At 43.6% G+C, this 57,671-nt stretch carries 55 protein-coding genes (1 of these 55 only partly in view); 24 read left to right on the forward strand and 31 right to left on the reverse strand.

The annotated features are described in order from the left end of the window. Window positions 1–123: 123 nt before the first annotated feature. From MgSA37_RS00915 to MgSA37_RS00935, 5 genes are all read left to right on the forward strand, one after another. Complete coding sequence (locus MgSA37_RS00915; RefSeq protein WP_096349402.1) at window positions 124–801, forward strand: response regulator transcription factor; 678 nt, start codon at window positions 124–126, stop codon at window positions 799–801. A gap of 76 nt (window positions 802–877) precedes the next feature. After that, entirely contained in the window at window positions 878–2,236 is a 1,359-nt protein-coding gene (locus MgSA37_RS00920; RefSeq protein WP_096349403.1) for a sensor histidine kinase, read from the forward strand. Between the two features lie 75 nt (window positions 2,237–2,311). Next, window positions 2,312–3,592: a TolC family protein gene (locus tag MgSA37_RS00925; protein ID WP_096349404.1), complete on the forward strand. Its 1,281-nt coding sequence runs from the start codon at window positions 2,312–2,314 to the stop codon at window positions 3,590–3,592. 9 nt (window positions 3,593–3,601) lie between these two features. Beyond that, entirely contained in the window at window positions 3,602–4,702 is a 1,101-nt protein-coding gene (locus MgSA37_RS00930) for an efflux RND transporter periplasmic adaptor subunit (protein ID WP_096349405.1), read from the forward strand. A 74-nt stretch (window positions 4,703–4,776) separates the two neighbouring features. Then, complete coding sequence (locus MgSA37_RS00935; RefSeq protein ID WP_096349406.1) at window positions 4,777–7,908, forward strand: efflux RND transporter permease subunit; 3,132 nt, start codon at window positions 4,777–4,779, stop codon at window positions 7,906–7,908. Window positions 7,909–8,066: 158 nt separating this feature from the next. Here the strand turns inward: MgSA37_RS00935 and MgSA37_RS29620 are convergent, their stop codons facing one another. Both MgSA37_RS29620 and MgSA37_RS00945 read right to left on the reverse strand, forming a co-directional pair. After that, window positions 8,067–8,462 (reverse strand): type II toxin-antitoxin system VapC family toxin, encoded by a 396-nt coding sequence (locus tag MgSA37_RS29620; protein WP_096349407.1) that lies wholly within the window; start codon window positions 8,460–8,462, stop codon window positions 8,067–8,069. 2 nt (window positions 8,463–8,464) lie between these two features. Then, complete coding sequence (locus tag MgSA37_RS00945) at window positions 8,465–8,680, reverse strand: DUF2281 domain-containing protein (RefSeq protein WP_096349408.1); 216 nt, start codon at window positions 8,678–8,680, stop codon at window positions 8,465–8,467. A 206-nt stretch (window positions 8,681–8,886) separates the two neighbouring features. Here MgSA37_RS00945 and MgSA37_RS00950 point away from each other — a divergent pair, with 206 nt between their 5' ends. After that, entirely contained in the window at window positions 8,887–9,300 is a 414-nt protein-coding gene (locus MgSA37_RS00950) for a GNAT family N-acetyltransferase (RefSeq protein WP_096349409.1), read from the forward strand. A gap of 104 nt (window positions 9,301–9,404) precedes the next feature. On the opposite strand, the gene MgSA37_RS00955 is transcribed toward MgSA37_RS00950, so the two are convergent. The 8 genes from MgSA37_RS00955 to MgSA37_RS00990 form a co-directional block, all read right to left on the reverse strand. Further along, on the reverse strand, window positions 9,405–11,846 hold the full coding sequence (locus tag MgSA37_RS00955; protein WP_096349410.1) for an ABC transporter permease: 2,442 nt from the start codon (window positions 11,844–11,846) through the stop codon (window positions 9,405–9,407). A 149-nt stretch (window positions 11,847–11,995) separates the two neighbouring features. Next, window positions 11,996–12,712, reverse strand: coding sequence for a hypothetical protein (locus MgSA37_RS00960; RefSeq protein ID WP_096349411.1), 717 nt, complete (start codon window positions 12,710–12,712; stop codon window positions 11,996–11,998). 226 nt (window positions 12,713–12,938) lie between these two features. After that, window positions 12,939–15,200, reverse strand: coding sequence for a cadherin-like beta sandwich domain-containing protein (locus tag MgSA37_RS00965; RefSeq protein ID WP_096349412.1), 2,262 nt, complete (start codon window positions 15,198–15,200; stop codon window positions 12,939–12,941). 355 nt (window positions 15,201–15,555) lie between these two features. Beyond that, window positions 15,556–16,578: an asparaginase gene (locus MgSA37_RS00970; protein WP_096349413.1), complete on the reverse strand. Its 1,023-nt coding sequence runs from the start codon at window positions 16,576–16,578 to the stop codon at window positions 15,556–15,558. Between the two features lie 86 nt (window positions 16,579–16,664). Next, entirely contained in the window at window positions 16,665–17,432 is a 768-nt protein-coding gene (locus tag MgSA37_RS00975) for a TatD family hydrolase (RefSeq protein ID WP_096349414.1), read from the reverse strand. Between the two features lie 48 nt (window positions 17,433–17,480). Next, complete coding sequence (locus MgSA37_RS00980; RefSeq protein WP_096349415.1) at window positions 17,481–18,476, reverse strand: FKBP-type peptidyl-prolyl cis-trans isomerase; 996 nt, start codon at window positions 18,474–18,476, stop codon at window positions 17,481–17,483. A gap of 54 nt (window positions 18,477–18,530) precedes the next feature. Next, entirely contained in the window at window positions 18,531–19,505 is a 975-nt protein-coding gene (locus tag MgSA37_RS00985) for an FKBP-type peptidyl-prolyl cis-trans isomerase (RefSeq protein ID WP_096349416.1), read from the reverse strand. A 2-nt stretch (window positions 19,506–19,507) separates the two neighbouring features. Next, entirely contained in the window at window positions 19,508–20,518 is a 1,011-nt protein-coding gene (locus MgSA37_RS00990; protein ID WP_096349417.1) for a DHH family phosphoesterase, read from the reverse strand. A gap of 330 nt (window positions 20,519–20,848) precedes the next feature. Between MgSA37_RS00990 and MgSA37_RS00995 the strand changes: the two genes are divergently transcribed. Together MgSA37_RS00995 and MgSA37_RS01000 are read left to right on the forward strand one after the other, a co-directional pair. Continuing rightward, window positions 20,849–21,268, forward strand: a complete 420-nt coding sequence (locus tag MgSA37_RS00995) for a nucleoside-diphosphate kinase (RefSeq protein WP_096349418.1) — start codon at window positions 20,849–20,851, stop codon at window positions 21,266–21,268. 153 nt (window positions 21,269–21,421) lie between these two features. Continuing rightward, window positions 21,422–21,619: a hypothetical protein gene (locus tag MgSA37_RS01000; RefSeq protein ID WP_096349419.1), complete on the forward strand. Its 198-nt coding sequence runs from the start codon at window positions 21,422–21,424 to the stop codon at window positions 21,617–21,619. Here MgSA37_RS01000 and MgSA37_RS01005 read toward each other — a convergent pair. Both MgSA37_RS01005 and recF read right to left on the reverse strand, forming a co-directional pair. Further along, window positions 21,606–21,896: a DUF721 domain-containing protein gene (locus MgSA37_RS01005; protein WP_096349420.1), complete on the reverse strand. Its 291-nt coding sequence runs from the start codon at window positions 21,894–21,896 to the stop codon at window positions 21,606–21,608. The genes MgSA37_RS01000 and MgSA37_RS01005 overlap by 14 nt on opposite strands. Continuing rightward, window positions 21,889–22,989, reverse strand: coding sequence for a DNA replication/repair protein RecF (gene recF / locus MgSA37_RS01010; protein WP_096349421.1), 1,101 nt, complete (start codon window positions 22,987–22,989; stop codon window positions 21,889–21,891). Before recF ends, MgSA37_RS01005 begins: the two co-directional genes overlap by 8 nt. Before the next feature lie 385 nt (window positions 22,990–23,374). On the opposite strand from recF, the gene MgSA37_RS01015 reads away from it, so the two are divergent. From MgSA37_RS01015 to ytxJ, 3 genes are all read left to right on the forward strand, one after another. After that, window positions 23,375–23,962, forward strand: a complete 588-nt coding sequence (locus MgSA37_RS01015) for a tetratricopeptide repeat protein (protein ID WP_317046620.1) — start codon at window positions 23,375–23,377, stop codon at window positions 23,960–23,962. An 82-nt stretch (window positions 23,963–24,044) separates the two neighbouring features. Continuing rightward, window positions 24,045–24,539 (forward strand): 6,7-dimethyl-8-ribityllumazine synthase, encoded by a 495-nt coding sequence (gene ribH / locus MgSA37_RS01020; protein ID WP_096349422.1) that lies wholly within the window; start codon window positions 24,045–24,047, stop codon window positions 24,537–24,539. A gap of 235 nt (window positions 24,540–24,774) precedes the next feature. Next, entirely contained in the window at window positions 24,775–25,104 is a 330-nt protein-coding gene (gene ytxJ / locus MgSA37_RS01025; RefSeq protein WP_096349423.1) for a bacillithiol system redox-active protein YtxJ, read from the forward strand. Window positions 25,105–25,159: 55 nt separating this feature from the next. Here ytxJ and MgSA37_RS28020 read toward each other — a convergent pair whose 3' ends face one another. The 3 genes from MgSA37_RS28020 to MgSA37_RS01035 form a co-directional block, all read right to left on the reverse strand. Then, the gene (locus tag MgSA37_RS28020) at window positions 25,160–25,318 is read right to left on the reverse strand and encodes a hypothetical protein (protein WP_157750368.1); all 159 of its coding nucleotides are present in this window, start codon (window positions 25,316–25,318) and stop codon (window positions 25,160–25,162) included. Next, the gene (locus MgSA37_RS28025) at window positions 25,315–25,512 is read right to left on the reverse strand and encodes a hypothetical protein (protein WP_157750369.1); all 198 of its coding nucleotides are present in this window, start codon (window positions 25,510–25,512) and stop codon (window positions 25,315–25,317) included. The genes MgSA37_RS28020 and MgSA37_RS28025 overlap by 4 nt, the downstream gene beginning before the upstream one ends. A gap of 505 nt (window positions 25,513–26,017) precedes the next feature. Beyond that, window positions 26,018–26,437, reverse strand: a complete 420-nt coding sequence (locus MgSA37_RS01035; protein WP_096349425.1) for an OsmC family protein — start codon at window positions 26,435–26,437, stop codon at window positions 26,018–26,020. Between the two features lie 146 nt (window positions 26,438–26,583). Here MgSA37_RS01035 and MgSA37_RS01040 point away from each other — a divergent pair, with 146 nt between their 5' ends. From MgSA37_RS01040 to MgSA37_RS01070, 7 genes are all read left to right on the forward strand, one after another. After that, window positions 26,584–26,967, forward strand: coding sequence for an HYC_CC_PP family protein (locus MgSA37_RS01040; protein WP_096349426.1), 384 nt, complete (start codon window positions 26,584–26,586; stop codon window positions 26,965–26,967). A 133-nt stretch (window positions 26,968–27,100) separates the two neighbouring features. After that, complete coding sequence (locus MgSA37_RS01045) at window positions 27,101–27,352, forward strand: heavy metal-binding domain-containing protein (RefSeq protein ID WP_096349427.1); 252 nt, start codon at window positions 27,101–27,103, stop codon at window positions 27,350–27,352. Between the two features lie 283 nt (window positions 27,353–27,635). Further along, on the forward strand, window positions 27,636–28,910 hold the full coding sequence (locus tag MgSA37_RS29300) for an efflux RND transporter permease subunit (RefSeq protein WP_096349428.1): 1,275 nt from the start codon (window positions 27,636–27,638) through the stop codon (window positions 28,908–28,910). After that, entirely contained in the window at window positions 28,907–30,799 is a 1,893-nt protein-coding gene (locus MgSA37_RS29305) for an efflux RND transporter permease subunit (protein ID WP_096349429.1), read from the forward strand. Before MgSA37_RS29300 ends, MgSA37_RS29305 begins: the two co-directional genes overlap by 4 nt. Then, window positions 30,799–32,034 carry a TolC family protein gene (locus tag MgSA37_RS01060; RefSeq protein WP_096349430.1) on the forward strand — a complete coding sequence of 412 codons (1,236 nt, stop codon included), beginning with the start codon at window positions 30,799–30,801 and terminating at the stop codon, window positions 32,032–32,034. The genes MgSA37_RS29305 and MgSA37_RS01060 overlap by 1 nt, the downstream gene beginning before the upstream one ends. After that, complete coding sequence (locus MgSA37_RS01065; RefSeq protein ID WP_172885277.1) at window positions 32,009–33,295, forward strand: HlyD family efflux transporter periplasmic adaptor subunit; 1,287 nt, start codon at window positions 32,009–32,011, stop codon at window positions 33,293–33,295. Before MgSA37_RS01060 ends, MgSA37_RS01065 begins: the two co-directional genes overlap by 26 nt. Further along, the gene (locus MgSA37_RS01070; RefSeq protein WP_096349432.1) at window positions 33,288–35,036 is read left to right on the forward strand and encodes an efflux RND transporter periplasmic adaptor subunit; all 1,749 of its coding nucleotides are present in this window, start codon (window positions 33,288–33,290) and stop codon (window positions 35,034–35,036) included. Before MgSA37_RS01065 ends, MgSA37_RS01070 begins: the two co-directional genes overlap by 8 nt. A gap of 159 nt (window positions 35,037–35,195) precedes the next feature. Here the strand turns inward: MgSA37_RS01070 and MgSA37_RS01075 are convergent, their stop codons facing one another. Together MgSA37_RS01075 and MgSA37_RS01080 are read right to left on the reverse strand one after the other, a co-directional pair. Further along, window positions 35,196–35,744, reverse strand: coding sequence for a hypothetical protein (locus MgSA37_RS01075; RefSeq protein WP_157750371.1), 549 nt, complete (start codon window positions 35,742–35,744; stop codon window positions 35,196–35,198). Then, window positions 35,722–36,201, reverse strand: a complete 480-nt coding sequence (locus MgSA37_RS01080; protein ID WP_096349434.1) for a hypothetical protein — start codon at window positions 36,199–36,201, stop codon at window positions 35,722–35,724. Before MgSA37_RS01080 ends, MgSA37_RS01075 begins: the two co-directional genes overlap by 23 nt. 226 nt (window positions 36,202–36,427) lie before the next feature. Here MgSA37_RS01080 and lipA point away from each other — a divergent pair, with 226 nt between their 5' ends. Genes lipA through MgSA37_RS01095 form a run of 3 tightly spaced genes read left to right on the forward strand, consistent with a single transcriptional unit; the run spans window position 36,428 to window position 38,716 of the window. After that, window positions 36,428–37,306: a lipoyl synthase gene (gene lipA / locus MgSA37_RS01085; RefSeq protein WP_096349435.1), complete on the forward strand. Its 879-nt coding sequence runs from the start codon at window positions 36,428–36,430 to the stop codon at window positions 37,304–37,306. Between the two features lie 24 nt (window positions 37,307–37,330). Next, window positions 37,331–37,882 carry an RNA polymerase sigma factor gene (locus MgSA37_RS01090; RefSeq protein ID WP_096349436.1) on the forward strand — a complete coding sequence of 184 codons (552 nt, stop codon included), beginning with the start codon at window positions 37,331–37,333 and terminating at the stop codon, window positions 37,880–37,882. 9 nt (window positions 37,883–37,891) lie between these two features. Beyond that, entirely contained in the window at window positions 37,892–38,716 is an 825-nt protein-coding gene (locus MgSA37_RS01095) for an anti-sigma factor (RefSeq protein ID WP_096349437.1), read from the forward strand. A gap of 312 nt (window positions 38,717–39,028) precedes the next feature. Here MgSA37_RS01095 and MgSA37_RS01100 read toward each other — a convergent pair whose 3' ends face one another. The 6 genes from MgSA37_RS01100 to MgSA37_RS01125 all read right to left on the reverse strand — a co-directional run bounded on the left by MgSA37_RS01100 (window position 39,029) and on the right by MgSA37_RS01125 (window position 46,779). Then, the gene (locus tag MgSA37_RS01100; protein WP_096349438.1) at window positions 39,029–40,534 is read right to left on the reverse strand and encodes an NAD(P)H-hydrate dehydratase; all 1,506 of its coding nucleotides are present in this window, start codon (window positions 40,532–40,534) and stop codon (window positions 39,029–39,031) included. Window positions 40,535–40,629: 95 nt separating this feature from the next. Beyond that, window positions 40,630–42,291 (reverse strand): S41 family peptidase, encoded by a 1,662-nt coding sequence (locus MgSA37_RS01105; protein WP_096349439.1) that lies wholly within the window; start codon window positions 42,289–42,291, stop codon window positions 40,630–40,632. Window positions 42,292–42,319: 28 nt separating this feature from the next. Next, the gene (locus MgSA37_RS01110; protein ID WP_096349440.1) at window positions 42,320–42,574 is read right to left on the reverse strand and encodes a Txe/YoeB family addiction module toxin; all 255 of its coding nucleotides are present in this window, start codon (window positions 42,572–42,574) and stop codon (window positions 42,320–42,322) included. Beyond that, window positions 42,571–42,825, reverse strand: coding sequence for a type II toxin-antitoxin system Phd/YefM family antitoxin (locus MgSA37_RS01115; protein WP_096349441.1), 255 nt, complete (start codon window positions 42,823–42,825; stop codon window positions 42,571–42,573). Before MgSA37_RS01115 ends, MgSA37_RS01110 begins: the two co-directional genes overlap by 4 nt. 67 nt (window positions 42,826–42,892) lie before the next feature. Further along, window positions 42,893–45,739, reverse strand: a complete 2,847-nt coding sequence (uvrA, locus tag MgSA37_RS01120; protein WP_096349442.1) for an excinuclease ABC subunit UvrA — start codon at window positions 45,737–45,739, stop codon at window positions 42,893–42,895. 254 nt (window positions 45,740–45,993) lie between these two features. After that, on the reverse strand, window positions 45,994–46,779 hold the full coding sequence (locus MgSA37_RS01125) for a lytic transglycosylase domain-containing protein (protein ID WP_096349443.1): 786 nt from the start codon (window positions 46,777–46,779) through the stop codon (window positions 45,994–45,996). Between the two features lie 234 nt (window positions 46,780–47,013). Here MgSA37_RS01125 and MgSA37_RS01130 point away from each other — a divergent pair, with 234 nt between their 5' ends. Both MgSA37_RS01130 and MgSA37_RS01135 read left to right on the forward strand, forming a co-directional pair. Beyond that, the gene (locus MgSA37_RS01130; RefSeq protein ID WP_096349444.1) at window positions 47,014–48,474 is read left to right on the forward strand and encodes a pseudouridine synthase; all 1,461 of its coding nucleotides are present in this window, start codon (window positions 47,014–47,016) and stop codon (window positions 48,472–48,474) included. A 137-nt stretch (window positions 48,475–48,611) separates the two neighbouring features. After that, entirely contained in the window at window positions 48,612–49,751 is a 1,140-nt protein-coding gene (locus MgSA37_RS01135; RefSeq protein ID WP_232010759.1) for a lactonase family protein, read from the forward strand. Between the two features lie 69 nt (window positions 49,752–49,820). Here the strand turns inward: MgSA37_RS01135 and MgSA37_RS01140 are convergent, their stop codons facing one another. The 8 genes from MgSA37_RS01140 to MgSA37_RS01170 form a co-directional block, all read right to left on the reverse strand. Then, on the reverse strand, window positions 49,821–50,141 hold the full coding sequence (locus MgSA37_RS01140; protein WP_096349446.1) for a hypothetical protein: 321 nt from the start codon (window positions 50,139–50,141) through the stop codon (window positions 49,821–49,823). A gap of 26 nt (window positions 50,142–50,167) precedes the next feature. Beyond that, window positions 50,168–50,353: a PIN domain-containing protein gene (locus tag MgSA37_RS29625; RefSeq protein WP_096349447.1), complete on the reverse strand. Its 186-nt coding sequence runs from the start codon at window positions 50,351–50,353 to the stop codon at window positions 50,168–50,170. After that, window positions 50,275–50,490, reverse strand: a complete 216-nt coding sequence (locus MgSA37_RS28510; protein WP_172885271.1) for a PIN domain-containing protein — start codon at window positions 50,488–50,490, stop codon at window positions 50,275–50,277. The genes MgSA37_RS29625 and MgSA37_RS28510 overlap by 79 nt, the downstream gene beginning before the upstream one ends. A 53-nt stretch (window positions 50,491–50,543) precedes the next feature. Next, window positions 50,544–50,759, reverse strand: a complete 216-nt coding sequence (locus tag MgSA37_RS01150; RefSeq protein ID WP_096349448.1) for a hypothetical protein — start codon at window positions 50,757–50,759, stop codon at window positions 50,544–50,546. Window positions 50,760–50,907: 148 nt separating this feature from the next. Beyond that, window positions 50,908–52,047, reverse strand: coding sequence for an N-acetyl-alpha-D-glucosaminyl L-malate synthase BshA (bshA, locus tag MgSA37_RS01155; RefSeq protein WP_096349449.1), 1,140 nt, complete (start codon window positions 52,045–52,047; stop codon window positions 50,908–50,910). A 146-nt stretch (window positions 52,048–52,193) separates the two neighbouring features. Next, entirely contained in the window at window positions 52,194–53,183 is a 990-nt protein-coding gene (locus tag MgSA37_RS01160; RefSeq protein ID WP_096349450.1) for a TIGR01777 family oxidoreductase, read from the reverse strand. Window positions 53,184–53,205: 22 nt separating this feature from the next. Further along, window positions 53,206–54,027 carry a thiol-disulfide oxidoreductase DCC family protein gene (locus MgSA37_RS01165; RefSeq protein WP_096349451.1) on the reverse strand — a complete coding sequence of 274 codons (822 nt, stop codon included), beginning with the start codon at window positions 54,025–54,027 and terminating at the stop codon, window positions 53,206–53,208. Between the two features lie 316 nt (window positions 54,028–54,343). After that, window positions 54,344–56,755 (reverse strand): glycoside hydrolase family 3 C-terminal domain-containing protein, encoded by a 2,412-nt coding sequence (locus tag MgSA37_RS01170; protein ID WP_096349452.1) that lies wholly within the window; start codon window positions 56,753–56,755, stop codon window positions 54,344–54,346. 329 nt (window positions 56,756–57,084) lie between these two features. Here MgSA37_RS01170 and MgSA37_RS01175 point away from each other — a divergent pair, with 329 nt between their 5' ends. Then, window positions 57,085–57,671 carry the 5' portion of a putative sensor domain DACNV-containing protein gene (locus tag MgSA37_RS01175; RefSeq protein WP_096349453.1) on the forward strand. The gene runs 559 nt beyond the window's last position, so the window shows 587 of its 1,146 coding nt (coding positions 1–587); it begins with the start codon at window positions 57,085–57,087; the stop codon falls past the right edge of the window.

Raw genomic sequence — 57,671 nt, forward strand, 5'->3', positions numbered from 1 at the left:
GTTTAAAATTGACAGGCAATCCTAAAATCTTCTAATCCTACGAATCTTAGTTCAGACATTATAACTAGATTAGATTAGTAAACCAAACATACAGCATCCGAAATATTCCTCATATTTGTTATTATGGCCAATATCTGTTTAGTAGAAGATGAGCAAAAAGTAGCAGCCTTTATCTGCAAAGGCCTTGAAGAGAATAATTATAAGGTAAAAACGGCTAAGGATGGGGCTTCTGCAAAGGCAATGATGCAAACGGCTGAATTTGATCTACTGATCCTTGACGTTATGCTGCCCGATATCAGCGGGATTGAATTGTGCCGGCAAATACGGCAAACAGATACCAAAACCCCCATCATGATGCTTACCGCGCTTGACCAGGTTCAAAACAAGGTGTCGGGCTTAAAGGCCGGGGCAGACGATTATTTGGTGAAGCCGTTTCACTTTATTGAATTGCTGGCACGTATCGAAGCCTTGCTGAGAAGGAAAATTGTGAATGATACGGAAGAACATATCCTTGAATTTGAAGATCTGAAATTGGACACGTGGAGCAATATCGCCGAAAGAGGCGGCAAACAGGTTGCTTTAACGTCAAAGGAGTTTTCACTGCTCGAGTTGTTTCTGCGGCATCCCAATAAGGTATTATCCCGCGAATATATTGCCGAACAGGTTTGGAAAATTGATTTTGATACGGGCACCAATTTTATTGATGTTTATGTAAATTATTTGCGCAATAAAATTGAAAAAGGACACAAAAATAAATTGATCCATACGGTTATAGGAATGGGCTATGTTTTAAAGGGTTAAAAATAGATAATGTCTATATTTGTATTTATCCTCTTTGACATTTGATCGGTGTTGTAAGCCATTACAGTGTAAAACCATGAAGATTAAGAACCGGCTATCCCTTTATTTTACAAGCATAAGTGCCATTGTGTTGCTAATTGTTGAAGTGGCCATCTGCATTACTTATAATTCATTGGTCAAATCCGATTTTTACGATCATTTAATGGTGCGGGCGTATATTGCCGCGCAGCGTTACCTGGAGGCTGATGAAATTTCGGCCGACTCATTAAGCCATGTGAAATTAAGATACCTGCAGGCCCTCCCCAATGAAGTGATACGGTTTTATAATGATAAAAACCGGGCAGCTTTTATAAATGAAAAGGGCCAATTTTGGGCGCCATCGCTGATAGATGAGGTGCGTAAAAGAAAACAAATTGAATTTACCGAAAGAGGTCGGCAAAACGCTGGGATTTATTATTACGATAACCAGGGCAACTTTGTAATTCTCGTTTCGGCCGTTGATGTAGAAGGGAATAAAAGAACAAAGGACCTTGTTAAAAGTATGGCGATACTATTGATAGGTGTAACAGCAGGCTTGTTTCTTATTAGCCGGTGGTTTGCGCAAAAGGCATTGCAGCCCATTGATAAGGTTATTGATCAGATGCGGAAGGTAAGCGCGGGAAACCTGAGTTTACGCGTTGATGAAGGCAAAGGCAGGGATGAAATAAGTGCGCTTGCCCATAATTTTAACCAGTTATTGGAACACCTTGAAAACGCGTTCGAGCTACAGCAAACCTTTGTCATCAATGCCTCACATGAGTTAAGGACCCCCATAACAACCATTATAGGTGAAATCGAGATCGCATTAAATAAACTGCGGTCTCATACCGAATATGAACAGGTGCTGCAATCTGTTTTAACTGATGCTGAAAGGCTGAACGGGACCATTACCGTGCTGCTGGAATTGGCAAATGTTGATATGAACTATACCCAGCCTGCCCTTAAGCCGGTTGCTATGGATGAATTGATATGGGAGCTGAATGACTATTGGCTGGCAAAAAAAGGTAAAGGCATGTTTAACATTAATATATTGAACCTGCCTGAAGATCCCGAAAAATTGCAGCTCCTGGCCAACAAATCGTTACTGGCCATCGCTTTTAATAATATCATTGGCAACGCTTATAAATTTTCGCGGAATAAGCCTGTGCAATGCGATTTTTATGCTGATGATAAAGAAATTGTGATCAACATTACAGATACAGGGATCGGTATATTACCCGAGGAGATTGCAAAAATTTTTAAGTCGTTTTACCGCGGAAAAAATGTTGAAGGGTATAATGGCAGTGGAATAGGTTTGTATGTAACCTACAAAATCATTAGCCTGTTTAATGGCACTATTGCGGTTAACTCTGTTCCGGACAGGCATACCATTGTTACTATCCAATTCAAACGCTGAATTCTAACCGTATTCTAATCTCCCTTTAATTAAGCTTTAATACAGGTGGTTTAACTTTGTTCCATCTGTATTAACATGTTCAAAATAGCTATTCGTCCTTTAATCCTGGTTTCATTTTGCGTAATATTCACGATTTTCAGAGCCTGTGCACAAGGGGCGCCTGATACTTTAAAGGTTAGCATCGCACAAGCCGAAGACCTGTTTCTGAAAAATAACCTGAAAATTATCATACAACGTTATAATATTGACAACGCTGGCGCACAGTTAATTACTGCCCGCTTATTTCCCAATCCTGATTTTAGTTTCAATAACGGAATCCATACCAATGATGTAATGCAGGGCCCGGCTTTTAAAGACCAGTCGTTCAGTATTTCGCAGTTATTTACAACTGCCGGCAAGCGGAATAAGAATATACAGCTGGCAAAAATTGGTGTCGATCAGGCTAAATACCAGTTTTTTGACCTGCTGCGCACGTTGAAATTCACGCTCAGGAATGATTTTTATAATATCTATTTCCAGGAGCAATCGGCAAAAGTTTATAATGATGAAATCAGCTCCCTGGCAAAAACCTTAACTGTTTTTAAAGAGCAATATATTAAAGGGAATGTTGCCGAAAAAGAGGTGCTGCGGATCCAGTCGCAATTGTACACCCTGCAGGCAGAATACAACAACTTGCTGGTGGGTATTGATACCGTTCAAAGCGAATTTAAAATGCTGGTAAAAGTCAGTCCGGATACCTACATCCAGCCGGTGTATAATTATGACCTCGATGGAAAGAGTATTGTGGAAATGGTATCCTACCAGGCGATGCTCGATTCGGCCTATTCAAACCGGTATGATCTCAGGCTGGCAAAAATTAACGTTGATTACAACAATATGAACCTGCAGTTGCAAAAGGCAGCCGCAGTTCCCGATTTCTCCTTATCGGTTAATTATGATAAATATGGCGGTTACGGCACCAATTTTATTGGCGCAGGGGTGGAATTCAACCTGCCGTTTTTTAACCGCAACCAGGGGAACATCAAACAGGCACGTATTGCCATTGATCAAAGCAAGGTGCAATTGCAAAGCCAGCAGGACCAACTGCAAAGTGACCTGGCAACGGAGTACCGCGGCGCCCTGCGGCTCGAAAAATTATATAATAGTTTCGACCCCCGGTTTAAACAAAATTTTACTCACCTGATTCAGGAAGTTTTTAAAAACTATGAAAAAAGGAATATTGGTTTATTGGAGTTCCTTGATTTTTACGACTCCTATAAAACCAATACCCTGCAATTAAATGCGCTGGAGCTAAACCGCATTGTAACGCTCGAGCAACTTAATTATGTTACAGGAACCCCCTTTTTTAACAACTAATCCATTAAAATGACTACGTACCCTTATTTGAAAATAACAACCATTGCTGCGGCTTTTATAGCCGCGGCGGTGGTTTTGCAGAGCTGTCATCATGCGGAGACACCTGAAAAAGATAGCAAATTCCGGGTTACTGACAGTTTTCTGAGCAGCCTGCTGGTTGATACGGTACAGGCGGCAAGCGCGTTATCACAAATAACATTAACCGGCAATATTGCTCCTGATGAAACTAAAATGGTGAAAATATTTCCGATGGTAAGCGGGGTGGCCGGAATTGTAAAAGTGCAATTGGGCGATGTCGTACAAAGGGGGCAAACCCTGGCCACATTAAGGAGTCCCGAAATGGCCGGTTATACCAAGGACTATATTTCATCGGCCGCTGATGTACGAAATACACGCCGCATATTGGAGTCAACCCAGGATATGTACAAAGGCGGCCTAGCCTCGCAAAAGGATTTGGAACAGGCACAATCTGACTATCAGAAAGCTGTTGCTGAAAGCAAGCGTGCCGGCGCAGTTATCTCCATCAATAAAAGCAACGAGAACGGATACCAGGTTAAGGCGCCCATTCCGGGGTTTTTGGTTGAAAAAAATCTGACCAGTAACACGCAGGTAAGGGCCGATAACAGCCAGAACCTTTTTACAATCGCCGATCTGTCGACCGTATATGTACTGGTTAATGTTTATGAATCCGATATTTCAAAGATCCAGACCGGCGATCCTGTAAAGATCACGGCTTTATCGTATCCCAATAAAGTGTTTGCCGGCAAAATTGATAAGATCGACAATATGCTCGACCCGGATAACAAGGTAATGCATGCGCGGATCAAAATAAATAATCCTGGTAATCTGCTCAAGCCCGGTATGTTCGCCAATATCCTGATCAAGGCCAAATCTGCAGAGGAGCTTCCATTTATCGATAGGAATGCCCTTGTTTTTGACAACGACAAAAATTATGCGGTGGTAATTGACGGGAAAGCCAAAGTACATATCCAGCCGGTTAAAGTGGCGAAAACGGTTGAGGATAGAGCATATATCAGCAGCGGGCTAAAGCCGGGGGATAAGATTGTCGCCTCCAGGCAGGTGTATTTATACGAATCGCTTAAAGACTGATTGTGATTTCGGATTTTCCATTTCGGAATTAGCCGGAATTTGAAAATCTGCAATCGAACATCCGAAATAAAAACATGAATAAATTCATAAAAAATATACTTGCTTTTGCACTCAAAAACAGATTTTTCATATTTTTTGTAACAGCCTTAATGGCTGTTGCGGGATATATCAGTTTTAAAACTATCAGTATTGATGCTTTTCCTGACGTTACCAATACATCTGTTGTTATTATAACACAATGGCCCGGCAGAAGTGCTGAGGAGGTTGAAAAATTTGTTACCCGGCCCATTGAGCTTGCCCTGAACCCGGCTGAAAAAAAAGTGAGTATAAGGTCGTCATCTCTATTCGGCCTTTCGGTGGTGACCATTACTTTTGATGACGGGATTGATTATCCGGAGGCCCGGTTACAGGTAAATAACCATATCGGCGATGCCGACCTCCCTGATGGCGTCAGTCCCTCCATTGAGCCGCCTTATGGCCCAACCGGCGAAATATACAGGTTTACTTTAACCAGCAACAAACGGTCATCCCGTGAATTAAAAACACTTGAAGACTGGGTGGTAGCACGGGAAATCCGTGCTGTGCCGGGTGTAGCTGATGTAAATAGTTTTGGCGGACAAGTGAAAACCTACCAGATCACTATCGACCCCCAGAAGGCGGTGCAGTATAACGTAACCCCTTTGCAACTGTACGACGCCGTATCAAAAAGTAATGTAAACGTTGGCGGGGATGTGATCGACCAGGGAGGCCAGGCTTTTGCCGTGCGGGGGATAGGCTTGCTCAACAATATTGATGAGATTAAAAATGTAGTCATCAACAATATAAAGGGCACACCGATATATGTAAAAACAGTTGCCGAAGTAACCGAATCGGCATTGCCGCGGCTTGGCCAGGTTGGCCGGGATAAAGACCCCGATGTTGTTGAAGGAATTGTGGTGATGCGCAAAGGTGGCAACCCCAGCATGGTGATCAAAGCGCTTAAAGATAAAATATACGAGCTCAACCACTCCATTTTACCGGATGATGTAAAACTCAGTACATTTTACGACCGTGAAGACCTGGTGAATTTTGCTACCAATACCGTATTGCACAATATGGCCGAGGGGATCATCTTAGTAACGGTGATCGTTTTCCTGTTTATGGCCGATTGGCGTACCACGCTCATCGTTTCGCTCATCATTCCGCTGGCGCTTTTGTTTGCTTTTATCTGCCTCAAATTAAAAGGCATGTCAGCCAACCTGCTTTCAATGGGGGCCATCGACTTTGGTATTATCATCGATGGTGCAGTGGTAATGGTAGAAGGGATCTTCGTCGTGCTTGATCACAGGGCAAAAGAAATCGGCATGCCGGCATTCAACAAAATGAGCAAGTTGGGCTTAATCAAGCGGGCCGCGCTGGTAAATGGTAAAGGCATATTTTTTGCCAAACTCATTATCATCACAGGCCTGTTGCCCATTTTTAGTTTTGAGAAAGTGGAAGGAAAAATGTTCTCCCCTTTAGCCTGGACCCTGGGTTTCGCCCTGCTTGGCGCCGTTATTTTAACATTCACCTTCGTGCCGGCATTGGCCAGCGTTTTGCTGCGTAAAGATGTAAAAGAAAGGCACAACGTTTTTGTTGAGTTTATCACCAAAAATGCCATGCGCTTTTATGGTTTTTGCTTTAAAGGGCGCCGGATAGTTTTCCCGGTGACGGTTATAGCCCTGGTGATTAGCCTGGGCTGTTTTAGCCTTTTGGGTACCGAGTTTTTGCCCGAATTGAACGAAGGCGCGATATATGTGCGTGCTACCGGCCCTTTAAGTATTTCGTTAAAAGAATCGGTCAAACTGGCTAATGAAATGCGCAGGATCTTTTTAAGCTTTGATGAGGTAAAGCAGGTAATGTCGCAAACAGGCAGGCCAAATGACGGTACCGATGCAACCGGTTTTTATAACATTGAATTCCATGTGGATATTTACCCGGAGGGCCAGTGGAAATTAAAAGAGACCAAAGAACAGCTGATACGGCGGATGCAGGAAAAACTAAAAAATTTCCCCGGTATCGACCTTAACTTTTCCCAGCCAATCTCTGATAATGTGGAAGAAGCCGTGTCGGGCGTTAAAGGCTCAATCGTTGTAAAAATGTTTGGCGATAATTACAAGTATATCGAAAGCAAAGAAATGGTGATCGATTCAGTTTTAAAAACAGTGAAGGGGATCGAGGATCTTGGGGTAATGCACAATATGGGCCAGCCCGAACTGCAAATAGACCTGAACCAGCAAAAAATGGCCCAGTATGGCGTAACTGCTTCAGATGCCAACGCAGTAATTGAAATGGCCATAGGCGGCAAAGCCGTTACACAAATTTATGAAGGCGAACAAAAATTCGACTTGCGGATCCGTTACCCGGAGGATTTCAGGAACAATGAGGAATCGATAGGTGACCTCCGCGTTCCCACACTGAACAACAATACGGTTCCCCTCCGTGAAATCTCGTCCATTCAAAAAATCACTGGTATCAGCATGATCTACCGAGACCATAACCAGCGTTACGGAGCCATCAAGTTCTCCATTCGCGGCAGGGATATGGGCAGCACCGTAAAAGAAGCGCGCGATAAGGTAAATGCCCGCCTGAACCTGCCAAAGGGCTATACCCTTGAGTGGGCCGGCGACTTTGAAAACCAGCAGCGCGCCACCAAAAGATTGAGCGAGGTAGTGCCCATAAGTTTGCTCATCATTTTCTTTATCCTGTTCATCCTGTTCGGTAACTTCAGGGATTCGTTGCTGGTGCTCAACAATGTGCCATTTGCCATTATGGGCGGCATACTGGCATTGTTAATTACCGGCATTAACTTTAATATTTCGGCGGGCATCGGATTTATCGCACTGTTTGGCATATGTGTGCAAAATGGGGTTATCCTGATCTCCAAATTTAAAAGCAACATCGCCGAATTGAGGCACCACACCCATTGGACATCGTTTGCTGTAGCTATAAAAGATGGCGTGGCCGACAGGCTGCGGCCGGTAGTAATGACGGCCATGATGGCGGCAATCGGTTTATTGCCTGCGGCAATGTCCCATGGTATCGGCTCCGAAGCCTCAAAACCGCTAGCTATCGTGGTTATCGGCGGGTTGATTACCAATACCATATTTAACCTGTTTGTATTTCCAATCGTCTTCTTCTGGTCGTACCGCAAACGTGTTGAAAGCGGCATCGTCAGCCGGATCTGATTAGTTTGACTAATACCCCTATATATCAATTAGTGTTGTTGAAGGCGGTGCAGTGAAAGCTGCACCCGCCGGAGACTATTGTTCGATTGCGGAGGCCGCTAAAGCCGCAACCTGTTAATTATTAAGATGAAACAGATTAAGTGACTGTGCCATTTAAATTAAATTATTTCGATTAGGGACGAGTACAATTGAAATTTATCGTCTGTAGTAACAATTGTAAGATTTTCATCTTTAGCAATAGCAATTAAGAACCGGTCGAAAGGATCCCTATGTTCCTGAAATAATGGTAAATGCTGGTATGAAAATATATGTTCGTTCTTCAGTGGCAAGAGCTCAAACCCATTAGCCAACAATTGATCGGCCACCATTTGTATGTCAGGAACGAAGTCAGGCAGTTTATTTATATTTTTCTTTATAGCAATTTCCATCAGGCTGACCTGACTCACTAAAATCCTGTTCGAGTTATTTTCAAGTAATTCTTTATGTTTTTCGGACAGAGGAGAATGGATATAGAAAGACCAGATAAGAATTTGGGTATCTACCAGTAAATTTATTTTTACATATAATCTTTTAGATCATCCAATGGCTCATTGAAATCATCTGGTATGGTGACCTTTCCTTCCAAACCACCTAATTTTCTTTTGGGAGACTGATTTTTTGATGTTTCCCCGGTAAGAAATGTCACCATCACTTCGGTCTTGGTTTTTACCGGCGGAGTTTCCTCAAGCACTATCTGCCCGTGATCATAATATCCCTTTATCGTGGTAAGCATGACTTATTTATTGTTCGATACACAAATATAATAAAATTCCATCGTTTAAAATTTTCTCTAAACGTCAATTGTCTCTTATTTTGAAAGGCTCGCAGATCCATTTTCGCTAAATATTCCTAAATTTAAGCAAACTGAGAAGTGGCTTTTTTACGGAGAATATTTATTGCCATTCTCTCTTTATATTAAGTGCGCTACAGTAAAAGGGAATGATCATCCGCATTATCGAAAAAACCGAATATCCTAAAGCACGCAAGCTTTGCGAGGCTTGTAGTTATAACGGCGGCCTGCAGGATGATGACCTGGTTGTAATGGCTGAAGACGATGAATTCATTGGCGCGGTAAAGATCTGCACGGAGCACGGCGAGAAAGTTTTACGCGGCATGCAAATAGATTGCGCCCGCCGCCGCAAGGGCACAGGCACATTGGTGCTTAAATTCCTGCGGGAAAATATTGACAGGAAAGATTGTTATTGCATTCCTTATAAACACCTCAAGGCATTTTACGGGCAGATAGGGTTTGAGGAAATATCGCCCGCCGGGGCGTCCTGCTTTCTGGCGGAGAGATTAACAAAATATTCAGCTAATGGATTGGACGTTATGGTTATGAAAGAAAAAACTTAAACATCCATCCAAACCGAAATTATCCAAACCTTCAGCTAATGCCAAAACCTTTAACCTTTCGCCCCCGCCTGTCGGCGGGCAGGTTTATCCTTTCACCTAAAAAATCACTCGGCCCGCAAACTCTCCACCGGGTTTACCATGGCCGCTTTGATGGTTTTAAAAGCGATGGTAGCAAATGCGATAATGATGCCCGCGGATAAGGATATCGCGAACATCCACCAGCTGATCTGCGTCCGGTACGAAAAATCCTGCAGCCACTTGTTCATCAGGTACCAGGCTAACGGCCAGGCGATGATATTGGCAATGAGGATCAGTTTGAGGTACTGGTTTGAGAAAAGCATCACAATATTACTTACGCTGGCGCCCACAACCTTGCGGATGCCTATCTCCCTGGCTTTTTGGTGAACCGAATAGGTAACCAGCCCCAGCAAACCCAGGCATGAAACAAAAATGGCGATAAAGGTAAAAATGCTGCTCATTTGCTGCGTACGTTTGTCCTGGTCGTAATCGCTTTGAAAAATCTGATCTAAAAATCCGTAAGAGAAGGGCGTGTCAGGGTTTAAAGCTTTCCATTTTGCGGCCGCGAATTGGATGGCCGTTGCTGCGTGCCTCCCATCAATTTTTGCGATGATAGTACTGCACCTTAAAGGGTTTACCCCCATAATGGCACACGGCCCAATGCTTGCACGCAACGAAAAATAATGATAATTTTTAACGATACCCACTATTTTATAATGATAAACCACGCCGTTGTGCAGGTGCGAAACATATTTGCCCCGCGCCGTGGCCGGATCAAAACCTAATAGTCTGGCTGCTTCTTCGTTCAAAATAATTTGTTTGCCAAAATCATGCAGTTCCATATCTTCCTGCATATTGGTATTGGTAAATGCCTCCTGGCCAAAGTTACTGCCGGCCACCAGTTGCAGGCCGAGTGTTTGCATATAGTTGGTGTCGGCAAAATCAAGAAAAACGATCTGTTTATCGTTGATGGTTTTATCGGCAGGGTACAAATTCATATCGCCGGAAACCAGCGGGGCCGCGGCATCGGTTACCGATTTAAAGTTTGCATTTTTACGTAGCTGATCAGCCAGCAGGGCGCTGTTTTTTTGCGATGCCCCGCTGTTGAGAGTAAGTACCAATTGCTGTTCCTGGTCGAACCCGGGTTTAGCACGCAGCATAAAATGAAGCTGGTTCCATATAACGATGGTGGCAAATATCAAAACTGTTGAAATAACAAACTGAGAAACAATAAGCACTTTGCGAATGCTGAACATTCCGTATGAGTCTTTTATTTTCCCCTTTAATACGTTAACGGGCTTAAAGGCTGATAAATAAAAGGCCGGGTATAGCCCTGCCGCCAGTCCGGTTACCAATGTAATAAGCAACAGCCATAAAATCAGAGTGCGGTTCTCCGCATCAAAAAAAGACAATGCCTGCCCGGTGAGGCTGTTAAACACGGGTAAAAACAGGAATGCCAACCCGATGGCAATCACGAGTGCTGAAATGCTGACGGCGAGGGTCTCCAATAAAAACTGGTAACGGATTGATTTTTTACCGGCGCCCATCACCCGGCGTACACCTACTTCCCGGGCGCGGCCAATAGCCTGCGCCGTTGTTAAATTCATATAGTTGATACAGCCCAGCACCAGAATAATGAGCGCTATGGCGGCCAGCAGGTAAAGGTATTTGATATTGCCTTGTTTGTAGGCCAGGTAATCCTGGTAATCGCCTGAATAGAGGTGGATATCAAGTAACGACTGCAGCGAATTGGTGATATGATCATTATATATTTTCATTTGGGCGCCCGCGTGCCGTTGCAGGTAGGCATTCAGTTCATTAATTACATGTGGTACATTGCTGCCATGCCTTAACTTGACATAGGTATAATAGTTGTCATTTACTATCCAGTTATCGGCAGCGGCAAGCTTTTCCCTAAAATTGGTGCTATTGTTTGACGCGAAGAAATCGGGTTTGATGTGGTTCAGGAAATCTTCTTTAATAATCCCGGTTACCGTGTATATATTGCCACCTGCCTTTAAAGTCTTTCCAATAGGGTAACTGTTTGCAAAAAGCTTCTTCGCCAATGATGCGGAAAGCACCATCGTGTTGGGCGCGTTAAACGCGGTTTTTCGGTCGCCCTGTAAAAAATGAAAGCTCAGTACCCCGAAAAATTCAGGATCAACCCAATAGCCGGAATCCTCAGCGTAGGGCGTAGCCGTTTCGCTGCCTGTGGCCTGAACAATAGTGGTCCCGTTGGTTGGGTCAATACGGCTCACCTTTTCTATTTCGGGAATTTCACTTTTTAAATATTTAGCGTAGGTTAAGGCGACGGTAGGAGCCTTGCTGCCATCTTTAAAAGTGGAAGTTACCCGGTAAACGTCCGCGGCGTTATCAAATCCTTTATCAAAACTCAGCTCATGCTGGTAAAACAAAAATACTAATGCACAGGAAGCCAACCCAACGGAAAGGCTTAAAACATTGATTGCGGTGGATGTTTTGTTTTTCCACAAATTGCGGAGGGCCAGTTTTAAAAAGCTTTTGAACATAGCAACGGGTTATATTCAAAAATAGCGCGATTTACGCTAAGTAGCTGCTATTGACGGATCTATTTAACAGTTTTTAACGCGCTTATTATACGGCAATCTTTTTAGGCGGTTCCGATTTTAGCAGCAACTAAATAGTGCTCCTGCCAACTTTACTCCTCGTGCCAGTTTTTGTCAAAAAGCTGCTTAGTCGTCTGAATAAATCTGTTACTAAATACTGGCTTTGATAAATTATTGGTTTTTAAATCATAAATAAACGGTGTAGTCTCCATTTTATCATCCCCTTCGTTCATATGCTCCCGCCCGACTGCGTACATTAACACTTTATTGGTTTCCTTAATCAATTTCCAACTCTCTACAGTATAATTTTCAGGAGAAATTTGCCTGAAATTATTTCCTGTCCTGTCTGATATAAAAAGGTACACAGGATCGGCATCGTCGAGCACACCATTTTTGTTGGCATCATTAACCGTGACGGAATAATAAATATGTTTTTCATCCCTATTATGGCTGTTTTCCTCAGTATTGTCATTCGAGGATTGATCAACGCTGTATTCCCTTATCAGCATCTTTCTTGTAGAATCAAGCAAGTGATATTGCTGAGTTTGCGTGTTCAGGAAAACTATGTTCCATTGATATGATCCTCCTCTTGATTTGAAACTATTGTCGTCATGTTTAATTTCCAGCGGAAACATTAAGTATGCAGACGTGTCAATTTGAACCGCCTGCCCAAAACTAAGTATGGTTTGACTGGCTTCTTTCTGCACAGGTGTTTTTGAATGGTCTTTTGAGTGTTGTTTTTCCTCGTGCGGCCCTTTACAACCGCAAAGGGCTGAGCATATTAATAGCGTCGTTAATATTTTATTCATCTGGTTTAAGCTAAGTAATTATTTAATAACGAATAATTTATAACTAAAATATCGTAAAAAAAATATCTTAAATGCAGATAGAAAATCAGGGTATATAATTGAACGCAAAAAAGCCTTCCGCCGGAAGGCTTTTTGTTGTTCGTACGTATGTGGTTAACAACTGCACGTAACACTATTAGGAATAGGGACTTATTTGTGGTAATTGGCCTGCAGTTAAATCATCCTGTCAGTACTTCAATATTATGTACCCGGTTTTACGTTTTGTTATGCCATTAACCGTATAACTTAACGTATAAAAATAGGTGCCGGCGCGCTGTAACGCCCCGTTCTTGCTTGAGTGTCCGTCAAACGCTTTCGAGCTGTTGTTATATCCCTTCGCTTCAAATACAGGCTCGCCACTAGTAGTCATAATGGACAGGTTGTTGTCGGGGTATTTATCGATCCCGTCGATAATCAAAAAATCGTTAATGCCATCGCCATTGGGTGATATCGCGGGATGGACAGCAACCTCCGCATCTGTAAGCAGGGGTTTATCTGGTTGTTGGGCAACAATTAACGGTTGGTAAGCACTATTTAGTAAACCGAAACCGCTCCCCCCAGGTCTGTAAATAGCCATCAAATAAGTCTTCGCGATAGGAATATTATTGACAATGGTCACCCCGACATAATTAGTGCCAAAATGAAGCGGTATGGAATAGGAAGGAACACCCGAGGCCGTTACTGCATTATTAACATACATAGTCCCTACGGTACCATTGTTGGTGGCGGTGACTGTTATGGATGATACTGTACTGTCGACACTTGCCGTATAGTAGGTTACTGAAGGGTCGAAGGCAGGTGATAACGCACCGCTGCTCAACTGAATTGAGGATACTGTAAAATCAGGATCGCCCGGTTTTATAATAATGAGCCGGTAAGTTCTTCTGCCACCGTCAGATCCTTTAACAACAATGGTGGTTAAATTTGCTCCATCGCTCAGATATAACGGAAAGAATGTCCCGGACGAAAGGTTTTCGCCATTTATCACTACTTCTGCGTTTGGGTCAACTGTAAAGCCCGCTACATGAGCGTATTGGGTATCGCTGCTTACGGTTGTCGTATAATTTAGCGTATCCGTATTGAATGCCGGCGAAATAGTGCTTTCCGTTATTTGAAGATCAGAAAGGTTTCCGTCAGTGGGGTTTTGCTTGATTACCGTCAGGATATAATCTTTTATATCACCGCTTTCAGCTTTTACTTCAATAGTTATCGTATTTGAACCGGGAGCTAGCGCAATAGGCGCCGACCAGGACCCGGAAGCTACAGTCGCTCCGTTAACAGTGACGATAGCCACGTTGGAGGCGGTAAAAGGTTTTACGGCAATGTTTGGGGTTGCAAGCGTTACCGTGTCGGCATAACTGGCAATCGTATGGTCAAAAACAGGCGCCAGTGTACCTGCGTTTACCCTCAAGCCGGCAAGATTATCATTAGTGGATGGTGCCCGGGTTACCGTTACCGTATAGGTATTTAATGCGCCGTTTTGCGCGGTTACTGCAATGCTAATGGTATTGACACCTACGTTTAAATTGATGGGTGTGGAGGGCGTACCCGAAGTTAACGGCGACCCATTGACAGTTGCAGTTGCATCAGGGCTGTTTATTTGAAGGGTAACAGTTGTTGAAGTTATTGTATTTCTGACGGAGGTGGCATAGGTGTTTACCCCCGGGTTAAACCGCCGCTGTAATGTCATGCCGCTTAATGATAAGTCAGACAATGTTGCGTCAGATGACTGCGCACGGGTAACCAGTACGGTGTAAGTTTTTGTAGTCCCGTTTTGTGCCGTTACCACTATATTGATTTGATTTACACCAACGGCTAAGCTTACCGCATCAAAGGTGATTCCAGATATGGGATAAGTTCCATTTACGGTTACCGAGGCATTTGCGTCCTGGGCACGAGCATTTATAGTAACAGATGTAACCGCGTTGCCCACAGATGCCGCGTAATTGGTAACTGACGCACTGAATGCCATTGATTTAGTTACCCCGGCGAGCTGCAGTTCGGCAAGATTGTTATTAGATGAGGCCGCCCTTGTTACCGTTATGGAATACGTTTTTTGTGTCACGCCGTCACGTGCGGTTACGGTAGCGGTAATGGAATTGTCCCCGACAGCTAATGCAATGGGAGCCGTCGGCGATCCTGAAGCAACGGTTGTTCCATTGATAACCACTGTTTCTCCTGAAATAGCGGTAACAGGAGTTACTGTAATGTTGGTGGTTAATGTGTTAACTTTTACAGCATATACCGTTTTCGCCGGATTAAATAGAGGATTCAAAGCCCCGGCACTCACCTGTAAAACAGAAAGGTTGTCGTTTACGGCATCCTGCGCAAATAGTTTTAAAGGTGCAGTGATGGTAAAGAAAACGGCTATAAATAAGAGCTGCCTGATCGGTAATTTTATTCCGCCGCTTGAAAAGCCTTTTGACTGGAGACACTGCGATTTTTTCATGATCTGGTTTATTTAATCCTGTTTAATTTTGCCTGTACGGTTTAAAGCTGTAAATGCCGGTGAAATGATCCCGGGGATGCTTTTTACACTACTAAAATGGCAAAAGCTGGCAGGCGCTTTTCCCCATTTTAGCAAGTGGCGGTTTTAGGCGAGTAAATGGTGGGATTGGGAGGGGTATCGTATCTTTCGGCGCTATTTTTTGTGCCGGTTTCCCGGCATTGATTTTTAACCATTCGGGATGCAGTTCTTCGGGCGGAGACGAATAGAAATGATACATCGGCATCACGAGGCGCCTGAAGGGTGCAGCCGGATTACTTATATAATAGTCAGGAAGAGCGTTTTATCTGAAGCAGGACTAAGAAACCGTAATCTCCCCTCTTAAATCCGTTTCCAGATATTCCTTTACTAATTTAGGGTCGTCATACTGGCCCAGCAGGTACATCATTTTGGTAACTGCCGATTCGTAGGTCATATCATAGCCATTAGCTACGCCTACATCTTTGAGGTGGCGGCTGGTTTCGTAACGGCCAAGCTCAACGGTGCCCACTTTACACTGGGATATATCAAGGATCACTTTGCCGCTGTCGATAGCATTTTTAAGCAGGGTAACAAACCATTCGTCGGTAGTAGTATTGCCTGCACCGAAGGTTTCCATTACAATGCCCCGCACATCGGCGGTTAATATGGTTTCAACTACTTTAGGACTGATACCGGGATACAACTTAAGCACAGCCACGTCGCTTACAAGGTTTTTATGGACAATCAGCTTTTCACCCTCTTTCGGATGTCTGATATCATTCAGGCTAAACTTCAGGTGAACACCCGACTCGGCCAGGATAGGGTAATTGGGCGAACGAAATGCCTCGAATTTGGATGAATTATATTTAAAAGACCGGTTTCCGCGGAATAGTTTATAATCAAAATAAATGCAAACTTCGGGAACGCGGGCGCGGTCGTGTTTTTTGGCTTTAGCTATTTCAATGGCCGTCATCAAATTTTCCTTCGCGTCTGTACGAACGGCGCTGATAGGCAATTGCGAGCCGGTAAATATGACTGGTTTGCCCAGGTTTTCAAGCATAAAGCTTAAAACAGATGCGGTAAAGGCCATCGTATCTGAGCCGTGAAGGATCACAAAGCCATCAACGGTATCATAATTGCTTTCAATTAAACCGGCAAGCTCGCTCCAGATCGCAGGGTTCATGTTGGATGAGTCGATGATCTCATCAAATGAGTGCACCTGGATCTTGCAGTTCAATTTTTCAAGTTCAGGCACGTTATCCATGATCTGCTCAAAATTGATCGGTTTGAGTACCTTGGTAACAGGGTCGCTCATCATACCAATGGTACCGCCGGTGTAAATGATCAGGATCTGGCTCATGCGTTTTATGGGTTCATAGTTGATAGTTCATAGTTTATGGCAATAGTCAATTATATGAACAAAAAAATAAATCTATTTAAAAAAAACTAAACGCCGAAAATCAACTTCGAATTTTCAGTGGTTACAGTCGCTACTTTTTCTATACTTACCTGCAGTGCATCAGCAACTTTTTGGGCCACAAATACAAGGAACGCGCTTTCATTGGGCTTACCCCGGTGCGGAACCGGTGCAAGGTACGGAGAATCTGTTTCCAAAACTATCCGGTTGAGATCAATTTGAGCCACAACTTCGGCCAAACCGGCGTTTTTATAGGTTACCACCCCACCTATACCCAGGTAAAAGCCCAATTCGATAACTTTATGGGCCTGTTCAAGGTTGCCGGTAAAACAATGGAAAATGCCGCGTAAATCTTTACCCTGTTCTTGTTGCAGCACTTCAAAAACTTCGTTGAAAGCTTCGCGGCAGTGGATCACAATAGGCAATTTAAGTTGTTTAGCCCAGGCGATTTGTGCCTTAAAGGCTTTTACTTGTTCAGCAAGGGTAGTTTTATCCCAATAAAGATCAATGCCAATTTCACCTATTGCATAAATTTTATGTTCACCTGCAGCCTGTTTTATCGTATTCAATTCTTCTTCCCAGCCATCTTTTACCGAGCAGGGGTGCAGCCCGAGCATCGGGTAAAACATGTCTGGGCAGGTAGCGGCCAGGTCAAAAACTTTTGGCACAGATGCGGCATCAACGTTTGGTAAAAACAGGCGCTCCACGTTATTGCTGATGCAGCGTTCCACCAGGCCGGCGCGCTTTTGCAGGTCTGTTTCGTAATAAAGATGGGTATGGGTATCGGTAAGCAGCATCGTGCAAAAATAAGAAAGCCTCCCGGATTTATGAGGAGGCTTTCTTATTTAACTTTTTTTCTTTACCGGATATTTTTTATGGACCGGTTTCTTAACAGCCGGTTTGGCAACCACCGGATGTTTAACAGGTTTTACTTTAACCAGTTCCAGGTCAAAAACAAGCGTGCTAAAAGGTGCTATTGCGCCCATTCCCTGCGCGCCGTATGCCAGGGAAGAAGGGATTACAAAAGTGGCCTTCGAGCCTTCGTTTAATAACAGCAAGCCTTCATCCCATCCGGGGATAACTCCCCCGGCCCCAACGATTACCTCGTAAGGTTCATAAGTGCGCCCCGGTTGGTTTAAACCTGATGCTTTTGCTATGGATTCAATGCTCGAATCAAAAACTTTATCATCAAGCCCGCGGCCTGCATAATTTACCAGCAGGGTATCACCTTTTTGCGGTTTAAGTTTTAGTGATGGCTTGGTGATCACATACTTTAAACCCGACGGGGTAGTTTTTAAAACAAGTTTATGGCTTGCTATATATGCTGCCGCAGCAACCGCTTCGTTAGCCTGTAGTTTTGCTTCTTCAGCTTTGGCTTTTTCCATCTCAGCATTCCTTTCGGCGATAGCATCATTCAGCGATTGTATTTTTTCTACCTTTAAAACAAACACCAGGTTACTCCCTTTAGGGAAAAACGCCGGGCGCTGCGCATCATGTCCCTTAAATACGGAATCAGTAGGGATCTTTACCTCAACACTGTCATTTAATGCCAGATTTGGAAATACTTCCATCAAATTAACTTCCGCTATATCCTTAAGGCCTTCTATCGGTAAAACCTGTGCCTTGCCTTTATTTCCGGTAATAAAAGAACTCATCAGAATGGAGTCCTTATCCGTTTTTTGAATAAAGTCAAAAGTGATTACATCGTTAACCTTTATTTTATCACCGGTACTATGGGTAAATACCCGGTAAGTTGCACCATGCGGGGTATGTTGTACGTCAGTTTGTGCGCTCACATTCACAGCGAGGCCCAATGCCATAATAAACAGGATATATTTCATCGAAAATAAAAAAAGGCCCTCCCTTTTTAGGGGAAGGCCGTATTTAATTAAATATTATTTCTTAACAGGTTGTTGTTGCGGCTGAGCCATCATTGGCGGAGCAACCGGTTTTGGAGCGTTTGGATTTGGATGAACAATGTCAACCAATTCTACTTCAAATACAAGCGGCGTAAACGGGCCTATCATCTGGTTGCCACGTTCGCCGTAAGCAAGACTTGATGGCATGATGATGGTTGCCTTAGCGCCTTTTGAAAGCAATAGAATGGCCTCATTCAATCCCGGGATCATACCCGGAGTGCCAAGCGGGAAACGCAAAGGTTTGTAGGGGTTCATCGGGTTAATTGGCAATTTGGCTTTAACAGCTTCAGATTTGATGCTGGTATCAAAAACTTTGCCGTTTAAATATTTACCCACATAAGCTACAGCCACGGTATCGCCGTTTGCAGGTTTTGGTTCCGAGCTTTCTTTGGTGATCACATAATCAAGCCCTGAAGCTGTTGTAGTAACTTTAAGGTTGTTATCAGCAATATATTTTTTAATTTTTGCCGGTTCTGCCTTTTTTGCTACATCCATTAGCGAGGTAACATAAGCCTGGCAACGGCCGTTGAATACTGTTTGGTCGAGGTTGCCTTTCTGGATAACTTTTTCAACTTTCACAATAAAGATCATGTATTTGCCCTTCATTCCGGCAGGGCGCGGATGACCTGCGCTTAACGAATCAAGGTCGGTTTTAATCACAGCACTGTCGCCTTCGCTCAGGTAGCTGATCCCGGCAAACACGTCACCTTTACCACTTGGTTTTGGCACTATTTGTGAAAACTGCTGGCCGGTTTCGAACGAACTCTGTAATACAGAATCAGCATCATTCTTAACGATATAGTTGATACTGATAAAGTCGCCTGGCTGAACGCTCGGACCCGATTTGTCAGATACAATTTGATATAGCAACCCGTGTTGCCCTTTTTTAAATCCATTACAACTTGCCAATCCAATTGCAGCAAGCGCTAAAAACATCAGGTTTTTTTTCATTTTTACTTTATTAATAGTTTTTTATATTCAGGTAATATTTGTTTAAATTGATTGATTACATTTTCAAGGCTGTCTTCTGAATGGCCGCCGGCTGCGTTAAAATGGCCGCCGCCGTTAAAATATTTCCTGCAGATCGCATTCGCAGGGATATCTCCCTTTGATCTTAACGAAAGTTTTACCTTATCCTTACGTTCAATTATAAAAGCTGCCAGTTTTATGCCGGCAATGGATAACGCATAATTTACTATTCCTTCGGTATCGCCCGTTTGGATATCGTATTTCTCCAGGTCCTGTTTGGTTACATGGAAAATAGCGGTATTAAATTCGTACAAAACCTCCAAACGCTCTGACAGGCACAGGCCCAGGAAACGCAGGCGGTTTTCGGGTGAGTTGTTATAAACCAGGTCGTATATGCGCCAGTTTACGGCGCCCGCGTCAATCAGGTCGGCGGTAATACGGTGCACCGCCGATGTTGTATTTGGCAGGTGGAAGGACGCTGAGTCGGTTAAAATGCCGGCATACAGACAACTGGCCACATCCTTGTTCACCAGTTCTTTATGTTTAAGTTCTTCAACTATAAAAGTATAAACCAACTGCGCGGTAGCACATGCACCAATATTCCAGTAACGGTAATCGTCAAAATCCTCCGGTTCCAGGTGATGGTCTATCATTACCTTATATGCAGCACTTTTGCCGACCAGTTCGCCCAATTCATTAATCCTTCCCAAAGCATTAAAATCAAGGCAGAAAATGATTTTAGCTTCGCTGACGAGGGCTGCGCATTCTTCCGGGTGTTCTGTATAAATAACCACACCGTCATTACCCGGCATCCAGTTAAAGTAGGTCGGGTAATCGGTTGGGGTAATCACGGTTACATGGTGCCCCTGCTGTATCAAATAATTATATAAACCTAACGACGAGCCTATAGCATCACCATCAGGTTTGTGATGAGTAGTAATTACTATTTTTTGAGGCTGCGCTAAAAGTTCAATAAGCGAGGCTATACTTAACATTCAATTTTAAAAAAGAGCTGCAAAGCTAAATAAATAAATTAAATACAGCGAGTTAATTAATGTTAAAGCAATATGCTTAAATGTCAATGATTATTTGATTTTTTGATCCTTTTATGGTCGCTCTTTTTTCAATCCTGTTTGTGTGGTACCAGGCCTCATCGGTATAAATTATTTCTTATCATTATTTACATACTAAGGTTTAATTGAAAAACCCTACTTTTGCGGGCAATTTGAATAAGCGAGCGGCGGAGCCGGTTTTGAGCCTTAAAAGTAGCGGGCCATTTAACCTATTGCCACTTAAACAAACCATACATTTATAACGCAAAAAATATGAGCACTAATAAAACTTTTACCATGATTAAACCTGATGCCGTTGCTAACGGGCATACAGGTGCTATTTTAGACCACATTATTAAAGGCGGCTTTAAAATTATTGCCATGAAATATCTGGCACTGAGCAAAGAGACTGCCGGCAAATTTTACGAAGTACACAAAGAGCGCCCTTTTTATGGCGAGCTGGTTGATTTTATGTCGTCCGGCCCGATTGTTGCAGCAATATTGGAAAAAGACAACGCTGTTGAAGATTTCAGGAAACTGATCGGTGCTACTGACCCGGCAAAAGCTGACAAAGGAACGATCCGTAATTTGTATGCAGAATCAATCGGCGCTAATGCAATCCATGGCTCCGACTCTGATGAAAATGCTAAAATTGAAGGAGATTTTTATTTTTCGGCACTCGAGAAGTTTTAATTTTTACAGCAAGCCGGTGGAAATGTTAACAAATTGAAACACCGGCTTGTTCTTTTATTTTGTTTATTTAAAAAAAAATAAATATTTTTATAAAGTTATGGTAATATGAAAGTTATCTTTACTTTATCTCAATTATAAACTAAATAAGGATTTATGAAACTCCTGCTGAAATATATCTTATACTCACTGCTGATAATTGTATTGGTTTCAGGTACGGTATTGCTTTACAGGACGCATCCCGAAGCGCAATTGGTGTTCATACTTCCGGGGATTTTAATCCTCGCTTTTTCCCGCATGAGCGACGATCTCAACTTCCGTACCTTCCTTCCGCGCTTTACTAAAGAAAAATAATTTCTTCTACCAGGATTGAGTTAGCCTCTTCGTTTATTTTTTGAATGATTTGCGTACGCATGTTCATCAGCTCATTTTTTACCACCGACGATTCCAGCCGGAGGAATAATTTTTTATCGTGGATAAACAATTCTTTGGTGCGGTTGGCTACCGGTTTGCCTACCAGTTCGGGCCAGTGCGCTATAATGCCTGTTTCATCAAACTTTCGCTTGATCTTGTAAACCTGCATCATTTGCTCAATCGCTTCTTTCAGCGATTTATCGTTGGCTTTACGCATCTATTTCTCCTCCTTTTACTTTAAACAAGTTAATCTCTATCCCAATTTCCTTAAATACGTTTTTAACCCTTGCCACATTGGTATCGGTAATAAATACCTGCCCGAAATCATGATTTGAGATCATTTGCATCAGTTTGGTTATCCGCAGGTCGTCGAGCTTATCAAATATATCATCCAGTAACAGGATGGGCTTAAATCCGTTCTGCTGGTATAAAAAACTGTACTGCGCCAGTTTAAGGGCAATAAGGAAAGACTTTTGCTGCCCCTGCGACCCAAACTTTTTCATCGGCATGCCATGTATGGTAAATAAAAGGTCATCTTTATGAATGCCGTACGTAGTACGCTCCAGTACCCGGTCTTTTTCAATGGCCTTTTTTAATAAGGCGCCAAAGTCATCCGCCAGCAGCTGTGATTCATAGCTCAATTCAACCAGCTCAGCGTCTTCGCTCAAAAAGGTATAATGCCGGTTAAATATCTCCGTAAAGCTTTCCATAAAAGCTTTGCGCTTTTCAAAGATCCTGTTACCCGATTGGGTCAACTGCTCGTCCAGCACTTCCATTAAATGAGGATCGTACCGGCCCGTGTCAGCAATTTGCTTTAATAAAGCGTTCCGGTTCACCAGCACCCTGTTATAAGCGATCAGCTCATCCAGGTAGGAGTTATCTGTTTGCGAGATCACATTGTCAATAAACTTGCGCCGCTCTTCGCTGCCTTCAATAATGATACTGATATCATAGGGTGATACCATTACCAGCGGGAACAAACCGATGTGGTCGGCTAAACGCTGGTAATCCTTTTTGTTACGCTTAAACTGCTTTTTTTGGTTTTTTTTAACAGAGCAGGCTACTGCTTCGGGATTGCCGTTTTTATTGAAGTTGCCGGTGATGATAAAAAATTCCTCGCCCTGTTTGATCTGCTGACTATCAATCGGGTTAAAATAACTTTTACAAAGCGAAAGGTAATGTATGGCATCCAGCAGGTTGGTTTTGCCGGCGCCATTATTGCCGGTGAATACGTTAACCCCCTCACTGAATTTCAGTTCGGCCTCGGCGTAATTCTTAAAATTGATGACTGACAGCTGCTGCAAATACATTGGTCAAAGTTAGTGATTAGATTCAGTCCGAAAGTCGGGAAAGTCCGAAAGTCCGGAAGAAAAAAGTGATTGGCGGATTGTTTGCTATTTGAAATCTATGTTTTTGGTGTAATTTGTTAAATCCGGCAGGTGTGTCAAGTCAGCCAAAATATTGCTATAAACGCTGTTACATGCGAATTTTGCATCTTTCAGACTTTCGGACTTTCCCGACTTTCGGACTAAAATATTTAATTACAATAACCTATTGCTAAAAATTTTGAAAAACGTATTTTTGCAAACTTAATTTTACAATAGAAATGTCAAAAACCCAAACGGACACCAAGGTTGCAGGCGGCCACAACGATATTGGACAGACTGGTAAGTTTGTGCGCGAGAACCAAAAAGTTTGATATTTATTGTCGGGGCTGTTTTAGCCATGGTAATTATTTATATAGCCTACCAGCGTTTTTATATTGCACCGCGCGAAGTTACCGCGGCTAACCAGATGCATGTTGCGCAGGATTTTTGGGAGAAAAAGCAATGGGACAAAGCCATTAACGGCGATGCTGGTTATCCTGGTTTTGCAAAAATTGCAGATGAATACAGTAATACCAAATCAGCAGACCTTGCTTATTTTTACTTAGGCATCGCTTATTTAAATAAAGGAAACTACCAGAAAGCGATTGACAACCTAACCAACTATAGCGGTAACGATTATATGGTTGCTGCAGAAGCGCTTGGCGGAACCGCCGACGCCTATGTTGAACTGAAGGATTATGACAAAGCCGTAACCTATTATAAAAAAGCAGCTGATAAAGCGAACAATAAATTTTTAACCCCTATGTATCTTAAAAAACTGGGTTTGGTTTACGAAGCGCAAAACGATTATAAATCAGCTGATGATGTTTACAAAAGGATCAAAGCAGATTATTCAGACAGCCCGCAGGGCCAGAATATTGACGAATATATAGCAAGGGCTGAAGCGAAAGGATAATTTGATTTACGAATTACGATTTTAGATTTTTGAAGAAAATCGCTAACCCGCATTCGTAAATCGTAAATCGTAAATCGTAAATATGTCGACTCAACTCAAAAATCTATCTGATTTTAGTAATACTGATGTCCCTTCAGCGGTTTTGTATCGTTTTGGGATCGTGGTAGCCGAATGGAATTCCGAAATTACCAATGCCCTGTACCAGGGCGCCTACGAAAGCCTGGTTGAACACGGCGCAATACCCGATCATATTTTCACCTATTCAGTTCCCGGCAGTTTTGAATTGACTACCGGCGCCGACTTATTATTAAAAAACAGTAAATTAGATGCGGTTATTTGTTTAGGCTGTGTAATACAGGGTGAAACAAGACATTTTGATTTTATTTGCAATGCCGTAGCAAACGGAATAAGTAATGTTGCTATAAAATATTCAAAACCTGTTATATTTGGCGTATTAACAACAGATAACCAGCAGCAGGCTATTGACAGGGCAGGTGGCAAACACGGAAATAAAGGTGTGGAAGCTGCTGTAACTGCCATAAAAATGGCGTACCTTGCTGAAACTTTAAATAGCTAAATTTCGTTTAATATCATTAAGACCATACGCTGATGAAAAAAGTAATTTATATAGCAGTAATTGCCCTGGTATTAGGCAGCATCTCTTCATGCTCAAATAAGTTGTGCCCTGCTTATGGCACTTATCCCAAAACCGGGCGCTAACAGTTTAATGTCATATTTTTTCTTTTGCTGAAAACAAGCGGGCATTTTCCGTTGCTTTGCATTTTTTTAAGCTAATAATTAAAATTTGATTTATGAATTGGATACCGCTGGAATCGGCAGACCAAATTGACGCTATTAAGCAAACTCAAGGTTATAGTTTAATATTTAAGCACAGCACCCGCTGTTCCATCAGCATGATGGTAAAAAAACGTTTTGAGTTTGATTGGGATAAACTCCCCGACAACTTACCCCTCTATTTTTTAGACCTGATCAAATACCGCGACCTTTCTAATAAAATCGCTGCTGATTTTCAGGTTTACCACGAATCCCCCCAATTATTATTGATCAAAGACGGCGAATGCACTCTCGATCTCTCACATGGCGAAGTTTCTGTGGAGGAAGCTATGTTAGTGATGAGTTGATTAGTGATTTGAGATTAGTTAACATAACACTGGTTTGATGCACTGATCTTTCCGCTTATTTATTCCTCGTTTTAAGATAGTCTTTGTATTCGTCCTGGATCATGCCCCGATTTACAAATTTGTCAAGTGTTGCGCTGTATGCGGTCAAAACAAATTGCAAAGCTTCATCAACCGTATCAAAATTGTTTAACAACTCGGGTTCGTCGGGGTTCATAAAGTTGAATGCGTAGACATCGGTAAAGTCTTCATTCCCATCGTCGAAGCTACGTAGCTGGTTGTATAGGTTGAGTCCCGCTCTTTTCTGATCGTTAGCGTTCTGAGGGTTACATAGTTGGGGAATATAGTCGGCCCCAGCCATTGTTCAACAGATCTCCCTATTGACAGGTTGTCTTTGAGCTGTTCGGGCATTAAATATCGCATAGCGGATTAAATTCCTTTCTTAGTCATGACAATAAAAATAAAAATTACTGCTGGAAATAATACCGTTGCAAACGAGTCAATAATACTATACCTGGATTCTTCTTTCAGATAAGCTTGGTCCCAATTTTTTGTTGTAGTTGTGAATACGCCTATCAGGAAACAAAGGCCTGCTAGTACATAGAAATCTGCGTGTTTGCTGAATAGAAATCTATTAAATAAATACACTTGCTTGTTCACTATAGCGCACGAGATTAGGTAAATGTCCGTGACCGAAAATAGTAAAATTGCCGCGATAACAGTTCGGCAATGAAAAGCGCAAAGGCCGTTGCTATTGCCTCTTTTCTTCGACATGGAATACAAAGGAAGTACTATTTGCTCTAAAAAATTCATGCTTTTGGTTTAGGTCTATTCCATATCGAATATATTGCGAAAGAGCAGGTTGGTTAAGGGTACCTCCTCTTTCGATCTTAATAATAAACTAAATCCAATCGTCTCAGGCCTTCACTGATTCTTCCCACCCAAAAGTCACTGTCTTTTTCAAATCCTCGTTCAGGCTGAAGATAACAGGGCAGGTAAGCGCCGAGCGTTCTAAAAGCAGTTGCTCCTTTTCGGTATATGCCTTCGGGAATTTAAAATTGATCACAATTTCACCAACACGGCGCGGGTCGGCAGCCATAATTTTGGTGATGGACATGGTGGTGCCATCGATATCAATATTGCTGGCGCGGGCTTTTATCCCCATAATGGTCAACATGCAGCTTCCCAAAGATGCCGCCAGCAGGTCGGTCGGCGAAAATGCTTCGCCTTTTCCCTGGTTATCCAAAGGGGCATCGGTAATTATTTTTGTTCCTGATTGCAAGTGGGTTGCTTCTGTTCTTAAATCGCCCAGGTAGGTAGTTTCAATAGTTGCCATAATGTTTTTATATAAACACAAAGCTAAGGGTAAATTTCAATTTTTTATCCGGCCGATAATCCTGGTGGCCAAAAGAAACATACAAAATGATAGAATTGTGAGATTCATCATTATTTTATGTTTAGTTATATTCCTATATTTGAATTGTGAAACGCACTGCACTTATATTACTATCAGCCATTTACCTGCTCTCCTGCACAGGTATAAGCGCCAATAGCCAATATTGTTGCGGTGTGCTACAGTCAACCACGCTTTCTGAAAGCCCGAAGGCTGCCTGCAAAATGAATATACCGATGAAGAGTTGCTGCAAATCAAAAAAGCAATACTTCAAAGTAAAGGATCAGCACGTGAGCCCTTCGGCCTTTGGTTTTTACACTAAACTGGCTCCGGCAATGGCTGTTCTCTATTTGCCATTTATTTCGAATTTGAATATCCCTGTCCGGGAAATTGTTTATTTTAATAACCACGCCCCACCCGACCGGCGGCACGCCACACCTTCTTATATCCTCAACTGTACTTACAGGATCTGATCTGTACTTCTGTTTAGCCATACGTTCTGTATCTGGCTATAGTCTCCGTTTAATTCGTCATCTTAATTTACCATCTGCGCAATAGGTTTATTAATGCCGTTTGCCATTAATTCATTTTTTAATTAAAGAATCCATGAAAAAAGTAACGCTGATGGCTATCGCCATCCTATTTTCAGTCGCATCCGCATTTGCGGCGCATACCAACACATCAGTAGCTGATACTACAAAAACCAAAAAGGTAAAACCGGCAAAATTGATGTACACCTGCCCGATGGACGCCGATGTATTGAGCGACAAACCGGGCAAATGCCCAAAATGTGGTATGACCTTAGTGAAAAAGGATACGTCAAAAAAAATGCCCATGAAACATAAAATGAGTATGTAAATAAAATACACCCGGGGAATATTAAAAAGAGCTTTCGAAGCTAAAATTGCAGCTAACCCTCTTTACGGCTCGCCGTAGAGAGGGTCGGAGAGCCTGCCTGCCGGCAGGCAGCCGTAGCGAATCCGGGGTGAGTCACTCGCCGCCATGCATTGGCGGTAATGTCCGCCGGGTTGACTCACCCTGCCATCGCTGCGCTTGGCATCCCTCTCTTCGCTGCGCGAAAAGAGGGAAAAAAGTATCGAACATTCAAAAATAGTCGCCCCGGGTAATTAAACTTTTTAAGATGATCAATCAACTTATTTCCCTGTCCTTAAAAAACAGGTACATCGTGCTGCTGATCGCGGCCATTTTGTTTGCATGGGGTTTTTATTCCATCAATCAAAACCCTATCGATGCCATTCCCGACCTCTCCGAGAACCAGGTGATCGTATTTACCGAATGGCAGGGCCGCAGCCCTCAAATTATGGAGGACCAGGTAACCTATCCCCTGGTGAGCAATCTGCAGGGGATCCCCAAAGTAAAATCTATCCGCGCAACTTCTATGTTTGGGATGAGCTTTGTTTATATTGTTTTTGATGATAAGACCGATATCTACTGGGCCCGCAGCCGTGTGTTGGAAAGGTTAAACTACGCTCAGCGCCTGCTGCCGGAAGGGATTACACCAACACTTGGCCCGGATGGTACCGGTGTGGGCCATATCCTGTGGTACACCCTCGACGCCAAAGGCATTGACCTGGGTGAACAGCGTGCCCTGCAGGACTGGTATGTGAAATTCGGCTTGCAAACCGTACCCGGCGTAAGTGAAGTAGCCTCCTTTGGCGGCTTCGAAAAACAGTACCAGATCAGCGTCGACCCAAACAAACTTAATTATTATAATATTCCGTTGTCGCAGGTTCTAAAAGCCGTTAAAAGCAATAATAACGATGTCGGAGGTCGCAAATTTGAAATGAACGGCACAGGGTATATTGTGCGCGGGCTGGGTTATATCAAAAGCATCCAGGACGTGGAGAATATCTCCATCGGCACTATTAATACCGTACCGGTGAGGATAAAGGACGTTGCGGCCGTGCAAATGGGCGGCGACTTACGGCTGGGTATTTTCGATGAAAACGGCGAAGGTGAAGCTGTCGGCGGCATCGTGGTGATGCGTTACGGCGAAAATGCCGATAAGGTGATCCACGCCGTGAAAGATAAAATGGCCGCCATGCAAAAAGGCCTGCCGCCGGGTGTAAAGTTTAAAATAGCATATGACAGAAGCGACCTGATAGAACGGGCCATCGGTTCGGTAAAGCACACGCTGATCGAAGAAATGATCACTGTATCCATTATTGTAATCATTTTCTTGTTTAGCTGGCGCAGCGCGCTAAGCATCATCATCCAGATCCCCATTACTGTTGCCACCGCCTTTATCCTGCTGAATGCTTTTGGCATTTCTTCAAATATCATGTCCTTAACAGGCATCGCCCTGGCTATCGGGGTAATTGTAGATAACGGGATCGTCATGGTAGAGAATTCGCACCGCAATTTATCCATCGCACAAGAAAAAGAAAGATCATGACCACAGCAGAAAGAATAAAAATTATAGAAGCGTCCTGCAAGCAGGTGGGGCGGGGTGTGTTCTTTTCCACCCTCATCATCGTGGCTTCATTCCTGCCGGTATTTTTACTGGAAGGGCAGGAAGGGAAACTGTTCGGCCCGCTGGCATGGACAAAAAGCTTTATCCTGGCCATCGATGCCATCCTGGCGGTAACGCTGGCGCCGGTGCTGATCTCCTTTTTTCTGAAGGGGAAATTACGGACCGACGAGCATAACCCGCTCAATAGCGGCTTACAAAAAATATATCACCCCGTGTTGAACTGGTGTATGCACTGGCGAAAAACAACGCTGGCCATCAATATTATCGCGCTGCTCATCAGCATCCCGCTGTTAATGAGCCTCGGCAGCGAATTTATGCCCCCGCTGGATGAAGGCACTATCCTGTTTATGCCGGTTACCCTACCCGATATCTCGAACGCCGAGGCTAAACAGCTTTTGCAGTTGCAGGATAAGATCATCAAAAGCATCCCCGAAGTGAAAAATGTTTTGGGTAAAGCAGGCAGGGCCAATACGGCAACGGATAATTCGCCCATCAGCATGGTCGAGACCATCATCCTGCTGAAACCTGCCGACGAATGGCGCAAAGGCATCAAGAAAGAAGATATTATTAACGAACTGAATGCAAAACTGCAGATCCCCGGCGTAGTGAATGGCTGGACGCAGCCCATCATCAACCGCATCAATATGCTGTCGACGGGCATCCGTACCGATGTTGGCCTGAAAGTGTACGGGCAAAACCTGGATACGATTTATGCACTTTCAAACCAGATGAAACAAGCACTGCAAGGGATTAACGGGGTGAAGGATTTATATGTCGACCCAATAACCGGCGGCAAATACCTGGATATTCAGGTAAATAAAGATGCCATCGGCCGCTATGGTTTAAGTGTGGATGATGTGAACGAGGTGGTGGAAAGCGCCCTCGGCGGCATGAACCTTACGCCTACCATTGAAGGCAGGCGGCGTTTCAGCGTGAACCTGCGATTTGCACAGGATTACCGCAATAACCTCGATCAGATTAAACGTACCCTGGTGCAAACCCCGGCAAGCGGGCCGATCCCATTATCTGCAGTGGCTGATATAAAGATCAGCGACGGCCCGGCGATGATACAATCGGAAAATGCATTGCTGCGCGGAACCGTGCTGTTCAATGTGCGCGACAGGGATTTGGGCAGCACCGTTGCCGAAGCGCAAAACAAGCTGAACAGTATGGTTAAAACCCTGCCCAAAGGCTATTTTATTGAATGGAGCGGGCAATATGAAAACCTGGTAAGGGCGCAGCATACTTTAATAATGATTTTACCCATCGTACTCATCATCATTTTTGCCTGCCTTTATTTTGCTTTTCATTCCATCCGCGAAGCCTTTTTTAGTTTGATCAGTATTCCGTTCGCGCTGATAGGCGGCGCTTACATGGTGTTTTTCTTTGGGGTGCATTTGTCCGTAGCGGTGGCGGTCGGCTTTATCGCCCTGTTTGGCATCGCGGTAGAAACGGGTATCGTGATGGTGATCTACCTGAATGATGCCATGCAGCAGTTGGTCGCCTTAAAAGGAAATTCCAAAGAAACCATTACCCGGGAAGACTTGCGGATTTATGTGATGAACGGCGCTGTAAAACGCTTAAGGCCCAAATTAATGACCGTTTGCGTGGCCCTGTTTGGCCTGGTGCCGGTGCTTTGGTCGACAGGAACGGGCAGTGATGTAATGGTACCCATTGTATTGCCGATGATCGGCGGGGTATTAACATCGTCCACGCATATTTTATTGGTTACCCCATTGATCTTCCTGATGGTAAAAGAATATGAATTAAAAAAACACGGAAAACTGGATGTACTGGAGGTGAATGCATAATGAAAACAAGAAATCAAATTATATACATAGCAACCATTTGTCTGGCCGGAATTTCAGCAACAAATGCCCAGCAGCGTTTGCCCCTGGATAGTGTGCTGGCGAGGGTATCAGGTAATCCTGCCTTGCTGGCCTATGATTCAAAGATTGGTGCGCAGGATGCTTACGCCACCGGCGCAAAAAGCCTGGATGCACCCAAAATAAGTGCGGGCCAGTACCAGGTGCCTTATAGCTTCAACCCTTCTGCCGGCTCGTTTATGATTACGGCGGAGCAAATGTTTACCAATGGCGCCAAACTGCGGGCAAAGGAAAATTACATGCAGGGTTTATCAAAAGTAACGGCCGAGGATAAAAACTATATGAAGAACCAGTTGGTCGCGCAAGCTAAACAGGCTTATTACGATAGGGTAGTTTTAGAAAAAAAGCTCAGCGTCCTGCAAAATACCCAGACGCTGCTGGAATATATGCTGAAGGATGCCAATATCAGGTTGACCTACGGCAAGGAAAAGCTGAGCAATATTTACAAAGCAAAAGCTGATCTTTTTGAATTGGATAATACCCGTGAACAGCTCAATAACGAGATCCGCCAGAAAAACATCATGCTGAATACACTGATGAACCGCGACCAGCAAACGGAGTTTTTGGTGGACACTGCAATTGTAGTTAAAAATTACGAATCAGCGCTAACAGATACCTCTGCATTGGCTTCATCGCGCAGTGATATTAAAAGCATTAACCGGAATATTGAATTGCAGCAACTGAATGCACAGGTGGAAAACAGCAAGCGTAAACCGGATTTTGGCATCCAGGCGGGACATATGTTCAGTTACGGCGGCATGGCTAATCAGTATGTTTTGATGGGGTCGATCACGATACCTATATTTTCCTGGTCGTCCAAAGAGTATAAAGCCAACCTGAAAGGGATAAAGTACGAAGTGGAAGAATTACAGCAAAACAAACTGGATATTATTAACCAGGCGCGGGGCCAGCTTGCAGGAATTAAAGCAGAAATGAGCAGCAAAAAAAGACAGCTGAACAACTACCGGGTAAACATTATCCCCGCTTTACAAAATAGTTATAAAACGGCCCTACAGGCTTATGAACAAAACACCGGCGACCTGCAACCGGTATTGGATGGTATTAAAGATATGCAGCAAAATAAAATGGAAGCCCTTGATCGTTTGCAGGAGCTTTTACAATTACAGGTGGCTTATGAAAAAGAAAATGAAAAGTATTAAAAGTATATCTGATATAAAAAATATATCTTATACCTTATTGTTGTGCATTTTGCTGATTAGCGCCTGCTCGCAACCAAAAAAGACAAAAGACGTCACGCAGGAAAAAAGTGTCACCCTGTATACCTGCCCGATGCACCACCAGATTTTGGAAGAACATCCGGGAAGTTGCCCTATCTGCGGGATGACACTCGTTAAAAAAACAGGACAAGCCAGCGAACTGGCAAGGATCAGTTTAAACACGGTATTGAAGCCGGTTAATTCTTCAGTGATCTCAACTATTGACGCTATAACGCCTGAAGAAAAGGCGGTTCCCACGCAAATTAAAGGGCAGGGCTATCTTGATTTTGATTCGAGGACATTCGATAATATTGCCGCCCGTTTTTCGGGGAGGATTGAAAAATTGTATATCAAATCCGCCTTCGAAGAAATTCACAGAGGCCAGCGAATTTTGGATATTTATAGTCCGGATATGGTCACTGCGCAGCAGGATCTGATCTTTATTACCAAAAACTCCGCACAGGAAGCCGGGTTGATCAATGCCGCACGGCAAAAACTATTATTGCTGGGGATGACTGAACAGCAGGTAAACCAGGTGATAAAAACCGGGAAGGCTTTTTACAGCCTTCCGGTTTACAGCCCTTACGATGGGCACGTGCATGATGCGGCGCACAGCCTGATGTCCGGCCCTGCTGATCCCAAAGCAACCACAAGTGTTACCGCCAACCTGCCGCTTTCCATTAAAGAAGGCATGTATGTGCAGCAGGGGCAAACGCTGTTCAATGTAGCCAATGCGCATATGTTATGGGCGCTAATTAAAGTTGAAAACTCCTCGGTTGCAGGCCTAAGGCTAAATCAGCCTGTTGAGATCGCTTTCCCGGATATCCCCGGAAAAACCATAGAAGGCAAAGTTGATTTTATTGAACCAGCCTTGCAGGAGGGCGATAAAACCATCACCATCAGGGTCTATGTACACAATATGGATCATGCCCTGAAAGTGAACAGCATCATCAATGCAACTATCCAAACTGGTGAAACGAAGGGCCTTTGGATCCCTCGCAAGGCGATATACAGTTTAGGGCATACAACCATCGTTTGGATAAAGAACGGGCCTGTTTATTCGGCACATAAAGTAATAACGGGAACAATTGATGGTAATGAGATAGTGGTTAAAAGTGGTTTGTCTGCAACCGACAGCCTGGCATCCAATGCCCAATATTTAACAGACAGTGAAAGTTTTATTAAAACAGAAGGAAATGAATAGTGTCATCGATAAAAACACAAATTGTGTAAATCAGCTCGTCGTTATAGCACCAAACGTTCCTACGGAACGTAGAACGGCGTTGGGATATATTTCTACCGACCAGGCGTCCCTATGGGACGCTAAATTCACGAAATTCGTTTCGGAAGAATGGGGGGCCGGCAATTTTCCTGACAACCGGACATCCCCTCAGGATACCGCATGCGCCCAGCTCCCGTCAAATGGCCATTTGGTCGGCATTCGCGCTTCTAATCAGGCCTTGCCAAAGGATGTAGCACCAGCCGCACTCATCCCGGAGGGACGTTTGGGTGGTAGCATCAAGAGCAAAACAGGGTTAAGCGTTCCATCGGCTTCGGTATATTTTTCTACCAATCCGGCGTCCCTATGGGACGAGAAATTTGAAGCACTCGTCCCGGAGGGACGTTTGGTTGGTAGCATCCAGAGAAAAACAGGCCTAAGCGTTCCATTGGAACGCCTGGTGAGTAAGCGCCCCATCGAATTGCTCCAACGGAAAGGTTATAAAAAAACGGGGAAGTTATTTGTTTTGGTTTTCCTGTTTGCAGTTCTACTTTCATCGTGCAAACAAAAAACACAACCCATTGCCAGGGTACAGGACAAAGTTTATTACACCTGCTCCATGCACCCGCAAGTACATGAATTACATCCGGGCAATTGCCCCATTTGCGGCATGAAGCTGATAAAAGTTGAGTTTACCGGTGCGCCGGCAGGTCCCGATAAAAACAAACTGGTGCTTACTGCTGCTCAAATTCAGCTTGCAGGCATTCAAACCGATACGGTTAAAGAAGAAAATACCGGCAGCGAAAAAACCATTTCGGGAACAGTAACCACCAATGAAAACAAGGCGGAAGAATTGAGCGCAAAAATTGCGGGAAGGATACAGCAGTTGTTTGTACGTGCGCCCGGCGAAAAGATCAGTGCCGGCCAGCCCATCTATGCTATTTATAGTGAAAACCTGCAGGAATCGGAAAAAGAATACCTTTTAGCCAAACAACAGCAAAAAGTATTGCATAATCCCGATGTGGATTATGCGCAACTCATCAGCGCGGCAGAAAACAAACTTTTATTGTGGGGATTGACACCGGCGCAGATCAGGAACCTGGCGGCATCCGGCAAAGTATCGCCAACGGTAACGGTATACAGCAAGGTAAATGGAACAGTAAGCGATATCGCCGTTCATGAAGGCGATTATGTAACCGAAGGCATGACGATCTTAAAAACCCAGGCATTAAGCAGCCTTTGGGTGCAGGCCCAGGTTTATGCCAGCGAAACCGGCTATTTTAAAGTGAATGACCAGGTAAATGTTTCCTTCCCCGATTTGAACGGGCAGGTAATTACGGGTAAGGTTGAATTTATGAACCCGGAACTATCCGATAACTCCAAAGTGGATTTAATAAGGATCAGTATCCCCAATAACCAGGGAGTGATCCGGCCTGGGATGCAGGCTTATATCGCCATGAACAAGGGCGGGAAACGTTCGCTGGCAATCCCGGCTTCAGCGATATTATCAAGCGGCACAGGCAATACCGTTTGGGTCAGGAATAGTGACGGCAGTTTTTCCATGCGGCAGGTTAGCCTGGGCGCGGGAAATAACTCTTTTGTGGCTATTATATCCGGCTTAAGCCCGGGCGAAGTGGTGGTAAGTAACGGCGCTTATTTATTGAACAGCGAATATATTTTTAAAAACGGGGATGATAAAAAGGGAATGGCGGGGATGAAGATGTGAGTTTTTCTAAAAAAATATCATACAAAAACGCAACATAATTTTTCCGTTGTTTGAAGTCTGGTAACTTCGGATTACCATGCTCGTAGTCGTAAACTACAAGTATAGCCAATTCGCATACGATCGACGGGGAGTAATAGATTCACGAACTTAAGCTTTTTATTAATAAGCAAATTCAAGTCTGTTCTTAACGTGTCTGCTTTCTTCTATCCTGATGCCGGTATTGGTCATAATTTCATGTTCCTTGTCTTTTTGTAACAGTTTGAACCATGCAAGGGCGGGGATCATACCATTCGAATGTAGTTCCAGCCTGATAACGAATTTTTCAGTAGGCTTCCGGTGATTGTTACGGTATTGGCTAAATACGGCAGGGGTTACATCAATCTCTGCTGCAAATTCTTTGTCCTGTTTGTTCTGTATGTTCACATATTCGTTTAAGAAATATCCAAAGTTTAAAACAGCCTGGTATTGATTGCTGCCAATATAATCTTCCAGCTGGAATTTCAATTGCAGCAATTTATCATAAATCTGTTGTTGAGGGGTTCTGTTCGCAAACTGTTTTCTTCGTTCTTGCCAAAATTCTTCTTCTTCCTGTTTTTCTTTTACAGTCAAAGGCTCCTTTGAGGGAAATATAAAAGCTTCTGCCAGTTCCTCATTACTCAGCTTCTTAAAATCCGTTAATTCATACCTATTGCTCATCTTGTTTTTCATAATATTTCTTAATTAAGGATAAGGAATTATTTCCGTGAGTAATTAAAAATAATTTCGTGGAAACAAATCCATATGCACGCTGATAGTAGGCTTCTAATTCAGTTTTGGGCTTCAAGCAAACATAGCCACCGTATCCGGCTTCAAATGCCCCTCTGCATGCAAATGCAATTAAGCAACCAGCTATCCTTTGATATTGCTTTGCTTTACTTACATTCTCCAAAGATGACGCGAGAAGCCTGATTTCAATTGCAAAGTCGGCGGGGCGATCAGCCAATGACATTAACCCCAGGGGCTCATCAATACCTTCAGCGGTTAATTTGTAGACATCATACTGCTTTTCTTTATTCCAGTTGAAGTCAAAACGCTTACTTTTATTGATTAACGCAATCTCCTTAGCATCGAGTTTACTGACAGTAGCCTGAATTTCGCTGCCACTTTCGCTATGTATTACATGCATTATAATTCAAATATACACAATAGTTTACAATTTACGTAAACTTTTCCTTTCAAACTAAAGAACTGCTGCCCGGATTTTTAGCTACCGGTGTACTATGGTTGTTGCCTAAGCCTACCGGCATAGCATTCGCAAACACATACCATTGACATCGTTTTTCTCTTAGTTTGGTTATGATAATGTAAACTCTTTCTTCCGGACTTTCGGACTTTTTCCCTATTTTTGTTCGATGATTGAATTGCCCGTAGTTCCGGTAAACCAGATGTCCCGTAAGCCGGATTGGCTGAGGGTGAGGCTCCCCGTAGGTAAAGAATATGCCCAGGTAAGGGGCCTTGTTGATGAACATAAGCTGCATACCATTTGCGAAAGCGGTAATTGCCCCAATATGGGCGAATGCTGGGGCGCGGGTACCGCTACCTTTATGATATTAGGGAATATCTGCACACGTTCCTGTTCATTTTGTGCGGTGGCAACCGGCAGGCCATTGGCTGTAGATATAGACGAACCTAATCGCGTAGCCAATTCCGTGAAGCTAATGGGTGTCAAACATTGCGTGATCACCTCTGTCGACCGCGATGATCTAAAAGACGGCGGCTCCATTATCTGGGCCGAAACCATCAATGCCATCCGCAGGGAAAGCCCTGAAACTACGCTGGAAACCCTGCTCCCGGATTTTAGAGGTGTTTGGGAAAACCTGGAACGCGTGCTGGAGACCCGCCCTGAAGTGGTTTCGCATAATTTAGAAACTGTTAGGCGTTTAACCAAAGAAGTGCGCATACAGGCCAAATACGACCGCAGTCTGGAATGTTTAAAGCATATAGCAGCAGCCGGATTGCGCACCAAATCGGGTATTATGCTGGGCCTGGGCGAAACAGAAGAAGACGTATTGGAAGCCATGCAGGATCTGCTGGATGCAGGCGTTCAAATACTTACTTTAGGACAGTATTTACAGCCCACCCGCAATCATCATCCCGTGATAGACTGGATCCATCCGGATCAATTTGCAAAATACAAACAAATAGGGCTTGATATGGGTTTCAGGTATGTGGAAAGCGGGCCGTTGGTACGCTCATCGTATCATGCAGAGAAACACTTGTTTGAAATCTGATAATTCCTTTATATATTCAGCCCATTGAGCAAAAAACGAAAAATATCGCTTACTGAAGAGGAATTGGTTCTTGCATTGAGAAACCGAGAAAAGATCGCTATTGAGGCGCTTTATGACATGTATTCGGCTTCTTTATTTGGGGTGGTTTCCAGGATTGTTGTTGATACTGCTACCGCTGAAGATCTTTTACAGGAAACTTTTGTAAAAATATGGCATTCTTTTTCAGGTTACAGTACCGAAAAAGGCCGGTTATTTACCTGGATGGTAAACATTGCCCGCAACCTGGCGATTGATAAATTAAGGTCGAAAGATTTTAAGAACCAGAATAAAAACCAGGAGCTCGAAAATAACGTAACTTTCATAGACGAACAAAGAAACACAGTTTACAAACCTGAGCTGTTGGGTATCAAGGAATTGGTGGAGACACTAAAACCCGAACAAAAGCTAATTCTTGATCTCGTGTATTTTAAGGGTTATACCCATGTGGAAGCTGCCGACGAACTGGGCATCCCTTTGGGTACCATAAAAACACGTTTAAGAATGGCCATACAGCAACTCAGAAAACATTTTAACTGAATTTGAGCAGTGGAAGATATTAAAGCATATATAGAATCGGGGATACTGGAACTTTACGTTTTGGGGGATATGAGCCCAGCCGAAAAGTTGCAGGTGGAGGAGCTGGCTTTAAAGCATCCGGCCATAAAAGCTGAACTGGATGAAATAGAGCGGTCGATGGAATTATATGCTGAAAAAAATGCCGTTGAACCCGTTGAACATTTGCGCGGCAGGATCTTAAACAGCCTGCTGACAAACTTCGCCGACGACAGTACTTTCGATAAGGTTATAGAAAAGCCTAAAGATAATGTGGTTGCGTTTTCGGCTCCCAAAACAACTAATTTTTACAAATATGCTTTTGCAGCATGCCTGGCCTTACTGTTAGCCAGCATAGTGGCGCTGGTATCTATGTACAATAAGCTTCAGGATTCTAACAGCACCATTGCTGCGTTGCAATCAGACAAACAGCATTTTGCAAATACTGTTAGTTTAAAAGAAGGTGAGCTGGAAGTGTTACAGGACGCATCTTTTAAATTCCTGAAATTGCAGGCAACCACAAAAGCGCCCACCGGATCGCAGATAACCGTTGCGTGGAGCCCTGCAAAGAAAAAAGTGTGGATCGATATGAAATCGTTGAAAATGCCTGAAAACGACAAGGAACACCAATACCAGCTTTGGGCGCTTGTTGCCGGAAAGCCGGTTGACCTGGGTGTTTTTGATGCCAATGCAGACACCGCCGACATGAAGCAAATGAAATCTATAGCTTCTGCGGATGCTTTTGCCGTTACCCTGGAGCCTAAAGGCGGCAGTCCAACGCCTACGATGGACGAAATGATGGTTATCGGTAAGTTTTAATCCGTGATTGCTTTTTTTGGTTAGTATCCCCCCTGAAAAACCCGTGGAATTTCTTTGTAATTAAATATTTACAAAACATTAATGTAAATCAGTTTGTTGCTAACTATAGTTTTTAAAACAATAAAAACTATTTTTTACGTTTTAATTGTAACTATAAAGACAGTTAAGCTGTCTTATGGTTGTAGCAGGTTAAGCGGAGGATTGCAGATTACAAGATGTTGGAACAACCTGCCAAATAATTTTGAGTATTTTGTTCTTATAAGATCAGTTAATAGTTAATTAAAAAAGCCGTACCAATACTTACGGCTTTTTTTATGCCAACAACTTAGCCATCGTTAACGGAACCCTCGCCGCCACTTGCGAAGGCAGTATAACATTTATCTTATTGGGCAAGGCCAATTCATCACCGGCCTTACCGTGAAGGTAGGCTCCTAATATACAGGCTTCTTCTGGTGTATAATGCTGTGCCAGCAGGGCCGAAATAATTCCAGTCAGTACATCGCCCATGCCGCCAACAGCCATAGCCGGGTTACTGGTGGTATTGAAATACACCTTTCCGGCAGGGCTGATTACTATTGTATAATCATTTTTTAACAGGATAAACACAGCATATTCCCTGGCTTTTTGGATCCCCGTTTGAATGCGTTGCCACCAGTTGCCGTGGTCGCCAAAAAGCCTGTCGAACTCTTTCATGTGCGGCGTTAAAATGGAGTTTTCAGGAACAGACCGCCATAATTCCCTGTGAATAGTCAGCAAGTTAAGCGCATCCGCGTCAATCACTAGTGGCTTTTTGTAGTTGGTAAAAACGTCCGTTATTAACTCGACCGCGAGTTCGTCCTTGCCGAGCCCGGGGCCAATGCCGATGGCGCTAAATTTAGCCCACTCAATCGTGGGTAGCTGCATGTCATGTCTCACTATCGCCATAATTTCGGGCATATAAGCGTTTAAGGCCGTAAGTCCGCTTTGCGGTATACACGCCGTTGTTAACCCCGATCCGGCATAAACGCAAGCCGAGGCGCTTAGCAGTGCTGCCCCCATCGTTTCGGGTTGCCCGGCAACAATCAAAGTATGCCCGTAAGTACCTTTATTACTGAACCGGTGGCGGGGTTTAAGCATTTTGCGGATATCCTTTTCCTCAACCGCCAGGTACGGCAAATGAAGTGATTGTACAAAATGCTCGTCAATCCCGATATTAACTGCCTCCCAGCATTTAATATAAGGGCCTGATTCAGGCAGTAAAAAGTTGATTTTTGGCTGCTGGAAAGTAATTACCAGGTCGGCTTTCAAAATCCCGGCGCCATGGGGTATTTCACCATCGGCAAAAAAGCCGGTTGGTACATCAACGGCAACTATCGTTTTATCCAGGCTGTTTAAATGATCAACCAGCCTTTTATAATCGCCCTCAAGCGGTTTGTTTAAACCGGTGCCTAACAGGGCGTCGATTATAAGGGGGCAGTCCTCAATTGGAAAACCGCTTCCAGGGTGTATTTCTGATATGCTGATGGATGTTTTTTTTAGTCGTTCAAGATTGGTATTAAAATCTGGTGTAGACTTATCCGAAAACCGCGCCACTTTGACATTGATCTTTTTATATTGATGATCGTCAAGCATCCGGGCAATGGCCAAACCGTCGCCGCCGTTGTTACCGGTACCGCAATAAACCGAGATGGCCTGGTCTTTATCCGGAAAATGGTTGATAAACCAGCCCACAAATGCCTTTGATGCCCGCTCCATCAGGTCGATGGAGGCAATCGGCTCATGAGCGATGGTATATGCATCCGCTTCGCGGATCTGGGGGGCAATTAGTAAAGGCAGCATAATGCTTAAAGTTACGATTGCAAAATTTGTTTGCAAATACTTTTAGCAGATAAGAATTATGCTATAACGCGATGTTCTGGCGGTGAACCGATGGGTTACTTTACCTCGGCCGCAATAGATATTGCCTTTTCTAAAACCTCATCTCTGCCTTCAATAATTCCCTTTGCAGTTGGTTTTACAACAATATCCACGGCTATTCCTACGCGCTGCGTTTCGCGGCCATCGGGATAATATACACCCAACCCCGACATATAAGAGGCATAACCGCCCGGAAAAACAATCTTCACCACGTCTCCATCCGCGCCGGCGGTTTGGCTGCCTACCGTTACCACGTTCGGAGCATTTTGCAGGCTCATTGCTAAAAACTCTCCGTGGCTTTGGGTTTCCTCATTCACCAGCAGAATGATCTTCCCTTTATAAACGTTATTATTTGGTGCAATAGCCTTTAACCTTGAAACAGGTACAAAGACACCGGGAAAAGCAAGGTCGGGCACGGTGATTTTCACGGGTGGTTTTGTGGCATAGCCAATATATTCGGCAAGCTTATTTTGAACGTCATACGGATAGTTTCTGATATCAAAAATAAGTGCTTTGGTATTCATAAACTTCACCATTGCCTCATCTACTTTATCCGGCTTAAGGTAACGCAAATTGATGTAGCCGATATTATTGTCAAGCATTTTCCAGGTTCCATTTTTAGAAATAGCTGTGTCTATTTTTAAATCACCAAGGGGGTAAAGTTTTAGCTGTTTGGTTGCGGCCAGGCCCCTCCGTTCGTATGTTACATCAAGGCGGCCGGTATGACCACGCAACAAAAGCAGCACAACATTGCGAAGCAGGGTAACTTCATTTGATCCGTACGTGAATTGTAGCTTTTCTTTAAACAATTGGCCAACGTCTTTTCCATCCACTTTTAATATCCTGTCGCCAGGCAGCAGCTCGCTTTTATCAGCCACTATATAATTGTAATATCCGGTCACCAAAACCGTATCATTTATTATTTTCAGGCTGATCGGGCTGCGATATTTTCCGTTGATTTCCCGCAGTTGATCTGTGCCGAAAAAGGCATGGGTATCGTTTATTTTTCTTACCAGACGTAACATTGCCATATGATAGGCGACGGTATCGGCAGCATCATTAAATTGTGGTACCATTTCATCCAGCACCTTGTTCCAATCTTCGCCTACTGCATATTTATAGGGATAAAAATAGTTAATAATGTTCCAATACCTGAAAAGCGATAACAAACGATAAGGGGCGGCAGGATAAATATAACCAGGGTATTCTTTTTCATTGCCCAAACCAACATTCCCCACCCGGGTAAACTTTGCGTAGTAATAATTATGCTGTACCCGGTTAAGTTGAATATAGTGAAGGACGTTTGATAAAGAATCGGTAAAAATATTCTTGTCATCCATCCAGTGCAGATCGAGGTTGCGTTTTAAACTGTCGGGCAGGTTATTTTCACATGATCTGCAGGGCGGCACGTCGCCAAGGCTTTTTATCCAGTCGATATAAAAACTGCTCAATTGCTCCTTGGTGCCAACAGCGGGCAATAGCTTTATATGATCAACCAGGGCCTGATCCCAATCCAACTTGCCGGTAGCGACTGCAGGATGATAATATTTTAAAAAGCCCCATACTTTGCATAACGAGGCCAGTTTTTGGTTATCGGAAATGGTTGGTTGGGCGAAAGTGGTATTGGCAAAAAATAGCAATAATATGATTGCGATGAGGTTGTTTTTTTGGTTTTTCAAAGGTTGAATAGTTTAGGGGCTGAAGGAATTAATAATGATACCGGCATTGAAGAATAACGATCGAATCCTTATCAATTTTATATACCAACCTGTGCTCCAAAGTTATTCGCCTGGACCACCAGCCGGCAAGGTTATGTTTTAAGGGCTCGGGTTTCCCGCTGCCTTCAAATGGAATGCGTTCAATTTCTTTTACCAGTGAATTGACTTTTTTTACCATGGCTTTGTCTGTATTTTGCCAATACAGGTAATCATCCCATGCCTGGTCCAGAAAAACGATCTTCATTCTTCTATAAGCCTTCTTTCTTTACCTAACCCTTTTTCATAGGCTTCAATGCCTTGTAATAGCCGTGAAGCATTTGCGGGGCTTTTAAGCAGATAAAATGTTTCTTCCATGCTTTCATAGTCGGATTTTGAAAGTACTACAACATCTTCGCCATTTGCACTCGTCACATAAAGTGGTGTATGGTTATTCCGAACTTTATCCAAATAGGATTTTAACTTCTGGCGGAAACTTGTGTAAGTTGTAACCTGCATTTAATGATTTTTTATAAAGATAAAAAACATTATTTATATGTACAAGAAATTGTACATATGAGTTACGCTACTTAATTTTCATCTCCTTTTTCAAAAACTGCCCTGTAAAGCTTTCTTTTACTTTGCACAAAGCCTCCGGCGTTCCGGAAAATAATATTTTACCGCCGCCTGAGCCACCTTCGGGGCCGAGGTCGATCACATGGTCAACTACTTTAATTACATCCAGGTTATGCTCAATCACCAGTACGGTATTGCCTTTATCAACCAGTTGGTTTAACACGCCGAGCAGTACGTTGATGTCCTCAAAGTGAAGCCCGGTTGTTGGCTCGTCAAGGATATAAAAAGTATTCCCCGTATCTTTTTTGGAAAGTTCTGTCGCCAGTTTAACGCGCTGCGCTTCGCCGCCTGATAGTGTAGTGGACGATTGCCCTAAAGTGATATAACCCAGTCCCACATCAAACAGGGTTTTTACCTTGCGGTAGATGGCCGGGATGTGTTCAAAAAATGTGGTTGCATCTTCAATACTCATATCCAGCACATCGCTGATGGATTTGCCCCGGTAACGCACTTCCAGTGTTTCGCGATTGTAGCGCCTGCCGCCGCATTCTTCGCAGGGCACCTGCACATCCGGCAAAAAGTTCATTTCTATTACCTTTAAGCCGGCACCCTGGCAGGTTTCGCAGCGCCCGCCCTTTACGTTGAACGAAAAACGGCCCGGCTTATAACCCCTGATCCTTGATTCAGGCAATTGGACATAAAGGTTACGGATATCCGAAAATACCCCTGTATATGTTGCCGGGTTTGAACGCGGCGTGCGGCCGATTGGCGTTTGATCTATCTCAATTACCTTGTCAATATGCTCTAAACCTTCTATTTTTTCATAAGGCAGCGGATGTTTTTTAGCCCTGAAAAAATGGTGGTTCAGTATCGGGTATAACGTTTCAGTGATCAGGCTTGATTTGCCGCTGCCGGATACACCGGTAATACCAATCAGCTTGCCTAATGGAAAATCAACCGATACTTTCTTTAAATTATGCCCTGTTGCCTTTTTCAGGCTCAATATTTTACCCGTCCCTGCACGTCTCTTCTCAGGGATCGCTATTTCGCGCTCGCCGTTGATATAGGAGGTTGTGAGGGTATGCTGCTTCATTAGCTCGGCAGGTGTGCCCTGGGCAACAATTTCACCGCCGTGTACGCCGGCCGCGGGGCCCATATCAATTACATGATCGGCATGCAGGATCATATCCTTATCGTGTTCAACCACTAATACGGTATTGCCCAGGTCGCGCAGATTTTTTAGTGCGTTGATCAGGCGCTCATTGTCCCGCTGGTGCAGGCCGATGCTCGGTTCGTCCAAAATATACATTACATTCATCAGCTGTGAGCCGATCTGCGTAGCCAGCCTGATGCGTTGCGCCTCGCCACCAGACAGGGTTTTGGCTGTTCGGTCGAGTGTTAAATAACTTAAACCAACGTCCAGTAAAAAAACTATCCTGGCGCGGATCTCCTTTAGTATTTCTTTGGCGATGACATTCTGGCGATCTGTTAAACGGCCTTCCAGGTTGGCAAACCATTCCTGCAGGGTGCGGATGTCCATGCAAGCCAGCTCAAATATGTTTTTATCATCAACCTTAAAATGCAGCGATTCTTTTTTCAGCCGGGCGCCTTCGCATGTCGTGCAGGTTTTTAATACCCTGTAGTTCTCCATATCATCCATGCCTTCGTCGCCACGGCGTTCCTGCTGTTCTTCCAGCATCCGTACAATACCGTCAAATGCTACCTGGTAACTCTGCACATTCCATTTGTTGTACTCAACGGCTACGGTTATCATTTCAGTTGATCCATTCAGGATGATATCCAGGTGATCTCGTGAAAGTTTTTCAATAGGGGTTGATAGCGAGAACTCGTATTTTTTAGCAAGCGCCTTTAACACCTGGAAGATCCATGTTTCGCGGTATTCCCCGATAGGAGCAAGGCCACCGTTGAGGATATTTAGTTTGGGATTGGGGATAACCGATGCCTCATCTACCTCGAAAATATAACCCAGCCCGTTGCATTTATCACAGGCGCCATACGGGGAATTAAATGAAAATGTATTTGGCTGCGGCTCGTCATAAGAAATTCCTGAGATCGGGTCCATCAGGTATTTACTGTAGTAGAAAACGTTGTTGTCTTTATCTGCAATCCGGATGATGCCTTTGGCAACTTTTAAAGCCGTTTGGATGGAAGTGTACAGTCGTTTGGCATCTTTTTCTTCAATCACCAGGCGGTCAACCACAATATCAATATCATGAATTTTATAACGATCGACCTGCATTTTTGGCTCCACATCGGCCATTGCCCCATCGATATAAACCTTTAAATAGCCCTGTTTGCGGATCTGCTCAAACAATTCGCGGTAATGGCCCTTGCGGGCTTTAACCACCGGTGCAAGGATATTTACCGGCTGCCCGTTAAATCTTTCGGATATGGTTTTCAGAATCTGGTCTTCAGACATGCGCTCCATTTTCTCGCCGCTTACGTAGGAGTAGGCCTCGCCCGTACGGGCGAAAAGCAAACGCATAAAGTCGTAAATCTCGGTAATGGTACCGACGGTTGAACGCGGGTTTTTGCTGGTTGTTTTTTGCTCGATAGCAATAACGGGGCTGAGGCCCGAAACCTTGTCCACATCGGGCCGTTCCATTCCACCCATAAACTGGCGTGAGTAGGCCGAAAATGTTTCCATATACCGGCGCTGCCCTTCGGCATAAATGGTATCAAAAGCCAGGGATGATTTTCCGCTGCCGCTTAAGCCGGTGATGACCACCAACTGGTTACGCGGAAAAGAAACATCTATATTTTTTAAATTATGTACCCTGGCCCCGTACACTTCCACTTCGTTTTGCTCGCCAAGGTCGATAGTTTTCTCAATCATTTATTGAATTATTGATTTAGTGAATTAGTGAGTTAGTGATTGTTTAAAAATGGATAAATTGAATGCAAAAAAAACGTTGAGCTGAAATTGCAGGTAAGCTATAATCCCAACCACTTTTTCATTCAATAATTCACTAACTCACTAATTCAATAATTAGCCCCGCAAAGATAAATAAAAAAGGCCGGGCTCCCACCTGGAAGTCCGGCCTTTAAGTGCTCCGTAACATGAATTTTTACGCGCCAATGGTAAACTGATCAGTTATACGCAAATAGCTCGTTAGGTTTTAAATAGGTTTTATAGCCATACTTTCCGGGCTGGCTGATAATTTGTTTCATGGCAATAATGTTATACACGTAGGCTGCGGTTTCGCCATTCAAATGCATCAGGAAATAATTATCCTCGTTTTGCCTGTTTATCGCCCTTTCAATCTGGTTCTCTCCGTTGTTATAGGCCGCAGCAGCTAAAGTCCAGCTATTAAACTCCACATAGAGTTCTTTGATGTATTTACAAGCTGCGATGGTTGATTTGCGGGTATTCATGCGCTCATCAACCCCGTCCCGAACTTTCAGGCCATAAGTACGCGCGGTGCCTGGCATAAACTGCCATATTCCCTTTGCTCCCCTTGCAGATGTACCTTCGCAAAGGCCCGACTCAACCAGGGGGATATATTTAAAGTCATCGGGAATTCCGTAGGCTTTTAAAATAGGTTCAATGATGGGAAATAATTGCAGGGCTTTTGTCTGGAGGATGTTTGTCCTTACATTTCTGAAATTATGCTTAACAAGCGAACGCTGTAATTTGCGTTTTACACTGGCATCATTAATTGGCAAAGCTTCGTTAGCGAAGCTAAAATCATTTTCGGCTGCAATGCTTTTTGGGACAAAATTTACAGTTTTAAATGCAAGGGCAGGAACGTTGATTACCGGTTTTACCGCCGGTTCAACCACTGTTTTGCTTCCCATTGCGCTGTAAATATTAAGCGTTGAAATGATAACCAGCACAATTATTACGGAGCACGTAATCAAGTGTTTTTTAGTCATTTCTTTTTAATCATAAGCTGTACATTTGGTAGAATGTGCTGCAAAGGTAATTTATATAAAGCACATTATCAAATACTTAGCTTTTTGCGACTTTTGAAAACATTGGTTTTTGGTTCAAAAACGCCTTTTAAAAGCCCTAAAGCAAGATTTTGAGCCGTTGAAAAAAATTATAATTATCGGCCTAAAAACCGTAACTTTGACCCTCCACGCTGAGAAAGCGCTAAATAAAAAACTATGGTATTTAAGAAACCAGGGAGCAGTCGAAACGACCAGTCCGGCAGATCATCAAACAGGGCTTCAAAGCAAGATGACAGGCCAAAAAGAGCCTCCTCATCAAGAGGAAATACTGCAAAAGGGAGCGATCGTTCCGATAGCAACAAACCACCCCGTAAAGATTACAGCGAACGCCCGGCCGAAAAAAGATCTTTTTCGTCTTCAGGCAGTAAGCCTTATCAAAGCAGGCAAAGCGATGGTGACAAGCCTGCAAGCAGCTTTAGCGGTGGTGAAAAAAAATCGTTTACCCCAAAGGGCAGGCCATATACCGGGCGCCCGGCTGATAATGATGACCGGCCAAAAAGAAGTTTCGGCGGCGACTCAGCTGGCGGAAAGAAATCATTTGCACCCAAAAGCAGGCCTTATACCGGTCGCGTAGCCGATAACGATGCCCGCCCGCCAAAGAGCTTCGGCGGTGAATCATCGGGAGGCAAGAAAGCATTTACATCGAGAGAAAGATCGGCGCCATCAAAATTTGGCGGCGACGAAAGACCGAAAAGAAGTTTCGGCGGTGATAAACCAGCCGATAAAAAGTTCTCTGGCAGGCCATCGTCTCCCGGGGGATTCAAAAAACGCGAAGGCGACAGACCGAACAGCGCTGATCGTCCGCAACGCTCAAAACCAACTTACGATAAAATCACACCCGACCAGGATGCCCCTTCAAAAACTTTACGCGGTCGTAAAAAAGCAGCAGAAAGTAAAGATACCGGCCTGATCAGGCTGAACCGTTATATTTCAAATGCGGGCATCTGTTCGCGCCGTAAGGCCGACGAGCTGATAGCTGCCGGCGTGGTATCGGTAAATGGGGTGGTGATATCAGAACTGGGCCATAAGGTTGACCCGATGAAAGATGAGATCCGTTACAACGGCGAATTGCTGAAACGCGAGAAAATGGTTTATGTATTGTTAAATAAGCCAAAAGATTATATCACCACTACTGAAGACCCGCATGAGCGCCGCACGGTAATGAACCTGGTTGAAAAAGCCAGCAAGGAACGTATTTACCCCATCGGCCGTTTAGACAGGAATACCACTGGCTTGCTTTTAATGACCAATGACGGCGACCTGGCTGATAAACTATCGCATCCGCGTAACAATATTGTTAAATTATACCAGGTTGAGCTGAGTAAAAGCCTCACACAAGGCGACCTGAACAAGATAACCTACGGGCTTGAACTGGAAGATGGTTTGATAAAGCCTGATTCTGTTTCTTACGTAGCCGGGGGCTCAAAAAGAGAGATCGGGATCCAGATCCACAGCGGCAAAAACCGCATTGTACGTCGTATTTTTGAACATTTAGGCTACGAAGTTGTAAAACTGGACCGGGTAGTTTATGCCAACCTCACCAAAAAGGATCTCCCACGCGGCCGCTGGAGATACCTGGATGAAAGCGAGATCATACAATTGAAGCACTTAATATAGAGATTGGGGGTTAGTTGATTAGAGATTAGTTAGGAATTGGGGTATTCAAACCGCTGCGATTTTTTTCCTAATCTCTAATCTCCGGCCTCTAATCTCTAAATCAATTACTATCTTGCGTGCAATAACCAATGTATTGTATGATGAGAAAGCTCCTGCTGATAATTTCGCTGATCTGCCCGGTATTTACTTATGCCCAGCATAAAAAAACTAACCCAACCACTTTCGACCTGCTGATTGGTACTTATACCAAAGGGAAAAGTAAAGGCATTTACGTATATCGTTTCTATGCTGAAAAAGGAAAGCTTGCTTATTTAAATGAAATTGATGATGTAAGCAATCCCTCCTATCTCACCTTGTCAGGTGATAACAAATTTGTATATGCCGTAAATGAAGACGGCAAAGATGGCGCAGTAAGCTCCTTTACTTTCGACCCGAAACTGGGTAAACTTGTTTTTATAAATAAGCAATCCACCTCCGGCGCCGACCCATGCTATGTTTCGGTAGATAAAGACCAGAAAAATATTTTTGTAGCGAATTACAGCAGTGGTAACCTGGCGGTTTTGCCGGTTAATAAAGATGGCTCGCTGGCGCCTGTTTCTCAATTGATCCAGGATAAAGGGCAGGGCGTTAACAAGGACAGGCAGGAAGGCCCGCATGTTCATATTGCCCAGTTATCGCCTGATGAAAAATATCTTCTGTACAGCGATCTGGGTACTGATAAATTGAATGTAATGCGCTATCATGCTTCGCACCCGCAGCCGTTAACCCCAGCCGATGAACCGTTTGTTAGCGTACCGGGGGGCGAAGGCCCGCGCCATATTGTTTTCTCGAACGATAAAAAACATGTTTACCTGGTGACCGAAATGGGGTCAAATGTGCATGTATTTGACTATGATAACGGGAAATTGAAAGAAACCCAATCCATTACTTTGCTTCGCGATGGATTTAAAGGAAAAACAGCCGGAGCTGCTATACATATTTCACCAGACGGACGGTTTTTATATGCTTCCAATCGTTTGGATACTAATGAAATTTCAGTTTATGCTATTGACCCGGATAACGGTAAATTGATATTTAGTCAGCGCGTAACTACAGATGGTAAAAACCCGCGTGATTTTGCCATTGACCCTACCGGGAAATTCCTGCTGGTAGCCAACCAGGACAGCGATATGATTTTTGTTTACCTGATCGATAAAGCCTCGGGTAAATTATTCAGATTGGCGGGCGGCCTTGAAATAGGCAACCCGGTTTGTTTGAAGTTTGCACCGGCGGAATAGATTAGAATTTAAAGGAAAAAGGGTTGAATATCTGAGTGCTTTTTAATCCTTTTTCCTTTCAGTTCCGATCTAGGTCCATAAGTACTGGCGTATTTTTATCAGTCTTATCAGCATTTCATTATCGCTTTCATATTGTCCTTTTGTCCAGATAGGATCAATATTGTTTTCAGCCTCATTTTTAAGACGTTCTTTCCACCAGTTATATAACTGATCTATTTCTTTTCTTGCGTTTTTTATTTCTTCATTGTGTTCCCAATTAACTATATCCTGGCTGATTTCTTCTTCTACAAAATCTGTTAGGAGCTGAAAACATGCGTGAAGCATTACGAGGTCCTTGTCGCACCAATCGCCGTCAATAGTTTTGATAGGTAATGTTTGTGGATTGCGCATGGGTTTGGTATTTAAGTAGATGAAGGTTATAACATCGACAGGCTTTCGGGATGAAGAATAGACAATCCTTTAATATTGTCAAAATCTCTGTCGCTCGTAATCAAGGTTAAATTATGTTCAATTGCGGTAGCTGCTATAATTGCACCTGGAGTATTAATTTTTTGCCGCGTCTGATTTTTACGCATTGTTTTACAATTGCCGGTGTAAGCCATAATACATTGGAGTCTTTTACAAATTCCCCTATTATTTTTTCTTTCCTTATATCGGGGCTGATCCAGGAGAGGGCTTCAATTTCGGTGATAACAGAAATATTAGGTATTTGATCGATTACGCCTGCAATAAACTCCATTTCTTCATCAGAAAAAAGCTCTGAAAAATAATTTGAAATTACATTGTTATCAATCAGGTATTGGCCAATTCTTTACGCATTTTCATGGTATGCTTATTAAAGTCCAGGGCATCTTTTTTTGAAAATACACCTCTGTATTTATCAGAAAGCTTGGTCTTAGAAGGGACTATATTTTCTTTTATTACTTTGATGAGGTGCAATTCTTCCATTTCATGCAAAAGCCCAATTGCTTTTTCATTAGTGAGTTGTATGGTTATCGTATTTTCCATATGAAAAATTTAAACTTTTATTAAATAAAGCTTACTGCACCTTTTACAAATTTAGTTTAAAAATTAAAGTTTAGGTAAATAAATTTGTTAGCCTCTTTTGTCATTGTTTTTAATCCAGAAAAGGTTCCCTGGCTAAATCAATTCCGCTTTAAGCTTTCTCCCTGCATTTCTCAATCACCTCCACGTAATAATTTTCATACAAAGGAAGTATATTGGCGAGGTCGAATTCTTTGGCACGGGCAAGGGCGTTTTCTTTAAAAGCATTCAGGCGCTCTTCATCTTCCAGTACGTAAATGGCTTTTTCGGCCATGCCTTCAATATCACCTACATCTTTTAGGAAACCAGTTACGCCGTCGATATTTAGTTCGGGTAAGCCGCCTGCATTTGAAGTTATTACCGGGACTTTACAAGCCATCGCTTCCAGGGCGGCCAAACCGAAGCTTTCTGATTCCGAAGGCATCAAAAACAAGTCCGATACGGAAAGGATCTCTTCAATAGCATCCTGTTTGCCTAAAAAACGAATATTTTCGTTAACGCCCAAATCCCGGCTTAGCTGCTCACATTGCGAACGTTCAGGCCCGTCGCCCACCATCAATAATTTGGCCGGGATGGTTTTTACCAATTTTGCAAATATCCTGATGACGTCTTCGGTTCGTTTCACTTTGCGGAAGTTGGAGGTGTGGACAACAATCCTTTCGCCAAATGGGGCTATCGCTTTTTTAAAGTGATCTTTAGGTTTAAGGCTGAAACGTTTTAGGTCGATGAAATTGGGAATCACTTTAATATCGTTTTCAATTTCAAAAAACTCATAAGTGTCATTCCTTAAATGCTCCGAAACGGCTGTTACGCCGTCCGATTTATTGATGGAAAAAGTAACTACAGGTTTAAAAGTACGGTCCTTGCCTACCAGCGTAATGTCCGTGCCATGTAATGTGGTTACTACCGGGATATAAATACCGTAGGTCATCAATATTTGTTTGGCCATAAAAGCGGCTGACGCATGCGGGATAGCATAATGCACATGCAGCACATCCAGTTTTTCGAACCGGACTACATCTACCAGGCGGCTTGCCAGCGCCAATTCATATGGCGGAAAGTCGAAAAGAGGATAATTGGATACTGAAACCTCGTGGTAAAACAGGTTCTCTGAAAACAGGTCGAGCCTGGCGGGCTGATTATAGGTGACAAAATGCACCTGGTGGCCACGGTCTGCTAAGCCTTTGCCCAGTTCGGTGGCTACAACCCCGCTGCCGCCGAAGGTTGGGTAACAAACTATTCCGATTTTCATTTACTTGATATGCTATTGTTAATTGGTTGCTGCCGCGTCTTTTTGTCTGAATTCGCGAGTGCAAGTTTAACAGCAATTTACGGGATTAGTGTTACCCGGATGTAAAATGATTTATGGCAAAGTAATATTCTTTAATCCTTTAGATGTCAGACAATAACCCGGGCGTGTTTATCGGCTGTTTTTAAGGGTGCCGGAAAATCGAAAAAAGCATAATCGCCGATACCTAAAATTTCGCTGACGGCATCTTTAACCTGCCTGAATTCAAATTTAAAACCTGCATCCATCAACCTTTTTGGCAATACCCAGCGACTTTTCAGTATCAATTCGGTTTCTGTGCCAATAAAAATAGCGCCGGCTTCCAATAGCCATTTTGGGGCTGGCAGTCCAAACAGGTTTCCATTGATATTCCGGATCACTTTCATTAGCTCAGCGTTTTTAACCGGGTAAGGCGCTGTACAATTAAATACGCCCTCCAATTCCGTGTGATCTGCCAGCCATTCAGTACTTCTGGCGGCATCAAGTTCGTGTACCCAGCTTACATATTGTTTGCCGTCGCCCTGTTTGCCACCAAGTCCCAGTTTTACCAGGTTAAGCAAACGGGGGAAAACACTGTCGCTGCGGCCGAGTACAATACCCATCCGCAAGGCAACTTTACGGGTTTTTGGGGTATCGTATTTGTTGAACGCGGCTTCCCATGCATTGCAAACGTCGACAGAAAAGCCGTTGCCGATTTCACCTGTGTCTTCATCCTGCGGGCGGTCTTCGGCATGGCGGTAAATGGTTGCTGATGACAAGTTAATCCAAAGTTTTGGCGGTTCAACCAGGTCATGTATTGTTTTGCCCAACAACTCAGTCGGCAATAACCTTGATGCAAATATTTCCTTCTTGTTTTTATCGGTGTAGCGGCAGTTCACATTTTTACCGCAAAGGTTAACCAGGATATCTGCATTTACCAGTTCTGCAGCCCATTTACCCCAGGTTTTTCCATCCCAAACCACCGTGCGGATGTTTCCGTCAATTTGTTTTTCGTGCCGGCTTAATATAATTATTTCACTGGCTTTGCCTTTATAATAATTTGCCAATACCCTGCCAAGGTAACCGTTACCACCTGCAAGTACTATTTTTTTGTATTTCATGATCTTTTATTTAAATACCAACCTAATTAACCAATATTATCCACAACAATGCTACCCGGTATAAAACCCAGGTAAAGGTTAATGTCCACCCGAGCCCAAGCAACTTTGTTCTGCGGATATGTTCCAAAAACATCAGGGCAGCCACAGCTATAAAGTATAATGGGAAGGCTGTGGCGGGAAAACTGATCCACTGGCTCATGATCAGCACAATTGCCAGCAGCAAGCTTCCTGCAAAGGATATCGTCATCATATTGCCCAGGTAACTCCATAATTTGTCACGGGCATAGATGCCGATGACAATGCCCTGGAAAATGATCTGCCCGCCGCAGATAAAATACTCTCTTGACGGATTACCAATGGGAACTACGCCCGTGAGCAGGTGCGCATAGCCGGTTAAAATATATCCTGTGCAAAACCAGGCAAACAACAGGTAGGCAATACGGTACTGTATTTTGAAAGTTGGCTGGTAAGGGTAGCTACCGCCTAAGGTGCCCGCAGGAATGATGACCCTGCGGTTGTAGGATATAAACGCGTAAACTTTACTCGATAACCAGGCAAACGGCTTAAAATTAAAAAGTGGTTTTAATACCGGGCAGGTGTTGCCAATCACTTTAAAAAGGCTTTGAATACCATAGGTTACTTCACCGTTGTTGAGATTGATCAAAGCGATCTCGTCAACAGCTCTTTGTTTGTCAATCACGGGGCAAACCTTATCCATGTCATTTTGATAAGCGGCCCTGCCATTGGCTGCAAGCATCCCTGTACTTACAAATGCTTTTGTATATAAGTTACACATAGGGCACTCTCCATCGAACAGGATCATGTGATTTTGCAATGTTTTCATATTTTCAATAATTAATGAAACATATATTCATAAAATATACCGGGTGCTGGCCGGTGTAACTGAAACTTTCATTTCGTTAAGCAAATGTAAATATATTTTTTAAACTTTCAATAATTATTGAAAATAAAAATATCAATTGTCTGAACTAGGATTTATAAGATTTGAAGATTATAGGATGCCAGGCAGAAGGCATAAAAAGTAGCCTGATTAATCCTGTCATCCTTTAATCCTACGAATCCTGGTTCACACAAAAAAAGCCCTGCAACAATTTGTCGCGGGGCTCAGCTTAGTTTATAGTTTATTTTAGTTTGTATGCTTATTTGTTGATCACTTCATCAATTGCCACCTGTGGGGTTAATGATTTATGTGTTTTTTCGGTAACAATTTCTTTGGCCAAATTAAAGCTTACTGATTTTGCGATCTCCCTTGAAGATGTACCAATTTGTACTTTGTATTCGCCGGCATCCGCTACCCATGCTGATTTATCAGTATAGAAAGAGGCCAGGTCGCCTGCATGCAGGGTCAATGTAACCACTTGCGATTGGCCTGGGGCCAGCAAACCGGTTTTGGCAAATGCTTTCAGCTCCTGTGCGGGTTTGTCAAGCGTTTGGTTTGGCGCCGTTAAGTAAAGCTGAACCACTTCCTTACCGGCAATTTTCCCGGTATTTTTAACCGTAACGCTCACACTGATGCTGCCTTTAAACTCAGGTGCGCTTACTTTTACGTCACTCAGCTTAAATTTGGTGTATGATAAACCGTAACCAAATTCATAAGCCGGTTTAATTTTAAACGAGTCGTAATAACGGTAACCAACATAAACGCCTTCCTGGTAAACCACTTCTGATGGTGCTCCAACCATTGGGTTAGGCGCCTGGCCAGCCGGACGCGGGAACTCTTTGCCCGGGAAATTTTTGGCAGAAGGTACATCCTGGTAAGCAACCGGGAAAGTAGACGCCAGTTTTCCTGAAGGGTTTACTTTCCCGCTTAATACATCAGCTATCGCATTGCCGCCTTCGAGGCCGGGCTGCCATGCTAGTAAGATGCCGTCAACACTATCGCGCCAGCTGGCAACTTCAATTACACCGCCTATATTTAAAACAACCACAACTTTTTTGCCTTTGGCATGGAAAGCAGTAGAAACGCCGTTGATCAATGCTTTTTCTGCATCAGTTAATGTAAAATCGTTTTCTACTTTACGGTCAGCGCCCTCACCGGCATTTCTGCCTATGGTGATGATCGCTGCATCCGCGCCGTCAGCCTCTTTTTCAACCAGGCTGGTTGCATCCATTTCAGGGATTGGTGGCGGAGCCATAAAGAAATTAGGGTTTTTGGGTTGTTTGGCCTTGGCATCAACAATGTAATCAGCATAGGCTTTAGCTAACGCAGGCTGCACCTTAATGCCTGCATTTGCAAGGCCCTGTGGCAGCATTACAGTATAAGCCTTGTGCACATCGCCGCTGCCTGTGCCACCCGCTATCAGGGCGTAGGAAGTATTGCCAAATACGGCAACTTTTTTGCCTTTTGTGAGGGGCAGGGCTGCGCCTTCATTTTTAAGCAACACCATGCCCTGTGCGGCAGCCATACGCGAAACGGCTGCGTGGCCTTTCAGGTCGGGTTTATCAGAATATTTATAGCCTTTAAAAGTAGGTGATTTAAGGATGATCTTCAGCATCCGGGTTACGTTGGCATCCAGTTGAGCGATGCTTAAGGTACCACCTTTCACGGCTGCAACTATCGCGTCTGATTGATCAGGATTACCCGGCATCAGCAAATCGTTCCCTGCGTTCATTTGGGCAACGGCATCACTGCCGCCGAACCAGTCGGTCATCACAAAGCCTTTAAAACCCCATTCTCTTTTCAAAATGTCGGTTTGCAGGTCACGTCTTTCTGAAGTATAGGTACCATTTACTCTGTTGTACGAAGACATCACGGTCCATGGCTGCGAAGCTTTAACAGCGATCTCGAAACCTTTCAGGTAAATCTCGCGCATCGCCCTTTCGCTTACAATAGTATTGATGCTGTTCCTGTTAGTTTCCTGGTTGTTGGCAGCAAAGTGCTTGATGGAGGTACCAACCCCCTGGCTTTGTATGCCGTTAACAATGGCGGCTGTCATGCTGCCTGCAACCAGGGGGTCTTCTGAATAATATTCAAAATTACGGCCGCCCAGCGGGTTGCGGTGAATATTAAGGGCTGGTCCCAAAATCACGTCAACGCCGTATTCGCGGATCTCGTTTCCGAAAGCAACCCCCACTTTTTTAACCAGAGCAGTATCCCATGAAGAAGCCAGCAAAGTAGCTACCGGGAAAGCAGTTGCATAATAAGTTTTTTTGTCATTCGGGCGGGTGGGGTCAATCCTCAATCCGGCCGGTCCGTCAGAAACAGTGATGGACGGGATACCTAAACGAAGAATCGCGTGGGTGCGGCCGGCAGTACCGGCAACTTTTTCGGGTACATCATAAGCTTCAGGGTCTGACGGAGGGAGTGTAAAACCGCCAATATTCACAGGTTTTGGCTTTTCGCCTTTTACAGGTGGGGGCATACCGGGCATTTTAAAGCCCATGCCTACTACCAGTTTGGCCTTTTCTTCAACGGTCATTGCGTCCACAACCTGCTTCAGGCTGCTTTTACCTAATTGAGGCAGTGGTTTTTTACCCTGCGCATGGGCTGTCAGCACAAATGCGCTGAACAATACCAATAACGCAGTCAATGGTTTGTGGGTAAGTCTCATTTTTATGATTTAAAATTTTAATTGATAATTGGTTCTCAATACAATTGGTCATTGTGTCAATAATACACAATTGTAAATATTATTTTTTAGAAAAGAAAATAAACAGACAGATATCTCGAAAATACCGACGAATATTGGTTTTTATACTATGGAGCGTTAGTTGATTGGGTTGATTAAGTGAGCACTTGATTAGCTGAGCTAAATTAACTCAATCTAACCCAATCAACCATTCACTAAATAACCATCCTTATGTAATACTTCATACTAATTTTAGCGTTAAAAATATAATAGCGGTATTTTAGGGGCTTATTAAATTGTTTCGAGGATAAATGACCTACAGATCAACATACCAGGCTGCCGCAACTGCCGCCCCCGCCATTGAAAGCCATTTTGAACGACTGCTGCAGGCCGCTTTGCTGCAGGGGGGTGATGAGCTTGCGCCTGCGCCATCCATCAGGGTGATCAGTTCGGTAATTGATGTAGCATTTTGGGCCAGTTTGCGAAAGGAAGAGAGCCGTTCGCCTAAAATATCACTGGCCTATTTGCCGCCGCAGCTGGCGGGTCAGCCGCTTGTTTTTGAAGAACGCATATTATTAACACCCTATTTACTTACCAAACTTGCACCGGCTGTTGAACGGTCAGGCATTCACCTCGGCATCTGGGATGATGAGAACGGCGACCTTTATGTTTGGGGTACCACACGTTCCATTCCTGATTGCTGTTTTGTGCTGGAGGTGATTGAACCCGGTTTGTTAGTTGTAAAGCACCGCCGTATCAAAGGTTTTGGGAAATTCATCAACGTAGCTGTGTTAAAAGGAGATGAAATAAAGATCATTGATGAAGACAGCAAAAGCCTGCCCGACTGCCCTGCCATGCTAACATCGCTAATTGATTATAATTCCCCCACCGGGTGGAA

The organism is Mucilaginibacter gotjawali, assembly GCF_002355435.1.
Lineage (GTDB): Bacteria > Bacteroidota > Bacteroidia > Sphingobacteriales > Sphingobacteriaceae > Mucilaginibacter > Mucilaginibacter gotjawali.

Excerpts from the sequence above, each read along its gene's own strand:
- MgSA37_RS01070 (WP_096349432.1), top strand. The coding sequence starts at position 33,288 with ATGAATAGTGTCATCGATAAAAACACAAATTGTGTAAATCAGCTCGTC.
- MgSA37_RS01140 (WP_096349446.1), bottom strand. The coding sequence starts at position 50,141 with ATGCGCAATCCACAAACATTACCTATCAAAACTATTGACGGCGATTGG.
- MgSA37_RS01075 (WP_157750371.1), bottom strand. The coding sequence starts at position 35,744 with ATGAAAAACAAGATGAGCAATAGGTATGAATTAACGGATTTTAAGAAG.
- MgSA37_RS00975 (WP_096349414.1), bottom strand. The coding sequence starts at position 17,432 with ATGCTGCTTACCGATACCCATACCCATCTTTATTACGAAACAGACCTG.
- MgSA37_RS28510 (WP_172885271.1), bottom strand. The coding sequence starts at position 50,490 with ATGGAGTTTATTGCAGGCGTAATCGATCAAATACCTAATATTTCTGTT.
- recF (WP_096349421.1), bottom strand. The coding sequence starts at position 22,989 with ATGTATTTGCAGCAGCTGTCAGTCATCAATTTTAAGAATTACGCCGAG.
- MgSA37_RS01035 (WP_096349425.1), bottom strand. The coding sequence starts at position 26,437 with ATGGCAACTATTGAAACTACCTACCTGGGCGATTTAAGAACAGAAGCA.
- MgSA37_RS00915 (WP_096349402.1), top strand. The coding sequence starts at position 124 with ATGGCCAATATCTGTTTAGTAGAAGATGAGCAAAAAGTAGCAGCCTTT.
- MgSA37_RS01080 (WP_096349434.1), bottom strand. The coding sequence starts at position 36,201 with ATGCATGTAATACATAGCGAAAGTGGCAGCGAAATTCAGGCTACTGTC.
- MgSA37_RS00990 (WP_096349417.1), bottom strand. The coding sequence starts at position 20,518 with ATGTTAAGTATAGCCTCGCTTATTGAACTTTTAGCGCAGCCTCAAAAA.
- MgSA37_RS00920 (WP_096349403.1), top strand. The coding sequence starts at position 878 with ATGAAGATTAAGAACCGGCTATCCCTTTATTTTACAAGCATAAGTGCC.
- MgSA37_RS00995 (WP_096349418.1), top strand. The coding sequence starts at position 20,849 with ATGAGCACTAATAAAACTTTTACCATGATTAAACCTGATGCCGTTGCT.
- MgSA37_RS01000 (WP_096349419.1), top strand. The coding sequence starts at position 21,422 with ATGAAACTCCTGCTGAAATATATCTTATACTCACTGCTGATAATTGTA.
- MgSA37_RS01150 (WP_096349448.1), bottom strand. The coding sequence starts at position 50,759 with ATGGAAAATACGATAACCATACAACTCACTAATGAAAAAGCAATTGGG.
- MgSA37_RS00965 (WP_096349412.1), bottom strand. The coding sequence starts at position 15,200 with ATGAAAAAATCGCAGTGTCTCCAGTCAAAAGGCTTTTCAAGCGGCGGA.
- MgSA37_RS01165 (WP_096349451.1), bottom strand. The coding sequence starts at position 54,027 with ATGAAAACATTGCAAAATCACATGATCCTGTTCGATGGAGAGTGCCCT.
- MgSA37_RS01060 (WP_096349430.1), top strand. The coding sequence starts at position 30,799 with ATGAAAACAAGAAATCAAATTATATACATAGCAACCATTTGTCTGGCC.
- MgSA37_RS01115 (WP_096349441.1), bottom strand. The coding sequence starts at position 42,825 with ATGCAGGTTACAACTTACACAAGTTTCCGCCAGAAGTTAAAATCCTAT.
- MgSA37_RS00960 (WP_096349411.1), bottom strand. The coding sequence starts at position 12,712 with ATGAATAAAATATTAACGACGCTATTAATATGCTCAGCCCTTTGCGGT.
- uvrA (WP_096349442.1), bottom strand. The coding sequence starts at position 45,739 with ATGATTGAGAAAACTATCGACCTTGGCGAGCAAAACGAAGTGGAAGTG.
- MgSA37_RS00955 (WP_096349410.1), bottom strand. The coding sequence starts at position 11,846 with ATGTTCAAAAGCTTTTTAAAACTGGCCCTCCGCAATTTGTGGAAAAAC.
- MgSA37_RS29305 (WP_096349429.1), top strand. The coding sequence starts at position 28,907 with ATGACCACAGCAGAAAGAATAAAAATTATAGAAGCGTCCTGCAAGCAG.
- MgSA37_RS01130 (WP_096349444.1), top strand. The coding sequence starts at position 47,014 with ATGGTATTTAAGAAACCAGGGAGCAGTCGAAACGACCAGTCCGGCAGA.
- MgSA37_RS01100 (WP_096349438.1), bottom strand. The coding sequence starts at position 40,534 with ATGCTGCCTTTACTAATTGCCCCCCAGATCCGCGAAGCGGATGCATAT.
- MgSA37_RS01160 (WP_096349450.1), bottom strand. The coding sequence starts at position 53,183 with ATGAAATACAAAAAAATAGTACTTGCAGGTGGTAACGGTTACCTTGGC.
- MgSA37_RS01110 (WP_096349440.1), bottom strand. The coding sequence starts at position 42,574 with ATGAAGATCGTTTTTCTGGACCAGGCATGGGATGATTACCTGTATTGG.
- MgSA37_RS00980 (WP_096349415.1), bottom strand. The coding sequence starts at position 18,476 with ATGAAATATATCCTGTTTATTATGGCATTGGGCCTCGCTGTGAATGTG.
- MgSA37_RS28025 (WP_157750369.1), bottom strand. The coding sequence starts at position 25,512 with ATGCCCGAACAGCTCAAAGACAACCTGTCAATAGGGAGATCTGTTGAA.
- MgSA37_RS00985 (WP_096349416.1), bottom strand. The coding sequence starts at position 19,505 with ATGAAAAAAAACCTGATGTTTTTAGCGCTTGCTGCAATTGGATTGGCA.
- MgSA37_RS00945 (WP_096349408.1), bottom strand. The coding sequence starts at position 8,680 with ATGCTTACCACGATAAAGGGATATTATGATCACGGGCAGATAGTGCTT.
- MgSA37_RS28020 (WP_157750368.1), bottom strand. The coding sequence starts at position 25,318 with ATGAACCCCGACGAACCCGAGTTGTTAAACAATTTTGATACGGTTGAT.
- lipA (WP_096349435.1), top strand. The coding sequence starts at position 36,428 with ATGATTGAATTGCCCGTAGTTCCGGTAAACCAGATGTCCCGTAAGCCG.
- MgSA37_RS01135 (WP_232010759.1), top strand. The coding sequence starts at position 48,612 with ATGATGAGAAAGCTCCTGCTGATAATTTCGCTGATCTGCCCGGTATTT.
- MgSA37_RS01125 (WP_096349443.1), bottom strand. The coding sequence starts at position 46,779 with ATGACTAAAAAACACTTGATTACGTGCTCCGTAATAATTGTGCTGGTT.
- ribH (WP_096349422.1), top strand. The coding sequence starts at position 24,045 with ATGTCGACTCAACTCAAAAATCTATCTGATTTTAGTAATACTGATGTC.
- MgSA37_RS00930 (WP_096349405.1), top strand. The coding sequence starts at position 3,602 with ATGACTACGTACCCTTATTTGAAAATAACAACCATTGCTGCGGCTTTT.
- MgSA37_RS01005 (WP_096349420.1), bottom strand. The coding sequence starts at position 21,896 with ATGCGTAAAGCCAACGATAAATCGCTGAAAGAAGCGATTGAGCAAATG.
- bshA (WP_096349449.1), bottom strand. The coding sequence starts at position 52,047 with ATGAAAATCGGAATAGTTTGTTACCCAACCTTCGGCGGCAGCGGGGTT.
- MgSA37_RS01065 (WP_172885277.1), top strand. The coding sequence starts at position 32,009 with ATGAAAAAGAAAATGAAAAGTATTAAAAGTATATCTGATATAAAAAAT.
- ytxJ (WP_096349423.1), top strand. The coding sequence starts at position 24,775 with ATGAATTGGATACCGCTGGAATCGGCAGACCAAATTGACGCTATTAAG.
- MgSA37_RS00935 (WP_096349406.1), top strand. The coding sequence starts at position 4,777 with ATGAATAAATTCATAAAAAATATACTTGCTTTTGCACTCAAAAACAGA.
- MgSA37_RS00970 (WP_096349413.1), bottom strand. The coding sequence starts at position 16,578 with ATGAGCCAGATCCTGATCATTTACACCGGCGGTACCATTGGTATGATG.
- MgSA37_RS29625 (WP_096349447.1), bottom strand. The coding sequence starts at position 50,353 with ATGGCTTACACCGGCAATTGTAAAACAATGCGTAAAAATCAGACGCGG.
- MgSA37_RS00950 (WP_096349409.1), top strand. The coding sequence starts at position 8,887 with ATGATCATCCGCATTATCGAAAAAACCGAATATCCTAAAGCACGCAAG.
- MgSA37_RS29300 (WP_096349428.1), top strand. The coding sequence starts at position 27,636 with ATGATCAATCAACTTATTTCCCTGTCCTTAAAAAACAGGTACATCGTG.
- MgSA37_RS01045 (WP_096349427.1), top strand. The coding sequence starts at position 27,101 with ATGAAAAAAGTAACGCTGATGGCTATCGCCATCCTATTTTCAGTCGCA.
- MgSA37_RS01170 (WP_096349452.1), bottom strand. The coding sequence starts at position 56,755 with ATGAGACTTACCCACAAACCATTGACTGCGTTATTGGTATTGTTCAGC.
- MgSA37_RS00925 (WP_096349404.1), top strand. The coding sequence starts at position 2,312 with ATGTTCAAAATAGCTATTCGTCCTTTAATCCTGGTTTCATTTTGCGTA.